The sequence below is a fragment of the Streptomyces sp. NPDC088400 genome (genome assembly GCF_044753355.1).
GTDB lineage: Bacteria > Actinomycetota > Actinomycetes > Streptomycetales > Streptomycetaceae > Streptomyces.
In genome coordinates, this window is the sequence record NZ_JBIVMZ010000020.1 from 55,639 (window position 1) to 99,781 (window position 44,143).

The following is a 44,143-nucleotide window of genomic DNA, read 5'->3' on the forward strand; positions in this document are numbered from 1 at the left end:
AGGTCGGCGATGTGCGGGTCCAGGCCGAGACCGGTGACGGGCCGGCCCTCCGGGCGCGGAGGCAGGCCGAGAAGGCGGATGGCCTCGTCGTTGGCGAGCATGAGCTTCCCGTCGCCGTCGACGATGAGCACGCCCTCCCGTACGACGTGCAGAACCGCGTCGTGGTGCTCGTACATCCGCGTCATCTCGACGGGGTCCAGCCCGTGGGTCTGACGGCGCAGCCGACGGCCCACCAGCGCGGTGCCCCCCGTGGCCAGGGCCAGCGCGACGGCTGCGGCGCCGAGGAGGATCGGGATCTCACGGTTGGTGAGGCTGCTCACCTTCTTGATCGTGATCCCGGCGGACACCAGGCCGACCACCTTGCCCCGGGAGTCGAAGACGGGGGTGATGGTCCGCGTCGCGGGGCCGAGAGTGCCGTGGATGGTCTCGGTGAGGGTGTGGCCGTGGAGCGAGGGCCCGATGGTGCCGATGTAGGGCATCCCGATGCGCTTGGGGTTGGGGTGGGTGAGGCGGACTCCCTTCGTGGTGATGACGACGACGAAGTCGAGCCCGGAGGCTTTGCGGACCGCCTCGGCCCTGGGCTGCAGGATCGCTGTCGGGTTGGGGGAACGCAGGGCGGCCACCATTCCGGGCGAGTTCGCGAAGGCGGTGGCGACGGCGACGGAACGGTTGCGCGCCTCCTGGGTGGTGTTGTTCCGGGAGACGAGCAGGAGGGTGGCCAGCGAGGCCCCGATGAGCAGCAGGACGATCACCAGTTGCAGGATGAACACCTGCGCGGCGACGGTACGTACGTTGAGCCACCACGGAAGGCCGTTGGGCCACCACGGACGGCGCCGTGCCGGTGACGTCCGCGGGCCACCGCGCCGGAACCTTCCTCGCCACCCGCGTGTCGTGCGCGAGTGCTCACGCCGCCGACTCCGTGGGCGCCGACCGGAGCGTGCGGTCAGGGTACGAGCCCAGGATCGACCCATATTTCGGGCCATGTACCTACATCTACACTGCCTGCCTGAGGACGGCGAATGCTGCGGTGGGGCGGTACCGGGGTGGCGTTCCTCAGTTGGTGGCGCTGTGCTCGGTAGCTCTGTGTTCGGTAGCGCTGTGCAGGGGACGACCACTGAGGAGGTTCCAGCGGCCGTCGCGCCCGCTGAGTTCGGTGACGGTCAGGGGGCGTACGTCGATCCTCCAGAACGCCTGCGGTGTCGCGCCGAGGGCGTGGACGGCGGCGGCGCGGATGATGTCGGGTTCGGCGACGGCGACGACGCGGCGTGTGGAGTGTGTGCTCTTCTCCGCGCTGTTTTTCTCCGCGCTCAGGCTGTCGAGTTCCGAGCTCAGGCTGTCGAGCCAGTGGCCGACGCGGGTGTGCAGCGCCAGCAGGGACTCTCCGCCGTGCGGGGCGGCGGCGGGGTCCGACAGCCAGGCGGCGACCGACTCCGGTTCGGCGGCGGCCACGTCATCGAGGGTCCGGCCCTGCCAGCGGCCCATCGCGCACGGGGCGAGGCCGGCGAGGGGGTGGGCGTCGAGACCGAGCACTTCGGCGGTACGGCGGCAGCGGGGGGAGGGGGAGACGTAGCGGGCGGTGGTGCGGGGGGAGGTCGTGCGTGTCGTGCGTAGGGGGTCCGGTCCGGCGTCCGGCACGAGGTCCCGTACGGCGTCGCGTGCGGCTTCGGCCTGACGCAGCCCGGCGGGGTCGAGCGCGTCGTCTCCACCTTCGAAACCTTCGAAGCGGGCCTCGCGCAGGGCTGTGCTCATGGCCGGTGAGATGAACATCACCCGGGTCGTCATACGGCTCTCCTCGGCTTTCCCTCGGCTGTTTCAGCTTCCCGCCGACGGTTCCGCTCCGGGTCCGTCGGAGCGGCGGCGGGAGCGGCGGCGGGGCAACTCCCGTACCGCGCGGGGCGTTCGACGCGCACCGTATGCCGTGGTCCGGCGGCGGGGGAAGGAGGGGAAGGGCCCCTTGGCCCGCCTCCCGGTTCGCGGTACGTTCGCGTCGATATCACGACGGCAGGACGGAAGCCCGGTGAGATTCCGGCACGGTCGCGCCACTGTATTCCGGGTGCCGGCTGCGTACAGCGCGGCGCGGACCCGGTGAGTCAGACCCGATGGTCGTCGTACGAGCTCCACTGAACGGGACGCGAGTTCCCCAAGGAGGTTCCGCCATGGCTCAGTCCATTGCGCCCCCGGCCGTTTCGCCCACCGCCACCCCGGTGGCCCCGATACCTCTGCGCGCGGTTCTGCCGTGGGCGGTCTTCGTCGGCACCCTGATGCTGGTCCTGCTGTACTTCGTCGGCGCCGAGCAGGGCGCGACGTCGGTGTTCTCGGGGGCGGGTGTGCACGAATGGGTGCACGACGGCCGTCACCTGCTCGGCTTCCCCTGCCACTGACCACTGACGGAGATCACGCGCATGCATGCCTCCACCGTCAGAAGTCTCCTTGTTCGCGGCATGATCGCGGGCGTACTGGCCGGACTCTTCGCGTTCGCGCTGGCCTATGTGGTGGGTGAGCCCTCGGTACGGGACTCCATCGCGCTGGAGGAGACACGTTCCGGTTCGGCACCCACCACCAACGGGGAGCACGCGGATCACGCGGCTCCCCAGGGGGAGGGGCAGAGTGAAGAAGAGGAGGAAGAACTGGTCAGCAGGCCGGTCCAGTCGACGTTCGGACTGGCCACCGGCGTTCTCGTGTACGGGGTGGCCCTGGGCGGAATCGCCTCGCTGGTCTTCTCCGTAGGCCTGGGCAGGTTCGGCAGGTTCGGCCCGAGAGCGACAGCGGCCCTGATCGCGGGGGCCGCCTTCACGACGGTCTATTTGGTGCCGTTCCTGAAGTATCCGGCGACCCCACCGGCGGTCGGCAACCCGGACACCATCGGGAAACGCACCACGCTGTTCTTCCTGATGATCGTGCTCAGCGTGTTGCTGGCGGCCGTCGCCGTCATCGCGGGAAGACGCCTGGCCCCACGCCTGGGCAACTGGAACGCGTCGGTCGCCGCCGGGGCGGGTTACGTCGTCGCGGTGGGCCTGGCCTGTCTGGTCCTGCCCGCCAACACGGACGCCGTTCCGCAGGCCTTCCCGGCAGCCCTGCTGTGGGAGTTCAGGCTGGCGTCGCTCGGCGTACAGGCTCTGCTGTGGACGGCCTTCGGGCTGATCTTCGGGGAGTTGGCCGAGCGGGTGCTGTCGCAGCGGAGGCCTTCCGGGGCGTCGGCGGATGCGGCAGCGGACGCGGATGCGGATGAGGCCGGGGCGGGGGTCGGGGCGGCTCGCTGATTTGGTCCGCCGATCCTCCGATACCTGCGATATGTGGTTGGGGCCCGGTGTGCACATGCAGACGTGTGTGTACGCCGGGCCCCACCACGTACGGGCGTCTCTGCTCGTGCTTCGCCCGTTCGCCGTCACCGGAACAGGGAAGGAACGGGGGACAGCCAGCAGGCGGAGAAGGGCGGACACGATGGGCGAATGGACGCGTCGAGGGGTACGGGCGGGGGCCTTGGTGGCGGCGGGGGTGGTGGCGCTGATGGGTGCGATCTGGTTGGTCAATCGGTTCTGACGGGGGCTTATGGGACTTATGTCGCGCTCTTTGGAAGTGACGCGAAAACGGGTCCCGGCGGGAGAGAATCGCAGGTCGGGAAGTCTGCTCCCCGCGCGTGCGGGGATGGACCGACCCGCTATGACGGCCTGGCCGGGATCTCTGTCTGCTCCCCGCGCGTGCGGGGATTTACCGCAGCCACCGGCATCCGATACGCCCCCGAAGGGCCGGGGCCGTGGGGGCTAGAGTGCAGGGTCGGTCTTCTCCCAGCTCAGAGGTGTACGGCAGTGAGCCTCCCGCCCCGAACGCCCCCCGGGCCCCACGCGCCCGGCGCGTCACCCGCGTCCGCCGTGACCCCCGCGTCGCCGGTGACGGTGGTCGGGATCGGTGCCGATGGTTGGGACGGGCTGGGCGGTGGGGCTCGGGAGGCGTTGCGCGGGGCGGATGTCGTCATCGGCGGGCCCCGGCAGTTGGATCTCCTTCCGGCTGACCAGTGCCGGGCGGAGCGGGTGGCGTGGCCGTCGCCGCTGAGGCCCGCCGTTCCCGGCCTGCTCGCCACCCACGCCGGGCGCCGGGTCGCCGTGCTGGCCAGCGGTGACCCGATGTTCTACGGCATCGGTCGCGCCCTCGCCGACGAGCTGGGCCCCGACGCGTTGCGCGTGCTGCCGCATCCCTCGTCCATCTCGTACGCCTGCGCCCGGCTCGGCTGGCCCGCCGAGGACACCGAGGTCGTCACCCTGGTCGGTCGCCCTGCCGAACAACTCGTCGCCGCCCTGCACAACGGCCGCCGGATCCTGGTGCTCAGCGCGGGCGCGGCGACGCCCGCCGAGGTCGCGGCGCTGCTGCGCGAGCACGGTTACGGCCCGAGCCGTATGCACGTACTCGAACAACTCGGCGCGCAGCCGGACATGGACGCGTCAGATGTCCCCCGGGAACGCCACACCCAAGCCCTCGCCCAGGACTGGGACGAGCCCCCGGGCGACCCGCTGAACGTCGTGGCGGTCGAATGCCGCCGCTCACCCGAGGCGTTGCGGCTCGGAGCCGTACCCGGGCTGCCGGACACCGCGTACGAGCACGACGGCCAGCTCACCAAGCGCCACATCCGCGCCGCCACGCTGGGCGCGCTCGCCCCGGCGCCGGGGGAGTTGTTGTGGGACATCGGGGGCGGGTCGGGTTCGATCGCGGTGGAGTGGATGCGTACGCACCGTTCCTGCCGCGCCGTGTCCGTCGAACGCGATCCGGCGCGCGCCGAGCGCATCGCCCGTAACGCGCGTGCGCTCGGCGTACCCGCCCTGCGCGTTGTTACCGGAGCCGCCCCCGACGCGCTGGCCGGGCTGCCCGTACCGGACGCGATCTTCATCGGCGGCGGCCTGACCGCACCGGGCCTGCTGGACGCGTGCTGGGACGCTTTGCCGGTGGGCGGCCGGCTGGTGGCGAACACGGTGACGCTGGAGTCCGAGGCGCTGCTGGCCGACCGCTACCGCCGCTTCGGTGGCGACTTGGTACGGCTGGCTGTCGCCCACGCCGTCCCGGTGGGCGGATTCACCGGCTGGCGGCAGGCCATGCCGGTCACGCAGTGGGCGGTCACGAAGACCGCTCAGGTCACGAAACCCTCTCCGCCCGTCCCCCCTGCGGAAACAGGGCAACCCTCAGCTCCCTCAGGAGAAGAACGATGACGGTGTACTTCATCGGCGCCGGCCCCGGCGCCGCCGACCTGATCACGGTTCGGGGCGCGCGCCGACTGGCCGAGTGCGCCGTCTGTCTGTACGCGGGCAGCCTCGTACCGCGCGAACTGCTCGCAGAATGCCCGCCGGACGCGCGCCTGGTCGACACCGCGCAGATGAACCTCGACGACATCACGGCAGAACTGGTCCACGCGCACGAACAGGGCCACGACGTAGCCCGCCTCCACTCCGGCGACCCGTCGGTCTTCAGCGCCGTCGCCGAGCAGATGCGGCGGTTGGACGCGGCGGGCGTACCGTACGAAGTGGTGCCGGGAGTACCGGCGTTCGCGGCGGCGGCAGCGGCACTGAAGCGGGAACTGACCGTCCCCACGGTGGGCCAGACGGTGATCCTCACGCGCATCGCCCAGCGGGCCACGCCGATGCCGGAGGGCGAGGACCTGGCAACCCTCGGACGCAGCGGCGCGCTGCTCGTACTGCACCTGGCCGCCCGTTACGTGGACCGCGTCGTGGACGAACTCCTCCCGCACTACGGTGCGGACTGCCCGGCAGCAGTGGTGGCGATGGCCAGCCGCCCGGACGAACTGGTCCTGCGCGGCACGCTCGCTGACATCGCGGAACAGGTAAAGGCGTCGGGCGTGGTCCGGACGGCGGTCATCATGGTGGGCCGAACGCTGGGCGCCGAGCAGTTCCGTGACAGCCACTTGTACTCGGCGGAGCGGGACCGGGACGAGTCGCATGAGTGCGGAGGGGCGGGGTGACCTGGGTGGTTATTGGCGGGATGTCGGATTCGGTGGAAGTGATGAAAAACGGTGAAGGGCGCGGGTAAAGCCGCAAGTCGGGAGGCCTGCTCCCCGCGTACGGGGAGGTGTACCGGAATTCCCATGTGACGGGAATTCCGGTACACGCTCCTCCCTGCGTACGTGGGGCTCGCCTCGCCGCCTACGAGAAACTCGCCGTCCCCGGCACGGACGGGCTGATCCTTGTCCTTTTCCACGCCGCGCCCGGCAGTGAAGCGGCCCAGTCCTTGGCGCTCCTGGCGCAGATCGCCGCAGAGGCGGCGAACAGCGGGGTGGCGAACAGCGGGGTGGCGAACAGCGAGGCGGCGAGCCGCGAGGAGGCAACGGCCGAGTACGGCGCGGGCGCCTGAGCTGACGGGGGGACGGCCAGGACTGTCCGGCCCCCTTCCACGGACGGAAGACGGCCGTTCATCTGCCCCATCGGCCGACGGCAAGTCGGCCCGGGGCACCTGGCGCAGAGTGAGGGGCCCTCGGGTGAGCGGGGGAGTCCGTACGAGGTAACGCTTGGCATGTTGAGACGGGGCTCATCGGCGGTGTCATGACAATCGGCGGCATGAACACGACCAAGAAGTTCGCTCATGCCGCAGGCCTGGCCGTCTTTCTGACTGCCGTGTGTGCGGGTCCCGCCCAGGCAGGGGGCCCCGAGCCCCGCCCGAACCTCAAGCCCGGCCAAGCTGACCCCAAGCCCAGCCGCTGGTACTACGCAGGTGGCTACTCCAGCCTGGGGAACGTCCATGCGAAGCCGTCGCACGCCCAGACCAAGGAATGCATCAGCGAAGGCGGAGCCTCGGCATCCGCTACCGTGCTGGACTCCCCGGGGCCCGGGTCGGGCAACATCGTTCAGATCCCGATCACCGGTCGGATCAATCTGTGCGGCAACACCATCAACGTCGGAGGTATCGGCGCCCCGGCCTCGGGCGGGGGCAACAACGGCGGCGGCAGCGGAGGCAACAGCTGAGGCACGGTACAGGGGGCCTGCCCGCCCCCTGTGCTTGATCCGCGTGCCACGAGTCACGAGTCACAAGCCGCGTGTCATGACTCATGACCGTGGTCGTTCGCGGATGTCGTGGACGAGTTCGGCCGTGGCTTCCCACAGAGCACGTTGAACGGCTTCACCTCGTCCGATCTCCGGGCACTCCAGGGGCTCGGCAGTCCTGGCGGCGAAGTAGCCACCGGTGCTGCCGGTGTCGCCGGCGAACTCGGGGTCCGTCGCGAGCTTCACGATGATGTCGGCCCCGTGCTGAGGGCTACCGATGTTCAACGCGGTGAGGACCTTCTCCAGGGCCCCGGCGAGCGGGAGTTCGCGCCCCAGGCCAGTGGCGTTGAAGCCGGGGCAGCAGCAGGTGACCGCGACGCCCGTGCCCAGGAGCTGACGGCCGAGTTCCTGGGTGAACATGATGTCCATCAGCTTGGACCGGCCGTACAGCGGGCTCGACTCGCGGCGCGTGAAGTTCGCCGTGTCGGTCAGGTCGTTCAGCGGGTCGATGGTGCCGGCCCGCAGTGAGGCCCGGGAGGCGACCGTGACGATCCGGGCGGGCGCGGATGCCGTGAGGCTATCGCGCAGGGTGTCGGTGAGTACCCAGGGCGCGAGGTAGTTCACGGCGGTCATCTCGGCGTAGCCCTCGGAAGTGACCCGCTGGGAGAAGGCGTGCAGGCCCGCGTTGTTGATCAGTACGTCGATCCGTGGATAGTGCGCGGCGATCGCCTCGCCGGCGCGGCGGACCTCGGCGAGCAGGGACAGGTCGGCGAGGAAGACATCGGCCGGGGTTCCCGGTGCGACCTGTTCGATCTCCTGCCGCACAGCGTCGGCCTTCGTTCGGCTGCGGGCGACGATGCCGAGTCGGGCGCCACGGCGGGCCAGGCCGAGAGCGGCGAGCCGGCCCATGCCGTTCGTCGCGCCGGTCATGACGATGACGGGCCGCGCATCCATGCGGTGCTCCTTCCGGTTATTGTTGAGGTACCTCAACAAATTAGCATTCGTCGAGAAGGTTCGCTGAGGTACCTCAACAATTGAGGGCCTGGGGAGAACCCGGAGAGAGTCCGGAGGAGCGAGCGATGGCCGTGAGTGGTCGGAACGTACCCCCCGAAGAGATCGGGCTGCGCTACCTGTCTCTCGGGTACCACCTGCGCAAGGTGGTCGACGACGGCATGACGGCCGGCGGTCTTTCCCTCGCCCGTACGAAGGTTTTGCGGGTACTCGACCGTCGGGGCGCCGTACGGCAGTCGGTACTGGCGCAGGAGCTTGGCCAAGCCCCCCGATCGGTCACCCAGTCCGTCGAGGCGCTGGAGCGTGAGGGGCTGGTCGAGCGGGCGGCGGATCCTGATGACGGGCGATCCAAGCTGGTGCGTCTCACCCCGGAGGGCGCAGGCGCGCTCGCGGCGGGGACGGCAGCGGGGGAACAGGTACTGCGGGAGGTCTTCGGCGCGATGGGGCGCGAACAACTGGCGGACCTGGACCAGCTTCTGGATGCCCTTCAAGCCGGCCTGTCGAGAGCTGCTGGAGATCATTGACGGGTGACGGGTGACGGGTGACGGGTGACGGTGATAGCTGGCGGCCGGCGGTGACAGCTGGGGCGGGCTGGGGGCCTTCTCGCTTGATTGCGCAGGAGATTCCTGGTTGCGCAGGAGACTCCGCATGCCAACTCTTCCGACCGGGTGGGACATGCCCGCCTCTGGCGTAATCGGCTCGTAGGGCTGGTTGGCGGTGGCAGGCTGGGTGAGTTGATCATGCCTCGTACCGGCTCCGTACGACCGCCCACCGAATCCCCGTGCCGGACTCCGTGCCGGGGGAAGGGATACGAGCAGCGATGACCGAAGGCGGGCGGAAACCGGGCAAGGCCGGGGTGGACCGGTCAGAGGGGTTCGGCGAGCGGTTGCTGGGGGTGCTGCTGGACCGGGCCCACGAGATGCCGCCGCAGCTGATCGCCCCGCTCGTCGCGGAAGAGGTGGCCAGGGTCGGTGGCCGGGACCTCTCGATCCTCTTGCAGGACTACGAACAGATGCTGCTGGTGCCGCTGCCGGGCCGGCGGCTGACGGTCGGTGATCCCGAGCCGGTCGAGAACTCCCCCGCGGGCGAGGCGTTCCTGAATCGCAGCACGGTAGAGGTGCCGCAGGACGGCAGTGTGCGGATGTATCTGCCGCTGCTGGACGGCAGTGACCAGGTCGGGGCGATGGCCGTCACTCTGGACAGCGTCGATGACGACGACCGGCGGTTGCTGCGCAGACTCGCCGGTCTGGTCGCGGACATGATCGTCACCAAGGACGCCTACACCGACCTGTTCTTCCAGGCCCGGCGCAGCGCCCCGATGAGCGTGGCCGCGGAGATCCAGTGGTCGTTGCTGCCCCCGCTGTCGATGACCGTTCCGCAGGTCGAGGTGGCGGGAATCCTGGAGCCCGCGTACCAGGTGGCCGGCGACAGTTTCGACTACGCCCTCAACGGCGACATCCTTCATGTGGCCATGATCGACGCGATGGGTCACGGCCTCGACGCGGCGACCATGGCGGTGGTGGCCATCGGCGCCTACCGCCACACGCGACGGGCCAACACCGGTCTGTCCCAGGTGTACGCGTTCATGGACAGGGCCATCAACGAGCAGTTCGGCCACGACCACTTCGTCACCGCGCAGATGATGTGTCTGAACATCGCGACGGGGAGGCTGCAATGGGTCAACGCCGGTCATCCGGCGCCGCTGCTGATCCGCGACCACGCCGTGGTGGACCGGCTGGAGAGCCCGACCACGTTGCCGGTCGGCTTCGGCGGTGAGGAGCCGGTGGTCAGCGAGCGGGTGCTGCGACGTGGGGACCGGTTGCTGTGTTTCACCGACGGCCTGATCGAGGAACACCAGGACGGCGGGGAACAGTTCGGTGAGGAGCAACTCATCGAGTGCACCAACCGTGCCGTCCGCGAGCACACCGCGGTGCGATCGGTGGTGCGCGCGCTTTCCTACTCTCTGAAACACGAACGAGGCGGCATCACCAGCGACGACGCGACCATCTTCCTCATCGAGTGGCGGGGAGGCGACGCCGATCATCTCGCCACCCTCGACTGAGCCGCCGGCCACCTGCCCCGCCGGCCACCCACCCCGATGGCGCCGAAGCCCCCACGCGCCCGCGCCACCTGCTACGTAGCAGCCCCCGCCCGGTTCCGTAAGATCGGGCCGTGGCAACGGGGACAGATGCGACGGGTGCGGCAGACGCGACGAGTACGACAGGCGCGAGAGGTACGAGAGGTACGACAAGTACCGGCTGGACCGCGCCGACGGAGGACGAACGGCTGCTGTACGAGGCGACCGCGCGCGGTGACGGCGGCAAGGACGCGGTGCTCGACGTCCTCTCCCGCAGCCGCCTCTACGTCCTCGTCGCCCGGCTCGACGCCGACACTCCCGGCTTCACCGCCCCGCTCCCGCTGCGACGCGACGACGCGACGGGCCTGAACTGCGTCTCCGTCCTGACCCCCGGCATGTTGCCGCCCTGGCACGCGGATTGGGTGTTCCGGGAGACCACGCTCACCGAACTCGCCCGGACCTGGCCCGGCAACAAGTGGTGGCTCGGGATCAACCTGGGCACGCCGTACGCGACCACCGTCGCGGCCCGGCCGGCGCACCGCAAGGAGTGGCTGAAGGCCGACGCGCGGTCCGGCGGCCCGCCACGGGGCCGGCTGCTCACACACAGCGGCGGTTCGCTGCACGGGCCGGTCGCCCACGGCCTGGCCCTGGGCGCGCATCTCGCCGTACACAACGGCCTCGTCTGGAACCAACTCGGCGCCGCCTACCAGGACTACGGGACGGACATCGCGCGGCTCCGCAATCCGTGGGGTGTCGTCCACCGCGCCGGTTTCCGGCAGACGCTCGACCTGCTGACGGCCACCCGGCTCGTCGGCCGTACCCCTGAGCACGTCCTCCAGGCCCGGCGCACGCTCGCTCGGCGGCTGAAGCGGACGCCCACGTACCAGGAGTGGTCCGACAGCGTCGACCCCACACCGGCCCAATGCCGCGCGCCCGGTCCGTCCGATCCGTCCGGTCCGTCCGGTCCGTCCGGTTCCGGCGAGGAGGAACCCGGGGAGGGTCCCCGCGACTGGCTGCGGCGCATCATCACGTACGAGGACCGGTTCCGCGCCGACGGCATTCTCGCGGCCGACGCGCGCATCGACACCCTGGCCGCCTTCGACTACGGGCGCGCGGTCAACGTCGTACGGCTGGCGCTGGGCGCGCGCTACTGCGACCCGCACGAGGCCGAACAGGCCGTGCTGAGGATCGGCGAACTGGCCCGGCAGGCATACGGATCCTGGGCGGAATTCTCCCTCGGTTACGCGCTGACCCGGGTGATCCACAGCGACGCGGACGACAACTCCGAGGTCACCTACCAGGAGTCGCTCGCCCAGCACCGCATCCTCACCCAGGACCCCGCGGGCCCCTACCGAAACATCCCGTGGTCATGAACACGCCCTGGGGAACTGCCCCTTCGTACCCCCACGGCCCCGGCGCCGGCGGTGGTCCCGGCTGGGTGCCGCCGTCCGAGACCGAACAATTGCTGTACGAGGCGACCGCGCGCGGCGACGTGGAGGCGCAGCTCCGGGTACTGGCCGGTGCGGAGCTCTACATCGGCGTGCCGAAGGCCGAGGTCGACGCGGAGCCCGACATGGTGGTCTGGCGTTCGTACCGGGAACCGACGGGGGAGAGCTGCCTGCCCGTGCTCACGCGCGGAATGCTGCCGCCGTGGCATCCCGAGTGGGTGTTCCACCGCGTCTCCCTCAAGTGGATCGCCACCTTCGACTGGGCGGACCCCCGGCAACTGCTGGCGGTCAACGCCGGTACTCCGGCCCGGCTTCTCCTCCCCGCCACGCCCCAGCACCGTGCGATCTGGCTGCGGTACTACGCGGAGAACGACCAGCCGACCGGGGACCGGCTGCTCGCGCTGCGGCACGGCGCGCTGCACGGGCCGCTCGCCTACGGTCTTGCCTGCGGCGCCCACCTGGCCGTCCAGAACGGGGTGCCGTGGAACGAGGTCGGCACGGTCTTCCACGACTACGCGAAGGAACGTGAACTGCTCCGCGAACACTGGGGCATCACCGAACGCGCGGGCTGGCAGAGGCAGTTGAACGCCCTGCTGGACGCGCGCAACAGCCCCGTGGAGCCCGACTTCGTCCTCCGGGTCCGTGAGCAGCTGCGGTCCGGTCTCGGCGAGACACCGCCGGCCGAGCTGTGGCGCGAGACCGCCGCCGGGCACGCGCAGGACATCGGGGCGAGGCCGTCGGCGGTCAGGGAGATCGAGGAGCTGGTGCGACGCATCATCCGGTACGAGTCCCGGTTCCGCGCCGACGGGCTGCTGTCGCCGGACGGCAGGATCACCACCCTGGTCGCCTACGACTACGGGCGGGCCGTGAACCTGGCGCGCTGGGGGCTGTCCGCCCGGTTCTGCGACCCGTACGAGGCCGAGCAGGCGATCGTGTACGCCGGAGCGCTGAGCAAGTCGGCGTACCACTCGTGGGAGGACTTCTCCGCCGGGTTCGCGCTGGGGCGGGTGCTGCGCTTCGACGAAGAGGAGTACGGCCACTTCTACGAGCACAACGTCGTTGCCCACCGTCTGCTGACGGAGAACGAGGGCAGCCCGTGGCGGAACATTCCCTGGCGCTGATCTCGCTCCCCGGCTCCGGATACTTCAGCCGTGCGTTCTCCCGTTCTCCAGCCCGATGTGCTCCGTGCACTCCGTGGCTGCCCGGTGTCCGGGGGCGATGTCAGTGGCCGGCGCTACGTTTACGGTGATCGACCGCATCGGGCGGTACACACACCGCAGGAGATCCCATGCCCGTCCTCGCCCCCGACTTCGTCAAGCTCTTCGCGCCGGGCACCAGCCACGCCTTCCCGGATGCCGACGGCAGTCTGCTGGTGAGAGTCCTGCCCGGTGTCCCGCTGTCGCTGCCCTCCGGCCGCGTCATCGCGATGGAGCCGTCCTACTTCGACGAGGACGATCCCGCTGAGATGGCGTTCACCGAGCAGGTCCGGCCGGGCACCTATCCGGTCGTCCTGATCGTGGTGGACCTGATCGGTCCGCAGGGCGAGGACCGGGGGAACAGCCGCGTGGCCGCTGCCCGGCTGGAGATACGGGACGAGCCCGTCGCCACCTGGGAGTTGGCCGTCACGCCGGGTGACGACCTGGATGAACTGGAAGACGACGAGGTCTTCGGCTACCCCGTCGACGCCGGCACGGGATGCTTCGTCGACGCCCAGACCTTCGAAGCCCTCGGTGAGGACGAGGACTTCGCCGAGGAGGTGCTGTCCGCCAGGTTCGACAGGGATCCCCGGATACCCGCCACCGACCCGATCACCATGCCCGTGGGCGACGACGACCATGCCCTGATCGCGTTCAGCACCGGCTGGGGGGACGGTTCCTACTCCACTTGGATCGGCCGCACCGCCGACGGCGATGTCGCGTGCTTCCTCACCGACTTCGAGGTGCTGCCGGAGGAGGACGACGAGTAGGGCCTGTCCTGTCCGGCCTCCTGTCCGGCCGGCTCCCACAACGCGGCGGCTGGGCGTGGTGTGCCTGTTCCGTACCGGCCCGTCACGTGATCTGGATGACGTGCTTTCCGCGTACGCCGCCGGCTTCCAGGGCGCGGTGGGCGGCGGCGATGTCGGCCAGCGGGTGGACGGTGTCCACGGCCGGGCGGATGGCGCCGGTCTCCACGTATCGGGTGAGTTCGGCCAGGAGCTTGTGCCGGGGGTTTCCGCTGAAGAAGCGCACCCGGCGCGGGCCGTGCAGGGTGGAGGCCAGGATGTAGGAGAGGCTGGACAGGATGTTCTCGGTGTCGAAGGCGATGGCCACCATGCGTCCGCCCGGCGCCAGGAGCTTGCGGTAGGCGGAGTGCCGGGTGCCGACGGTGTCCAGGATGACGTCGAAGGCCCCCAGGTCGGACGGGTGGACCGTGGAGTAGCTCAGCGCCTCGTCGGCGCCCAGGTCACGGATGAAATCGAGGTTCTTCGGCCCCGCGAGCGCGGTCACGTGGGCGCCGAGTGCCTTGCCGAACTGGACGGCGGCGCTGCCGACCCCGCCGCTCGCGCCGCGCACGAGAAGGCGTTCGCCCGGCCGTAGTCCTGCCTTGTCGCGCAGGGCGGTGATCACGGTGGTACCGGTCGCGGGGAGGGAGACGGCCTCCGCCAGGGTGAGGCCGGCGGGGGCGAGAGAGATGCGCCGGGGGTGGACGGCAACGTACTCGGCCGCGCTGCCGAACCGGCCGCGCGGAAGTAGGCCCCACACCCGGTCGCCTTCCCGCGGCCCGGTCACCGCGGCACCGACCGCGGCGACCTCTCCGGCGAAGTCCACGCCCGTGAGTTGGGGGAAACGGCGCCCGGACATCAGGCGCACCCGGCCGGCCCGGACGTGCCGTTCACCTCCGTTGACGCTGACCGCGTGGACCCGGACCAGCACCTCGTCCTGCTGCGGGACGGGCACGGGGACCTTGCCCACGTACAGCACCTCGGGCGGGCCGTAGCTGTCGTAAAGCGCCGCGCGCATCTCGTTCACATCGCTGTCCACGTAGCTGTCCTGTCAGTCGAGGGAAGCGGGTCCCTGAGGCTGTCGGATCAAACTAACCCGGTAAACGGACGGTGCCTTCCAGTTGTGGTGAAGTGAGAGACATACCTGATCAGCGCTCTCACAAGGGCCTGAGTGAGGCGCGCAAGGGCCCGGACGAGGCGAGCAAGGGCCTGAGTGAGGTGAGCAAGGGCCCGGACGAGGTGAGCAAGGGCCCGGTCGGGAGCTACACCCCCGACCGCCCCCGCTCGCTGCGGCCCACCACCGTGCCCGCCCTGTCGATGCAGATCACGTCCACCTCCACCGGCGCCCCGCGCAGCACCGCCAGCGCCTCGTCCCGCGCTCTCGTCGCCACCGCGTCTCCCAGCCGTACGCCCTCGGACCGGCACAACTGGAGTGCCGCGAGGCCCGTGTTGGCCTCCGCGACCTGCGCCGCCAGGGTCTCGTCCGCGCCCGCGCCGGCCGCCAGTTCCTCCAGGAAACCCTTGTCCACCTGGGAGCGGGCCGAGTGGAGGTCCAGGTGGCCCGCCGCCAGTTTGGACAGCTTGGCGAAGCCGCCGCAGATGGTCAGGCGGTCGACCGGGTGGCGGCGGATGTATTTGAGGACAGCGCCCGCGAAGTCGCCCATGTCCAGCAGGGCGTCCTCGGGGAGGGCGTGGACGGCCTGGACGGTCTTCTCCGAGGTCGAACCCGTGCAGCCCGCCACGTGCGTACGGCCCGCCGCGCGGGCGACGTCCACGCCCCGGCGGATCGAGTCGATCCAGGCCGAGCAGGAGTACGGGACGACGACGCCCGTCGTACCGAGGACGGAGAGGCCGCCGAGGATGCCCAGCCTGGGGTTCCAGGTGGAGCGGGCGATCTCCTCGCCGTGGTCCACGGCGACCGTTATCTCCACGTCGCCGGTGCCGCCGTGGCGGGCGGCCACCTCCGCCACGTGGGTACGCATCAGCTCGCGCGGGACCGGGTTGATCGCCGGTTCGCCGACGTCCAGGGGGAGGCCGGGGCGCGTCACCGTACCCACGCCCTCGCCCGCCTTGAAGACGACGCCGGAGCCCGGCGGCAGCAGCCGTACCGTCGCGCGGACCAGCGCGCCATGGGTGACGTCCGGGTCGTCGCCCGCGTCCTTGACCACGCCCGCGGTGGCGCTGGTGCGGGACGGTTCCAGGTCCTCCGTCGCCAGGGCGAACGCCGGGGTCTGGCCCTTGGGGAGCCCGATCGTCACCGGGTCCGGGAAGTCGCCCGTCAGCAGCGCCGTGTACGCGGCCTTCGTCGCGGCCGTCGCGCAGGCACCCGTTGTCCAGCCGGACCTCAGGCCCGTGTGCTTGAGTTGAGCGCTGCGCCCGCCCGCGGGCCCGCCGCCCGTCGAGGAGGCGGCACGCCCGCCCGTGTCCGCCTCAGCCATGGAAGGACCCGAAGGATGAACCGAAGGATGACCTGATGGACGACCCCAGGTACGACCCCGGGTACGACGACCCCAGGTACGAGCCGATGGACGGTACGAGGCGAGGCGCGTCGGACGAGCCGGCGGACACACCCCGGCACGTGCTGATCCTCGGTGGTACGACGGAGTCGCGCCGGCTCGCCGAAGCGCTCGCCGAGAGCGGGAGCGGGAGCGGGAACGAGAGCGGGAACGGGAACGGGAACGAGAGCCCGCGCCCGCACGGGCGCCGCCCGCTCCGCGTCACCACGTCCCTCGCCGGGCGCGTCTCCCGGCCCGTACCGCCTCCCGGGGAGGTACGGATCGGCGGGTTCGGCGGTGCCGACGGGCTGGAGCGCTGGCTGCGCGAGCACCGTGTGGACGCGCTCATCGACGCCACTCATCCCTTCGCCGCAACGATCAGTCGGAACGCGGCCCGTGCCGCCGCCACCGCTCATGTTCCCCTGCTGGTCCTGCGCCGTCCCTCCTGGGTCCCGGTCCCGGCCTCCGCCTCGGGGCCGGGCGACGACTGGCATGCGGTCGGGTCGCTGGAGGAGGCCGCCGAGGCGCTGTCCCGGCTGGGCGCCGAGAGGGTCTTCCTCACCACCGGGCGGATGGGCCTGGCCGCGTTCGCGCACCTCGACGGTCACTGGTTCCTCGTACGGTCCGTGGACGCGCCGGAACCGCCGTACCCCGCCCGGATGGAGACCCTGCTCGACCGGGGGCCCTTCACCCTCGACGGGGAGCGGGACCTGCTGAGCCGCCACCGCATCGAGGTCGTCGTGACCAAGGACAGCGGCGGCGCGGCCACCGCGCCCAAGCTCACCGCCGCACGCGAGGCCGGGATCCCGGTCGTGGTCGTACGGCGGCCGGCCGTGCCGGAGGGCGTGCCCGTGGTGGCCACCACGGAAGAGGCGGTCGCCTGGCTGGCTCAGGTCCCCGGGGAGCCGAGACTCTCCGGTACCTCGGGCGCCCCCGGCGTCCCCGGAACCTCCCGTGCCTCTGACGTCTCCGGGTAGCGGCGCGGCGTCCAGACGACCTGCTCACCGTCCCCGTCACCGCCCCCGCCCCGCCGTACCGTCACCGTCTGCGACGACCCGATCAGCAGGATCGTCCGCATGTCGACCTGCGCCGGATCGAGATCGGCGAGACGCACGATCCGTACGCTCTGCTCCGGCCCGCCCACATCGCGGCCGAGTACCACCGGGGTGTCCGGGGCGCGGTGTTCCAGGAGCAGTTCGCGGGCCTTGCCGACCTGCCAGTTACGGCTGCGCGAGCCCGGGTTGTAGAGCGCCAGCACCAGGTCCGCCGCCGCTGCCGCGTGCAGCCGCTCGGCGATGACCTCCCACGGCTTGAGGCGGTCGGAGAGGGAGAGCACGGCGTAGTCGTGGCCGAGCGGGGCGCCGGCGGCGGCAGCGGCCGCGTTGGCGGCGGTCACGCCCGGGAGCACCCGTACGGGAACGTCCCGGTACGGGGCGGCGGACGCCACCTCCAGTACGGCCGTGGCCATCGCGAAGACCCCCGGGTCGCCGCCCGAGACGACGGCCACGCGCCTGCCGCGCCGGGCCAGGTCGAGGGCGAACTCCGCGCGTTCCGACTCCACCTTGTTGTCGGAGCCGTGCCGCTGCTGGCCGGGGCGGACCGGAACACGGTCCAGATAGGTGGTGTAGCCGACGAGATCCTCGGCCGCGGCCAGCGCGCCACGCGTCTCGGGGGTGAGCCACAGCGGTCCGGCCGGGCCGGTGCCCACGACCACGACCTCGCCCGTCGCCGACGGCACGGGCGCCGCGTCCACCCGGCTCGGGAGCACCGCCACCGAGAAGTACGGCACGGAGTCCGGGTCGGTGTCGGCCAGCGTGCCGGTGCGCTCGCCGCTCATCGTGGCGCGTTCGACATACCGCGCGTCCGCGAGCCGTCCGGAACGCTCGACCGCCCGCCGCACCGCCGGGAACGTACGGCCCAGCTTCATCACCACGGCCGAGTCCGTCGAGGCCAGGCGGGCCGTCAGCTCCTCCTCGGGCAGCGTGCCGGGGAGGATCGTCAGCACCTCCTCGCCCTCCACGAGCGGGGTGCCGAGCCGGGCGGCGGCGGCGCTCACGGAGGTGACGCCGGGGATGACCTCGGTCGGGTAACGGTCGGCCAGCCGCTTGTGCATGTGCATGTACGAGCCGTAGAAGAGCGGGTCGCCCTCGGCGATCACGGCGACCGTGCGCCCGGCGTCCAGGTGGACGGCGAGCCGGGCGGCCGACTCCGCGTAGAACTCGTCCATCGCGCCCTGGTAACCGCCGGGGTGATCGGTCGTCTCGGTGGTGACCGGATAGACCAGTGGTTCCTCTATGTGGTCGGGACGCAGATGTTCGGCGGCGATCGACCGGGCTATGGACCGGCCGTGCCGGGCGCTGTGGTATGCGATCACGTCGGCACGCGCGATGACCTGCACGGCCCGTACGGTCATCAGGGACGGGTCGCCGGGGCCGAGGCCGACTCCGTACAGCTGACCGGTGCGGCCGGTGGCGCCCGTACCGATGTCGGTCGTGAGGGGGGACTGCGCGCTCATTCTTCCTCGCTCGCGATCGCGTTGATGGCCGCCGCCGCGAGGGCGCTGCCGCCGCGCCGTCCCCGTACGACCAGGTGTTCCAGAGCGGCCGGGTGTCCGGCGAGCGCGTCCTTGGACTCCGCCGCGCCGATGAAGCCGACCGGTACGCCGATGACGGCCGCCGGGCGCGCGGCACCGGCCTCGATCATCTCCAGCAGCCGGAAGAGGGCGGTCGGCGCGTTGCCGACGGCCACCACCGCGCCGTCCAGCCGGTCCCGCCACAGTTCCAGGGCGGCGGCGCTGCGCGTCGTCCCCAACTCGGCGGCGAGCGCGGGCACCGAGGGGTCGGACAGGGTGCAGACCACGTCGTTGTCCGCGGGCAGCCGTTTACGGGTGACTCCGCTGGCGACCATCGCGACATCGCACAGGATCGGCGCGCCCGCGCGCAGGGCCGCACGCGCGTGGGCCACCACGTCGGGGGAGAAGGACAGATCGCGTACCAGGTCGACCATGCCGCAGGCGTGGATCATCCGCACCGCGACCTGGGAGACGTCGGCGGGCAGCCCGGCGAGGTCCGCCTCGGCGCGGATCGTGGCGAAGGACTGGCGGTATATCGCCGCGCCGTCCTTCTCGTAGTCGAACCCGGTGGGCCCGGCGGACCCCGTGGGCCCGGTCGGCACTGTGGACACTGTCGTCTCGCTCATCTCGTCAAGGGGGTGGTCCGTGCCGTCGCGACCGCGTCGGCGAGTTCTGGTCCGTCGGTTGTCGCGGTCCTGGTGTCGGTCCTCGTGGCTGTCACCGTCGCTGTCGTCACGAGAGTTCCCTGTACGGAGACCTCGTAGCTGCCTTCGCCCGTCGCGACCACATCCACCGAGCGGCCCTGGGGATGACCGCAGCGGCGGGCGCAGCCCGACCAGTAGACCGGCAGTCCACCGGGGGTGTCTTTCACGGCTACCGTCCCGGCCGCGTCCACGGCTACCGTCCCGGCCGCGTCGGACCGTACGTCCGAGAGCGCCTTCGCGCACCCCGGCCGGCCGGTGCAGGCGCCGACGCCGTGCCAGGGGGAGTCGGGGGAGGTGATCAGCCCGGCCGTACGGAGACGGTCCAGGAGGTCGTCGGCGGCGGCCGGGTCCACGCCCGGGACGATCACGCCTCGCCACGGGGTCACCCGTAGCTCCCCGCTCTCCGTATCGGCTGTCGCCGTCGACAGGAGTCGCCACTGCGCCGCGCTCAGCCGCCCCAGCGTCGCGTACACGGACAGCGCCACCGTCCCGTCGGGAGAGCGGATCAGCCCGGGGGCCGGGGGCGCGCCCTGGGGGAGAGCCGCCTCGGCCACGTACTCCGCCGAGATCCCGGCCTCCGCCAGCCTCGCGGCCACCGCCGCCTCAAGATCTTCCGGACCGCGGTCATGGTCCTGCCCGGCGGGCAGTTCCCGTACCCGCCAGGCGCCCGAGCCGCTCGCCTCCGCCACCGTGAGGAACGTCTCCGCCGCCAGCAGCGCGGCCCTCGGCGCATCTGACGAATCCAGCCGCAGCCCTGACCGATTCACCCCGATACGCAACAGGGCCGCCCCGCCCGGCCGCTCGACCTGCCGCGCGTCCCGCGCGTCCCGCTGTGCGAGCAACGTCACATCCGCGCCCAGGGTCGCGACATCGCCGCGGCCGTCGTCCAGCGCGAACAGGAATCGGCCCGAGAGTGCCTTCGCGGCCTGGCTCGCGCAGAGCAGTTCGTCCAGTTCGCGCGCCCACAACTGGGCGTCGGCGGACGTGAGTCCGTCGAGTCCGGCCAGCGGTGACGCGACGATGTTCCGTACCCGCTCGTGCTCCTCCGAGGGCAGCAGCCCGGCGCCGTGCAGCAACTCCGCGAGTTCGCCGCCGCACTCGTCCGCCAGCCCGCGCAGCTGGACGTTTCCCCGGGACGTGATGTCCAGATGTCCGTCGCCCAGCCGCTCCGCGGCGGACGCCAGCGCCTCCGCCTGACGGGCCGTCAGAATCCCGGCGGGCAGCCGCAGTCGGGCCAGCCGGCCGTCGTCGGCGGCGTGCAGCCGCAGCGCTCCCGGGCAGGCGTCGCCCCGCTCCCGTACGGCGGCTCGTACGGGAGTCCGTACGGCTGCGCGCGCGGGGGCTTCGTCCCGGTTCACGGGTGTTGGCGAAGTGGGCGGCATGGCCGCGAGCATACCCACGTACGCCCGTGTCCCCTCGGGCCGTTCCACCGCCCCCGGGAACGTACTCCCAGGCGCCCTCCCCGCCCGTGACCAGCAGCGCCTACTATGCAGACGGCGGGCCGCGCGGCCCGTCACCGCCAGCGACGGCGTCAGGGGAGGAAGCCCGGTGAGAAGCCGGCGCGGTCCCGCCACTGTGAGCCCGGCGACAGCCCGGGTCAGCCAGAAACTCCCGCCGTCCTACCACCGCCCGGGGCGCGGACCCCGAGGAAGGCGAGACGCCGCATGCTCCTGCTCCTGTCGACGTCCGACACCGATCTGCTCAGCGCCCGCGCTGCCAACGTGGCGGGCGGCCCGGTCCCGTACCGGTTCGCCAACCCCGCCCGGCTCGCGCTCGACGAGCTGCCCGCACTGCTGGAGGGCGCCGACCTCGTCGTCGTACGCCTCCTCGGCGGGCTGCGCGCCTGGCAGGAGGGGATCGACGCACTCCTCGCCCATGGCACGCCCGTCGTCGTCCTCACCGGCGAACAGGCGCCCGACGCCCAGCTGATGGAGGCCTCGACCGTCCCCATCGGCATCGCCGCCGAGGCGCACGCCTACCTCGCCCACGGCGGACCGGCGAACCTGGACCAGCTCGCGCGCTTCCTCTCCGACACGGTCCTGCTGACCGGCCACGGCTTCGAGCCGCCCGCCGCCGCACCGACCTGGGGCCCGCTGACCCGCGAGCCCAGCGCGGAGGCAGGCACCGGGCCGCTCATCGCGGTGCTCTACTACCGCGCCCATCACATGAGCGGCAACACCGCCTTCGTCGGCGACCTGTGCTCCGCGATCGAGGCGGCCGGGGGCCGGGCCCTCCCGCTGTACGTGGCGTCCCTGCGCGCCCCCGAGCCCGAGCTGCTCGACGCGCTCGGCGCGGCCGACGCGCTCGTGACCACCGTCCTCGCGGCCGGTGGCACCAAGCCCGCCGCTGCCTCGGCGGGCGGCGACGACGAGTCGTGGGACGCGGGCGCGCTGGCCGCCCTCGGCGTACCGATTCTTCAGGCCCTGTGCCTGACCGGATCGCGCAGCGCCTGGGAGGAGAGCGACGAGGGCCTGTCGCCGCTGGACGCCGCCGGGCAGGTGGCGGTGCCGGAGTTCGACGGCCGGCTCATCACCGTCCCGTTCTCCTTCAAGGAGATCGACGAGGACGGTCTGCCCGCGTACGTCGCCGACCCCGAGCGGGCCGCGCGCGTCGCCGGGATCGCCGTACGGCACGCGCGTCTGCGCCACATCCCGAACCCGGACAAGCGCCTCGCCCTGGTGCTCTCCGCGTACCCCACCAAGCACTCCCGCATCGGTAACGCGGTCGGCCTCGACACCCCCGCCAGCGCGGTGGCTCTGCTGCGCCGTCTGCGCGAGGAGGGCTACGACTTCGGTGACGAAAAGGTCCCCGGGCAAGAGGTCCCCGGGCTGGAGTCCGGCGACGGCGACGAGCTGATCTACGCGCTGATCGAGGCCGGCGGCCATGACCAGGAGTGGCTGACCGAGGAGCAGCTGGCGCGCAACCCCGTCCGGATCCCGGCCGCCGACTACCGGCGGTGGTACGGACAGCTGCCCGCCGAACTGCGCGCGTCGGTCGAGGAGCACTGGGGCCCGCCGCCCGGCGAGATGTTCCTCGACCGGAGCCGCGTCGCCTCGGGCGGGGACCCGGACGGTGACATCGTGCTCGCCGCCCTCCGGCGCGGCAATCTGCTGATCCTCATCCAGCCGCCGCGCGGCTTCGGCGAGAACCCGATCGCGATCTACCACGACCCCGATCTGCCGCCCTCGCACCACTACTTGGCCGCGTACCGCTGGATCCAGGCCACCCGCGAGGACGGCGGCTTCGGCGCCGACGCCATGATCCACCTCGGCAAGCACGGCAACCTGGAATGGCTGCCCGGCAAGAACGCCGGCCTGTCCGCCGCCTGCGCGCCCGACGCCGCGCTCGGCGATCTGCCGCTGATCTACCCGTTCCTCGTCAACGACCCCGGCGAGGGCACGCAGGCCAAGCGGCGCGTACACGCCACGCTGGTGGACCACCTCGTACCGCCGATGGCGCGCGCCGAGTCGTACGGCGACATCGCGCGCCTCGAACAGCTGCTGGACGAGTACGCGGCGATCTCCTCCATGGACCCGGCGAAACTGCCCGCGATCCGCGCCCAGATCTGGACGCTGATCCAGGCGGCGAAGCTCGACCACGACCTGGGGCTCGAAGCCCGGCCGGACGACGACGGGTTCGACGACTTCCTGCTGCACGTCGACGGCTGGCTGTGCGAGGTCAAGGACGCCCAGATCCGTGACGGACTGCACGTCCTGGGCGGCGCGCCGACCGGTGACGCCCGGGTCAACCTGGTCCTGGCGATCCTGCGCGCCCGGCAGATCTGGGGCGGTACGGCATCGCTGCCCGGTCTGCGCGAGGCGCTCGGGCTCGACGAGTCGGCGGCGACCCGTACGACCGCCGACGAGGCGGAGGAGCGGGCACGCGCCCTCGTCCAGGCGATGGAGGACGCGGAATGGGACCCGGCGGCGGTCGCCCGGGTCGCGGCCGGACATCCCCAACCGGTGCTGGACATCCTGGACTTCGCGGCGCGTGAGGTCGTACCGAGGCTGGCCGCCACGACCGACGAGATCGACCACGCGGTGCTCGGCCTGAACGGCGGGTTCGTCCCGGCCGGCCCGTCCGGATCCCCGCTGCGCGGCCTGGTCAACGTCCTGCCGACCGGCCGCAACTTCTACTCCGTCGACCCCAAGGCCGTCCCGAGCCGCCTCGCCTGGGAGACCGGCCAGGCCCTCGCCGACTCGCTCCTGGAGCGCTACCGCACGGACAACGGCGACTGGCCGACCTCCGTCGGGCTCTCCCTGTGGGGGACGAGCGCCATGCGCACCTCGGGCGACGACATCGCGGAGGCGCTGGCGCTGCTGGGCATCCGGCCGGTCTGGGACGACGCGTCGCGCCGGGTCACCGGCCTGGAGGCCATCCCGCTCGACGAGTTGGGCCGCCCCCGTATCGATGTGACCCTGCGCATCAGCGGCTTCTTCCGGGACGCCTTCCCGCACACCATCGGCCTGCTGGACGACGCCGTACGGCTCGCCGCCTCCCTGGACGAGCCCGCCGACGCCAACCACGTCCGCGCGCACGCCCAGGCCGACCTGGCCGAACACGGCGACGAACGCCGCGCCACGACCCGTATCTTCGGCTCCCGGCCCGGTACGTACGGCGCGGGCATCCTCCAGCTCATCGACAGCCGCGACTGGCGCACGGACGCGGACCTCGCCGAGGTCTACACGGTGTGGGGCGGTTACGCGTACGGCCGCGAGCTCGACGGGCGCCCGGCCCGCGACGAGATGGAGACCGCGTACAAGCGCATCGCGGTGGCCGCCAAGAACACCGACACCCGCGAGCACGACATCGCGGACTCCGACGACTACTTCCAGTACCACGGCGGCATGGTCGCCACGGTGCGCGCGCTCAAGGGCACGGCCCCGGAGGCGTACATCGGCGACTCGACCCGCCCCGAGACGGTCCGTACGCGCACGCTGGTGGAGGAGACGTCCCGCGTCTTCCGCGCCCGCGTGGTCAACCCCCGCTGGATCGAGGCGATGCGCCGCCACGGCTACAAGGGCGCGTTCGAACTGGCCGCGACGGTCGACTACCTCTTCGGGTACGACGCGACGACGGGCGTGGTCGCCGACTGGATGTACGACAAGCTGACGGAGACGTACGTCCTGGACCCGGAGAACCGCGAGTTCCTCCAGGAGGCCAACCCCTGGGCGCTGCACGGCATCGCGGAACGGCTGCTGGAGGCGGAGTCCCGGGGCATGTGGGAGAAGCCGGACCCGGCGGTGCTGGACGCGCTGCGGAAGGTGTTCCTGGAGACCGAGGGCGAGTTGGAGGGCGAGGACTGAGGTCGTCGTCGGGGGGCGGGTTCCCGCGCGCTGAGGACTGAGGTCGTCGGGGGGCGGGTTCCCGCGCGTCCGTGCCGGGTTCCCGCCCCCACTCCCGCTCTCTGTCCTGCCCGGACGGGTTGCCGTAGGCCGAATTCAGTAGGCGGGCTGGCCGCTGGAGGGGCGGCCGCTGTGGGCCAGTCGGCGGTCCGGGGGCGCGGGGCGCCGGCTGATCCGGCGACCGGCGGGACGGGTCCGGGCGGTTGGCCGGTTGGCGGTGGGGCGCAGGCGCGCGGGGGTAGTGCGGGCCTCACGGCGGGACGGCGTCCGGCCTGGTGGGGCGGTGCACAGGTGTACGAGCCGGGTCGGCCGAGGGGTGCAAACCGTACGGCTGGATATGAACCACGCCTGGATTCCTACCGTACGTAATCGCGCGAACCGTTCGGGTGAATGGCCGCTCCTCTGTGTAGTCGAACCATTACTTCCGGACTACCTTGAAAGTCATGACCACCCTTCCGGCAGAAGCGAACTTCTCCGAACTGATCAACAGACCGACAGCCACCGTCCACCGCATGCAGGGCAACGCCCGCAAGGGAATCCGACTCCACCGCCGCGGCGAAGAAGACCTCTACCTCACCACCGCGGCCCGCGCCGAGGAGGTGGTCCAGGTGGTCGACTCCACCACCCGCATGTTCGTCGCCCTCATGAAAGAAGACCCCCACGCCAGGGACCTGCTCACCCGGGTCTTCCCGTCGGCGTTCCCGTGGGTCAGGTTCCTCCCGCAGAAGTCCGTGCAGGAGTTCCTGGTCGAGCTGGTCGACACCGCCAAGGCCAGTACGGACCTGGGCCTGGTCGCCCCGATCGCCCAGGTCATCACCGAGTGGAAGCACACCGCGGAGATCTACGCCGACCCGGCACTGGCCGCCCAGCTGACCGGCGAAGACCTCGGCGACGACTACGGTCCGGCCCCCTTACCCCTGGCGGTCGGCGAGTGAGCTACGGCAGAAACGACCCGGTACCTCCACCGCCGGGCCCGGGGGAATTCGATATCCGGTTCTCCTGCCGCGACGCGGCGGAGGGCTGGGAGGAACTGTGCAAGCACGCGGCCGGCAACACGTTGGCCGCATGGCGGGCGATGCGGACGAACCCCGCACCGGTCCCGCCGACAAAGCGCCACCACCAGCTGAAGGGCGCACTGGCCACAGCTGTCCGCAACGGCCGGCCGTTCCCGCAGTGGCAGATCGAGGTCACCGGGGGCGGCAGGCTCTGGTACTTGTTCGACGTGGACGCACGAACGGTGTGGCTGCGGTGCGTGTACATAGGCCACCCGAAGGCGACGGAATAGCGGGAGGCGTGTCGTGACGGACATAATCGCCCCCGCCCCGGGCTGATCGGGACCGATCTGGACTGATCCGGGCGGGGGTTTTCCGCTTCACGGGTGCGGGTCGCGGACTCGCCCTGGAGCGGGTCGAGTTCGTCGGGTACGGATACGTTGGCCCACTCACTCCTCACCACTGACGAGGCGTGGCAGCGGGGTGAGGCCGTGGCGGGTGCCGGCAACGGCGAGTCGCTGTTCGCGGCCGGGCCGGCTGTCGAACATCGCCTCCATCCACCACTTCCGCAGGACAGCGTTGATGTGTTCGCTCGCTTGGGCCTGGCTGATCTCGGCGTGGAAGGCCGTGCGTTTGGTGGCTCCGAGGGCGTTGGAGATGGCGTCGATCGTGTGGGGGATCGGGCGGACTCTCGGGTCGGGGGAGTGGTGATTGGGGCGGGCTGCTGTCACGGCGTCCTCTTTGTGGTGGGGATTCGAAGGTTCCACGACGTCGCTGGCGGCCATGCTCGGGCCAGTGGTCGCCCTTCAGCCATGGGACCGTCCCCGCTGCGCGGGGAGAACCTCCTGACCTCGAACAAGGCCGCCGGTGATGCCGGAACACCCCCGCCTGCGCGGGGAGAACGACGCGTCCGGACAGCGCGAAATCCGTGGCGACGGAACACCCCCGCCTGCGCGGGGAGAACGATGTTGCGGCTTGCTCGGTGACGGGGTCGACCGGAACACCCCCGCCTGCGCGGGGAGAACGCGTGCCACATCGTCGTTGGTCTGCTCGCCGGCGGAACACCCCCGCCTGCGCGGGGAGAACCCTTCGCGACCTGTGGTTTTCGGGGCGCTTTACTGGTACTTGACCTGCATGGTCCTGATGAACGTCGCCCATGAACGGCTGCGGAAGATCAGTGCGGGAGCTTCGGGGGCCTTGCTGTCCCGTACGGGTATGACGCCGGGGAAGTCGTCGGCGACCTCGACGCAGTCGCCGCTCTGGCCGTTGCTGTAGCTGCTCTTTCGCCATGCGGCTGCGCTCAGGTCGTAGTCATTGCTCATGCTCGAATTCCTCTGCCGCAGACTCGATCAGGGCCAGGGATCGCTCCGGCGAAAGGGCGGAGGCCCTGATCAGATCGTAGTCCAGCTCACACTGCGCCACTAGCGCCGGATCATCCAGCAGATTGCCGGTGGCGGATCCCTCCTCGTAGGCCACGGGCGGGGCGTCCCTGAAGGTCATCAGCTTGAGCAAGCCTCCTACCGACGGCGCTCCCGCCTCGAAAGGAAAGACCTGAACCAGAATCCGACGCCTGCGTACCAACTGCGCGATGTGCGTGAGCTGTTCGCGCATGACGGTCGGTCCGCCGACCTCGCGCCGTAGGACGCTCTCGTCCAGCACGACCCACAACAGCGGTTCTGTTGGGTGATCAAGGAGGTGGCCGCGCGCCAGCCGGGCGGCGACGAGTTCGTCGATCTTCTCCTCCGGCGCGACCGGCTGCGCGGCGACGAACACCGCGCGGGCGTAGGCGGCTGTCTGGAGCAGCCCGGGGACGAACATGGACGCGTACTGGCGGATGGTGAGGGCCAGGCCTTCGAGATAGGCGGCCTCGGCGAAGTAATTGGCGTACGGAGAACTCTCGATCAGCTTCTCGCACATGCGCGCGAGGTAGCCATCGGTTTCGAGTGCCGCGTCGATGCGTTCGGCCAAGTCGCCCTGCGGTTTGCGAATGGCCACCTCGAACTGGCCGATGTACGAACCGGAGCAGTACACGCGGTCGCCCAATTGCTGCTGGGTGAAACCTACGGCCTCGCGGCGGCGCTTCAGCTCGGAGCCGAAGAACTCCCAACCGATCTTCAGACGACCGAGCGCTGCGGGCATCTCACCTTTGGCCACGGGCTAACTCCCTCATTTTGCACGGCCGTTGTAACGGCTCACTCCTTCCGAGATTAGCGCCGCCAAGGCAACGATGGACACGAAAAGTCAGTACTCAATCACGGAGCACGAGATGAATGAGTCGGACAAGAGGACGGCGAGGGCGGCGTCGCGGAAGGTGGACGCGCGGAAGGAGGCGGACGACGCGGTACGGACGCTGAAGGACGCGCTGGTCGCCGCAGGGATTGTTCTGCCTTCGCTGCGCGCCGACCCGGCAGGCCCTGTCTGCGGAGTGGTTCTTGTCGAACTCGGCGGTGCCCGGCCCGATGTCGTACGGAAGCTCGCGGCAGCGGTCAAGAAGGGCGCGGATAAGTGACCGCCGAGGAACCCCCCGCGCCGAGCCAGGACCCGGTTCCGCCCCGCGTCCCGTCGGCTCCGCCCCCTGAACCCGGCGGCCTGGCAAAGGACATCGCGATGAATCGTATGGGCGTGGTCCTGACTCGTACAGCCGAATACACCGTCCTCCGCCCGCTGAAAGGCGGAGCCCTCTGGGAAACGCCGTCGATGAATGTCGTGCGATTGTCGGCCCGGGAGGAATTGAGCGCGCGGCTCGCGCTCGTCAACTTGTGTCAGCGGTGGGGGAAATGACCGCCGAGGCGCACGGTTCGACCGAGTCCGGAATCGCCGTACCTGTCGAAAGCCGCCCTGAGCCCGCTCGTACGAACGACGGCAACGACTGGTTTGACGGCCGGTGCTGGCTCTGGTGCGGGCAGGAGTGGACGCGGGTGATCTGGCTCGGGCCGGTCCGGACGACCGGCGGGATCTCGGCTCCGTTCACCGCGTGCGGCGGCTGCGTACAGATCCTGCACGACGCGATCTGGGAGTACGTGATGGCCGCCGCACGCGGAGTCCAGGGTGCCGGAGCGCCGGCGTTCGGAACCGACACGCCCCACGGCCACCCGGACGAAGCCGCGGACCGCAGGTGAGTCCTGGCCGCACACAGGGCCAGGCCCGAATGAAGACGCCCTGCCGGCCCCAAAGCCCCCGCCCCGGCCGCCCATTCCCTGGCAGGACAGCGGCCGAAGCGGGTCCACGCACCACCGTCGCGAAGAAGGGAATGGCATGTGACCAGCATCCACGCACAGCACTGGACGGTTGTCCAGGGAGGGGACGACAACACCGACATCGAGGACGGCGACGGCGGTGGTTCCAACCCGTCCTCCGGCTGCGGTGACAACGGCGGTTGTACCGCGTGAGCACGAACGAGGGCTGTCCTGTTCCGGAAACCCGCGCAGGACAGCTCGCCCATGAAGGGGAGAGGTACGTGGCAAAAAACATGATGGGCGTCGGCAGGGTGACCGTACTGCCGCTGCTGCACATGTGGCCGGACCGCTACATGGTGATCGCCTACACCACGACCGGCGGTTTCGGAGATACGGCCGTCATCGGCTACGTACCCGTGCCCGGAGTGCCGGAGACGGCTCTCATGGATGTGGCCGCGCGGCACCAACCGACCCGGTTGTACGGCTCGACGGGCGGCACCGGGTTCGCCGAAGCCTGCTGGCTGATCTGCGTGGGCTGGAGCGGGCGCAGCATTCCGAAGCCCGGCACGCTGGAACTTCATGACGCGGCGTGGTCCCTGGACCTGGACGGTTCCGTGGAGTTGAGCAAGACCATGTACGGGCACGACCGACTGCACGTCGGACGCTTGACGCTGGCCGACCCGCAACTGGCGCACCAGGCAGGCGAAGTGATGCCCGCCAAGGCACGCGCCGACGCCCCCGAACCCGTGGCTGCCGACTGACGCTATCCCGAGCCCTGGCCCACGCTACTCATACTCACGGCTGGGGCTCACTCATAGCCTGAAGGCGTTCATCGCCACTACCGCCTGGACGGCTTCGTCGCCAGGCTGACGCGGTCCACAACCGGGCCCAGCGACTGAGGTTCCGCCCGCATGTGGAGAACCCCTTTTCCCGTCTCGCGGGCATTTCGGTACACGAGCCACTCCCGCCGACGAGCGCGAGCGGGCCGTGCGGGAAGCGCATGCCCGGTCCGGCGCAGAACGTGAACACCGCCCGATCCTGAACGGTGTTCACGTTGGCGGCGTCACAATTGGGTGCCGCCACCGTCCACCGCGAGCTCGGCACCGGTGGTGTAGGTCGCGTCGAAGGCGAGGAAAACGGCAGCACGCGCGACCTCCTCCGGATTCCCTGTACGCAGCATCGGAATCTGGGCGGCGAAACCCGCCACCAATTCATCCGCCACTTCCGCGGGCAGGTTCTTGTGCAGAATGCCTGTGTCGATCGGCCCCGGGCTCACTGCATTGACGCGTACGCCGCGCGGCAGCAGTTCGCGAGCCCAGGTTCGCGCCATCGACCGGAGGGCCGCCTTGCTCGCCGCGTAGACACCATGGTCCGGTTGCCCCAGCACGTTCAGGACCGAGGTGGTCAGCACCACGCCGCTGCCCTCGGCAAGCAGCGGAAGCAGCCGCTGAAAGGTGAAGTAGGGCCCCTTGGTGTTGGCCGCGAAGATGGCGTCGTACATCTGCTCGGTCGTCGCCTCGAACGGCACCGAGTCGGTGATGCCCGCATTCAGGAACACCGCGTCCAGTTGACCGAACGCCTCCTCGACCTTCCCCGCCAGCGCCTCGATGTCGGCTTTTGAGGTGGCATCGCTGCGAACCGCGACGAGCCCCTCTCGGCTCGCCGTTTCGAGTGCGGCTTCCTTGCGCCCCGTGACCATGACCTGAGCGCCCTCGGCCGCCAGCAGACGTGCGACCGACAGACCGATTCCGCTGCTGCCGCCGGTGACGAGGGCGCGCTTTCCGTTGTATTTTCCCATGCCTCAATTCAAATCCCGGACCGGAGACGGCGTCCAAGACCTGATCCGCAACCCGTTATGCGCGCACTGCATGTTGGTACGCTCGAACGCGTGCGCGTCCCCGGATCGGACCTCGATATGCGGCTTGTCGGCTACTTCACAGTCGTCGCAGAGCACGCCAACTTCAGCCGCGCCGCCGCGGCGCTGCACGTCGCGCAGCCATCCCTGAGTCGTCAGATCCAGCGCCTCGAGGAACATCTGGGCGTACACCTCTTCGACCGCACCCCACAGGGCAGTCGGCTCACCGAAGCCGGTCGCGCCTTCCTGCCGCAGGCGCAGGCGCTGCTCCAGGCCGCCCATCAAGCCAGGCTCACCGCCCGCGACGCCGCCACCTCGCGCGAGTTCACCATCGGGTATGTCGAGGACCTGGTAATCACTCAAGCCGTACGCCAACTGCGGCATCGATACCCCTCGGCCCGCATCCGCACCCGCCATCTGGAGTGGAACGACGCCCACGCCCTTACCGACCGCCGCGTGGACGCTCTGGTCGCCCGCGCCCCGCTGCCCTTCCCCACCGACCGCCTGCGCCTCAGCGAACTGTGGGCCGAGCCACGGGTCCTGGTCGTCCCCAGAAGCCACCGCCTGGCCGGAAAGGAGTCGGTGAGAGTCGAGGACCTCGGCGAAGAAGCCTTCCCGCAATGCCCGAGCGCGGTACCGCAATGGAACGACTTCGCCCGCCTGGAGCCCCGCCCGGATGGCGTTCCGGCTCGCAGCGCGCCGATCGACTACGAATCGTTCGAGGACAAGCTCGACCTGGTCGCCGAGGAGCGGACCGTATTGATTCTGGCCGCCGGCGACCGGCGGCCCCAACTGCGCCCCGACCTGGTCACCGTGCCCATCGAGGGCATCGACCCGGTCCGAGTCGTCCTGGCAACCCGCGCGGCCGACGCCAACCCTCTGATCAACGATTTCCTCAACGCCTGGCCATCCGACGCACCCGCTCCTCGGGGTCGGTGAGCAGAGCATCCAGGGGACCGCGGCCGAGGGGCCACGGAACCGGCCGAGGTACCGGGGCAGCGTCATCCGCAGATCGTGGTTGCGTATGCGTCCACAACGCGGCCGCTCGCGGAGGCCGCCTTCTGAACCCAATGAAGTCCGGGGACTGAGGCATGGTGATCCAGGACGCATACCGCCGTGAGCTGAACTACCTGATCCAGTACGCGCACGACGACTGGCTCGGGCTCTCGGCGATCAGCGGGTCAGTCGGCAGCCTCCTCGGACCCGGAGCCTCGTTCCAGGAGCAGCTGACGTTGCTCCTGCGGATCGTCGGCGATCTCTATGACGCCGGAGCGCGAGCGGGCGATCTGACGAAGTCGACGCGGGAGCCTTTTCTGCCCTGGCGAATGGAGAGAGCCGAAGCCCTGGCGCGGATGGCGGCGGAGGTTCAGGGACATGCCCGGTTGCCCGACTCCGGTGACGTCTGCTGGTTCACGGTGCCGTGATGACGTCATGGCCAGGGTCTGCTGGAGAGCAGGGCGTCGACATTGGCGGTAGGGCGTAGCGCGACGTCGGCCGCTCTGGCCCGGCTCGTGTCGAACCGGACTTCGATCGATTCGGTGGGCTGCGAGTGCGGGACGTCTGCTCGCTCGACACGGGCTCCATCGGCAGCCGGAAGCCGGCCTTCTGACGTAACGGGGCTGTCACTACCCGCCGCGTCCGGCAACTGGGCGCGGCTGGACGGCGTCTGACCTGGCAGGAAGATCTACTGCTGGGGAGAATCTGATGGCGGGCGGCTGCCGTGACTGTAGGACCTGTACCAAGAGCGTGATCGGCAGGTTTGGGCTGAAGCTGGGCTACGCGATCAGCTTCACGTGGCTGATCAAGCCGCTTTTCATGCGCAACTGCCCTGAGTGCAAGCACGTCATGCGCCGTCACATGCGCCGCGCGGACGGCTCTTTCCAGGATTAGCGCCTCTCCCGGGGCCAGGACCGGACAGGGGCGGGGAACGTTTCGTACGCGTCCGAACTGCACGTCCGAACGACGCGTACGAACTACAGGTCGAGTACGGCCCACAGTCGGCGGCCGTCCTCCGCCGTGTCGGCTCCGCAACTCGTCGCCCCGAGCGCGGCGATACGGGGCAGTACGGCCTCCTCCGTGACGGCGAGCCCTGGTTGGTGGCTGAGGACCACCACCAACGCCTGCCGGTCCTGGTCGGCGAGGTGCAGGCTGATCCGTCGGCCGCCGTCGGCGACCGCGGTCTCGACCAGGAGCGCGACGACATCGCCGGCCGTGGCATCCGCGTCGGTGTAGCCCCACTCGTGAAGCTTGCCCACCACGTGGTCGCGGGCCCGAGCCGCCGCCCAAGGCTGTGATTCCAGCGGCCAGTTCGAACCCCGCCGATTCGTCATCGTTACCCGCCGCCGCTGCGTCGTGGCGACGCCCGCCGTGGGGCGCGGCGGCTGCACGGGCCGCCTCGGCGGAGGCGGAGTCCGGGGCGGATAGTCCGGCTGGTGACCGTCCTCGGCATCCAGCGGTAACGGCATGGTGCGACTCCCGATCGACGGGGCGGACGACGGTCTCCGCCGCCCCGTCACCCATCGTAGGCCGCGCGTCACACGGACGGCACCGGTTCGGCGGCAATGATGACCGGCCGCCCGGGGCATTGACGAGACGTCAGCGATGGAACTCGATCAGCCGCCACGCGGACCACGACCTCGTCAGGGCCACACCAGGCAGTACGGCTGATGCCCCGCCTCGTGCAGCCGGTGCGAGAAGTCCTGCCACTCGTGCAGCGAGTGGGGAGGGAGCTCGGTGAGACGTGCGTCGACCTGGGGAAACTGATCCCGCCAGTTCTCACGGGTCAACGCCGTTTCCCGGGCTCATGTGCCCTGGATGTGCCCTCCGTCACCTGGGCAGGGCGGGCTGCGACGGCGGAGGGGATCCGTATCGCCTCCCATCAATCGTGGCCTCTCCAGGTTGATGACGACGTGATGATGGTGGGCTGGGGGAACGCCCGGCCGGTCTGGTTGCGACCCCTCCAGGGGTGGTGACGACATGCGGGAGGACGCGGCCGGTAACTGGGCGGCGTTGCTGCGACCCCTCCAGGGGTGATGACGACCAAGCTTCTGCCGATGGGACAGAAGTACATCGTCGGGTTGCGACCCCTCCAGGGGTGATGACGACCCAACCCCCCGCCCTGGCTGCCGCCCGGCAGCCTGTTGCGACCCCTCCAGGGGTGATGACGACCGGACAGCCGGTACGCGGTCGGCCGGCCTGGGCCATGTTGCGACCCCTCCAGGGGTGATGACGACGACGTCCTGTCTGCCATCGAGCAGCCCATGGGCACCGTTGCGACCCCTCCAGGGGTGATGACGACTCGCTGTCGGTCAGGCGTGCGCCCTCAGACGCTGACGTTGCGACCCCTCCAGGGGTGATGACGACCCCGGCGCGGCATCATGCTGAACGCTCCAGCCGCCCGTTGCGACCCCTCCAGGGGTGATGACGACCCCGGCGGTACCGCCCTGTACGGAGCCCAGCAGCGGTTGCGACCCCTCCAGGGGTGATGACGACCGGGGTGGCCGGGGCCGTGGCTGCTCGTACGGCAGTGTTGCGACCCCTCCAGGGGTGATGACGACCTTGGACTCACCCCACCCACGATCAGGAGCCCACCGTTGCGACCCCTCCAGGGGTGATGACGACGTGCCTACGAGCTGCCCGCGACCGAGGGCAAGCGCGGGTTGCGACCCCTCCAGGGGTGATGACGACGGGACTGAGCATCCGGGCCATCACCGCCAAGCTCAAGTTGCGACCCCTCCAGGGGTGATGACGACTCCTGACGCTTCGTCCGCACCTCGACCAGGTCCTGTTGCGACCCCTCCAGGGGTGATGACGACACCTGATCCCAGCGGACCCCGGCGCCGCGGGCGTCGTGTTGCGACCCCTCCAGGGGTGATGACGACGGGCCAGAGCCTGGCCAACGTGCTCCAGCGGCCAGCAGTTGCGACCCCTCCAGGGGTGATGACGACTGGAGCTGCTGCCGCTCACTGCGTCGCAAGCCGCGTCGTTGCGACCCTCCAGGGGTGATGACGACGGCATCGACGCGGACGTCGATGTCCACGTCCCTGATGTTGCGACCCCTCCAGGGGTGATGACGACAGGCCGCCGTCGTGGCGCACATAAAGGCGTTACAGGGTTGCGACCCCTCCAGGGGTGATGACGACGCGCCCGCCTGAGGCCCTTCCTCGCCCCCTCCGTGCTCCGGTTGCGACCCCTCCAGGGGTGATGACGACGCGTGGCCTCGTACGCGACCGCGCAGCGCAAGAGCGCGTTGCGACCCCTCCAGGGGTGATGACGACGCAGTGAGCGGAGCGCCTGGAAGGTTCAGGCCCGCGTTGCGACCCCTCCAGGGGTGATGACGACCGGTGCGTCGCGTACGCCGCCACCCTGCCACTCACGTTGCGACCCCTCCAGGGGTGATGACGACAAGGGCAAGCACGGCGGCCGGCCGCCGGTCATCACGTTGCGACCCCTCCAGGGGTGATGACGACGGGACTGCGAGATGAGAGCCGGGACCTGCGGCGCGAGTTGCGACCCCTCCAGGGGTGATGACGACGCCCACACAGGAACCCGTAGGAAAGGCACTCCCTGTGGTTGCGACCCCTCCAGGGGTGATGACGACCGGGCTGGCCGGCCCGGCAGGCCGTCTCGTTCACGGGTTGCGACCCCTCCAGGGGTGATGACGACCCGACGGTAAAGCCGCTGGTCATCAGTGCCTTCGTCCGGCGCCGCACCCCTCATTTTGCAGCGATCCGGCGGTAATGCATCAGCGCAGGTCAGAGCGTCGTAGGACATCGGCGCGAGGCTTGCCTCGGGGCGGCTGTCAGTGGTGCCCGCTAGCTTACGGCTCTGAGTGACTGAGTTACATAGGACGACCGCTGAGTCCTGGCGAAAATCCCCTATAGCACATTTGATGATGCTTCAGGGGTATTAACGGGTCATCGACACTTCTATCCGTCTGATCCGCTACCTTCCTGTTGCCGCCCCCCTATCGATTGATCAGGGTGGTGTAACGCCGTTGTTCTGTAGCGTCTTTGGGGGTGTTGTGCGGGTCAGGGTGGACATCGACGCCGATGTTCCGAGCATGGGCTGGGAGCACGTGCACGGGCCGGCGCGCGCTGTCATGTACGAGCTGCTCGGGAGTCAGGACGCGGCTCTGGCACGGTCGTTGCACGACGAGGGATGGAAGGGGCAGCCGCTCAAGCCGTTGGGCTTGACCGCGCCTCAGTTCAAGGGCGCGCCGAGGAAGCGCGGTGTGTATACGACATCGACGGAGGGGTCGGTCTGGCTGGGGTCGCCGGTACCGGAGATCGCGGCAGTTCTGGTGGCGGCACTCGCTTCCCGTACCGAGATTGTGTGGGGACCGGCGCGGTTGAAGATGCGGGGCTTCACCGTCGACGTCGGTGCTCCGGTAGCGGACGGTCCGGTGGAGCTGGCGACCGCGACTCCGGTCGTGGTCAAGCATGAGAGCCGTTATCTCCTTCCGGGAGACGACCATTACGTCGCGCGGCTTCAGCACAATCTCGCGCATAAGGCGGACATCCTGGGGCTTCCGGCACCGAGCGGGTTACGTGTGCTGGAGGCGGGACCTCGTCGGCGGTTCACGGTGCGGGGAGCGCCGCGTATCGGGGCGCAGGTGCGGGTGGGCATGGAGGCTGATGCCCGGTTCGTGGACGCGTTACGGTCCTGGGGCCTCGGGCTGGACACGGTGCAGGGATTCGGATGGATCCGGTGAGTAGATTCGCCACCGACACGCCGGCGCTGTCCGCGACGAGTCACCCGATTCAGCGCACGGGAGCCTGGGCGGTCGCGGTGCTGGCCGACCGGGCGACCCCGCAGGAGGTCACCGAAGCCGACCTGGACATGGTGGCCGCTCGTCTGATCGAGGATGTGATTGTGGCCGCCTTGGCACCGAAGGACTCGGCGGCGTACGACTGGTGGAAGGTCCTCTTCGCGCTCTACCCCAACTCCAAGGCGACCCATAGCAAACGCCCCCGCGATCGCGCCGCCCTGCTGCCGGAAATCGTCGCACTGTTCGTCCCCGACGCACCGGGCTCCCCGACGTGGCCGTGCACCTTCTGCGGAGTGCCCGCCGCTGTGGTGTGGACGAAGTCGAATCTGCCGATGTACGACACCAACAAGGCCCTCAACACGTTGCCGCCCGGCGTCGCGGGCTGGCCGATCTGCCGTGGCTGCCGTATCGCCGCCTGGGCCTTGCCCTACGGCGCGTGGGTCACCGCCGGGTCGGCGACAGTGCTCTCCTGCGAACAGGACGCGGCGGAGCGTGAGTTCTCGGCGCGCAATGTGCTGCGCGCCAAGCGGATCATGCAGCTCGGTTTCGGCGGGCTCGGAGCAGTTGCCCGGCCCGAGGCAGTGGTCCTGCGGGCGTTGAAGGTACTGGGTCCGGATCTCCCGGCCGCCGCCACACTGTGGAGCTTCAAAAACGACAACCAGGAACCCTGGCTGCGAGTGACAAGGACGCGTCGTGCGGTGCCCGCCTTTCTGGCGACGGTGGAGGGCAACGCCGAACCTCGCCGCGCATGGCGGTTGCTGGAGCTGGCCCTCACCCGCCGGGACAAGGACGGACAACTGGTGACGAGCGGGCCCGCCGAGGCAGCCCGGCTGCTGTTCGAGGCCGAGGACGGCCGTAGCCGGTCGCTGCTGTCACAGCTCCACCAGCTTCTGGACGAGCCGGAGAAGTCCTGGAGCCTGCGAAACCGAGCGGCCCTGACGCGGCTCGCCTTCATCTACGCCGAGGAGATTCTGGGCATGAACTCGGACCCGGACCTGAAGCCGGTGGCGACGGTGATCGCCGACTGGATCGAGTACGCCAACGGCGCGCCCCGCGGGCGATTCGCGGAGTACCGGAACGTAGCACTGAGCGACTACAAGCTCGGTGCCCTACTGATGCAGGCGCATTCGCGACTGGCCCTTGACGGTCGTGCGGTATCGGCCCGGCCCGAGGACTGGCGATCATTGATCCAGCAGCGTCCCCGCGCCTGGGAGCAGCGCATGCTGCTTTTCGCCACCGTGCTTCAGCTTCTTCAGGAACGGGGCGTGGCAGTAAATGAACGACCGGTGGATCCGGACGATGAGGCCCGCATCGAGCATCAACTGCAGCAGCCGATGCTCGGCCAGGGCGACGGCAACAGCATGCGCGACGACGGCGTGAACGATGACGGCGTGAACGATGACGACGACAGGGGAGCGGCGTAATGACCTACCTGGCAGGGAAGATGGTTCTGGCCGTCGAGGCGGGAGCGCCCAACAACGGCAAGGGTGAGGATACGAAGGCCAGGGTCAAGTACGCCCGGATCCGTGGCAGGCACTACCCGTACATCTCGGCCCAGGCGGTACGGCGCTGGACCCGGGACGGGATGGTCGAACTCGGCTCGGTGCCCTCGCCGGTGAGTCGGGTGGGCAAGGCGCAGAATAAGGCGCAGAAGGCCAACACCGAAGCGAACCCCGTGCGTTACGCCGACGACGACCTGTTCGGCTACATGAAGGCGGGCGCGAAGAAAGAGGGTGAGGCCACGACTCTGCGGGACAGCCCCTTCATGCTGGGCACCCTCATGTCGGTCGAACCTGCCTACCCGACCGAGGACTTCGGTGTCATGTCGCGCGGGGTGTCCGAGCCGGTCCTGCACGGGCACGAGTTCTACACCGCCGATCTGGCCGCCCCGTTCCTCTTGGATCTGCCGAGGATCGGCACGTTCACCCTCCCCGATGCCGCAGGCGCCGGCCGCCCGAACTATCTCAACCAGGAAGAGGCCATGCAGGTCGCCGAAGCCGCGCAGGCCGGTGCCTCCTCGCTCACCTTCCGCGATCAGCCGGCCGTACGGCTGCCGATCGCGGAACGCCGTAACCGCGCGGCACTCCTCCTGGAGGCACTCGCGCACCTGAGCGGTGGTGCCAAACAGGCTCTGCACTACGGAGACCGTGTACCGGCCCTGCTGGTGATGGTCCCTTTCAAGGGAGGCATCAACCCGCTGGCGCACTGCGTGGACGGCGAGGAAGGGACCGGCCTGCGAGTACGCGGTGAGGTGCTGCGCGAGGAGCTGAAGGCGTGGGACGGTGAGTGGGAGGCCCCGGTCCGGATCGGCTGGCGGCCCGGTTTCCGGGACCTTCTGCGGGAGGACTTCGTGAAGGAGTGTGCCCAGGAGATCGAGGACGGGACCATCGTCATCGACCACCCCCGAACGATCCTGCGCAATCTGGCGGCCGAACTGCGGGACGGCCGGCTGGACGGCTGGTTCGACGACACCACCCGGTGATCTCCGTGCCGGACACATCCCGAACAGCGCTCCGTACAGCGTGGAGGGCGGTTTTCTGGGCCCCTGTCGCCTCGTTCCGCGATCCGCTCTTCCCTGGACTCAGCCGCGGCCTTCCGCTGCCCCCGCCCTCGACCGTACGGGGCCTTCTGGCCGCCGCCACCGGGGAGCGGAGCGAACCCCTGGCCTTCGGCATGGCCGCTTGTGCCGAAGGCGGCGGTGTGGACGCCGAGACGTATCACCCCATCTCCGCAGACGGCTCCAACCCGGCGGTCTCCGGCCGCGTGCGCGCCGTCAAGGGAGGCATGACGATCCGCGACCGCCCCTTCCTCGCGCATGTACGTCTTACGGTGTGGCTGCCCGGCACCGACGGCGACCGCATCGCGCAAGCACTCCGCCGCCCCCGCTGGCCCTTGCGCCTGGGACGGTCCCAGGACCTTGTCCACCCGCTGCACCTTGTGCGTACCACCCTGCGTCCGGCGACCACGGCCACCGTCGATCACGCGCTGGCGCCGACGGGCGGCCACGACGTGCGCCAGGCGACCGTGCACCGTATGGCGGCGAGCGTGTCCATCGACCGGCTCTCCACCGCGTGGTCCGACTACCTGTGGTGTGACGCCCCCACGGGGGCACACCCGGTGCGCGACGCGTACGAGGACGACTCGGGGCAGGCGGTATGGCTGCTCGCCCCCTGACCCCGAGGCCCGCGCTGCGTGCCCTCACCGATGTCCGCGCCAAGTCCGTGCCCAAGCACGACCCCGAACGACTGACGACGCACTCGCGCATCGTCCACGACACGGTGGCGCAGATCGAACACCGCATGGCCACGGCCGGGCTCCTCGCGACGGAACCCGCTTTCTGGACCCGCGTACGGACTGCGGCCCTGCTCCACGACGCCGGCAAGGTCGCCGAAGGCTTCCAGCAGCAGTTGCTGCCGGGCGGCACGTTCTGGGGGCAGCGCCATGAAGTGCTCTCTCTGGCCTACGTCGACCTTCTGGCAACGGTCACCGGCTGGACGGACGAGGACCGGCTGATGATCGCCACGCTCGTCGCGACCCATCATCGGGCTCTGCACGCGGCGGCCTCCGGCGCGGCCAAGGGAAAACAGAGCCTCTCTCAGCAGTACAACTTCCGTACGCGGTGGGACGAAGCCTTCACTCGCACACCACGCCCGAACGGTGACCCTCAGATTCAGGTCACCCGGGGGCTCCACCGGGAACTCCTCGCCTGGTTCTCCGGCGCCCTGCACACGGATCCACCCTCCCTGCCCAGTGGCGGGCCCACGGTGGCCGACCGCGCACGGCTCGTCCTCGACGAACTGCTCGACGCCTGGCGGCAGCCGGTCGCAGCCGACCGAGGACTGCTCGCCGCCCTCGCCCAGGGCGCGCTCACCCTCGCCGACCACGCCGGGTCCGCACACGAACGCCTCCAGACCCACATGCCACTGCCCACCGACTACATCCATCGGCTCCCCTACCAGCCCTACCCGCACCAGCGGCAGGCCGCCGACGCCGAGGGGCACCTTGTCCTCATCGCTCCCACCGGTAGCGGCAAGACGGAGGCCGGACTGTCCTGGGCCGGGCAGCAGTTGCGTACGATGCCCGGCCTGCCCCGCGTCGTCTGGACCCTGCCGTACCGCGCCTCCCTCAACGCGGCACGGAGAAGGCTGCAACGCGACCTGACCCCGGCCCCGGGAGAGGACACCGCAGACATCGGGCTCCTCCACGGCACCGTCGCCCACACGCTTCTCGGTGAGGCGGCGGAAGACGAATGCCCCGACGGCAGCACGCCTCTGAGCGCCGAACCGACCGCCGCGATGGCCCGCCAGGCGCGGGCGCGAGCCGGTGCCATGCGCCTGTTCACCCAGCGCCTGCGCGTCGCCACTCCACACCAACTACTCCGAGGCGCCATCGCCGGCCCCGTCTACTCCTCCGTACTCCTGGAACAGACCAACTCGGTCTTCGTCCTGGACGAACTCCACGCCTACGAACCCGAGACCTTCGGACGAATCTGCGCCGCCATGGGACTGTGGGAGCGGCTCGGCAGCCGGGTCGCCGTCCTCTCCGCCACGCTGGCCCCGGCGATGACCACCCTCATCGAGGAGAGCCTGACCCAGCCGGTGACCTGTCACCGTGCACCTCGGGGCACCAGCCCGGTCCGCCACCGCCTCGTCCTGGACGAGAACCCCCTCACCGACCCGGAGAGCGTCGAACGCCTGCGCACCTGGCTCGACGAAGGCCACAGCGTCCTCGCGGTCGTCAATACGGTGGCCTCCGCGCAGGCCCTGTACGAGGAACTGGCCGACAACGCCCGCGCCTGTCTGCCCGACGACCCGCACGCCGCCCTGCTCCTGCACTCCCGCTTCAAGAACCGCGACCGGGACGCCATCGAGAAGAACCTGCTGCGACGGCACCCCGAACGCGTCGCGGGCAGTCGTTCCCGCCGCGGTGGACTCACCGTCGCCACGCAGACGGTCGAAGTCTCGCTGCAACTGGACTTCGACCGAGGGGCGGTGGAGAACGCCCCCATCGAAGCGGTGGCTCAGCGCGCGGGCCGCGTCAACCGCCGAGGCCGGCACCCCGCAGGGCCCGTCCAATTCCGAGTTCACCGTACGGAAGCCGGCCGACCGTACGACGACGCCGCTGTCGCCGCCTCCTGGGAAGCCCTGACCACACTCGCCGCGGAAGGCCGCGAAACCCTCAGCGAAGAGGACATCGAACGGCTTCTCCACCTCGCCTACGACACCGACTGGGGCAGGACGTGGGAAGCGAGGGCCCGCCGGGCGCGGGACGACTTCGCGGCCACCTTCCTCACCTTCACCGATCCGTTCCACGACCGCTCCGAGTTCGCCGACAAACTGAGCGAACAGTTCGACAGCGTCGAGGTGCTGCTCCGCGAGGACGTCGAGGAATACCGCGAGCTCACCACCGGCCCCGAAGGCCACCCACTGCGCGCGGCAGGCCTGCTCATCCCGCTCCGGTACGGCCAACTCAAGACGTACAACCCGCAGGACGAACGGAATCTGGGGGTTCGTGTGATCGACGGCGTGTACGACGCAACCACAGGACTGAAGCCACCGCTGGAACCGGAGACCATCCTGTGAGCGCCTCCGCCGGCTCGGTCAATGGGCCGGGAGACGAGGACGCGCAGCTCGGTGGCGTCCACATCAAATACCTTCACCACTGCCCGCGTCAGCTCTGGCTCTACGTACGTGGCTACCGGCCCGAGCAGCGCAGTGACCTCGTCGCCTTCGGCGAGGTCATTGATGACACGACCTTCACCCGCCGCCGGGACATCGACCTCGGCGAAGCGAAGATCGACTGGGTCACCACCGGAGCCGTCGTCCACGAAACCAAGTCCTCGCGCGCGCCCTCGCCCGCCCACGCCGCGCAGGTGCGCCACTACTGCCTCCTGCTTGAGCGCCGAGGTGTGGCCGTACGCGGCGGCATCATCCACTACCCCCTGGTCCGCCGTACCACCGAGGTTCCCTGGGACAGCGACGCCCGCGCCGAGGCCGAAGCATCCGAGGCCCAGGCCCGCGCCACCATCGCAGCCGGTGAACCACCGACCCGCCTCACCCGCGCCAACTGCCGCGGCTGCTCATACCTCGACTACTGCTGGGGAGACTGATGCCCGCCGTCGGCCGTACCTACTGGCTGACCGAACCCTGCCGCATCCGCCGCGAGGACAACAGCGTCCGCATCGAGCGAGCCGACGGCAACCCGGTCCGTATCCCCATCACCGACATCCGCGACCTGGTCACCTTCGACCACGTCGACATCAACACCTCGGCTCTCTCACTTCTGAGCCGCAACGGCGTCGCACTCCACGTCCTGGACCACTACGGCAACCACGCCGGGCACTTCAGCCCCTCGGAATCCATGTCGTCGGCCAGCGTCGTACGCCGACAAGTGGAGATCACCGCAGACCCCGACCATCGCGCAGCGACCGGCCGCGCCCTCGTGCTCGCCACAGCGGAGAACCTGCGGTGGGCACTGGACACCGACCTCCTCGACGGGGCCCTCCAGTCCCTGCGCACCGCCCTGCCCGACTGCGGTGACAGCGACGCGATCATGGGACAAGAGGGCAACTTCCGCCGCACCGCCTGGGCCGTCCTCGACACCCAGCTACCGACCTGGCTCCGCCTCAACGGCCGCACCCGCCGCCCACCGACCAACGCCGGCAATGCCTTCGTCAGCTACCTCAACACCCTCGTCTACGCCCGCGTCCTCACCGCCCTGCGCACCACGCCCCTGCACCCGGCGATCGGTTTCCTCCACGCGGACACGGACCGCCGTCGCAACACTCTCGCCTTGGACCTGGCCGAGCCCTTCAAGCCTCTCTTCGCCGAGCGGCTCCTGAAACGAGCCGCGGCTCAGAAGAAGCTGAAGCCCTCCGACTTCGAAACCGACGTCGCCCGCGCCTCCCTCAGCAAGGACGGCCGCAAGAAGGTCGCGGCCCTCGTCAAGGAAGAACTGGCGACGACCGTCCACCACCGCACTCTCAAGCGCAAGGTCAGTTACGAGGAACTCATCCACCTGGAGGCCCTCAAGATCGTCCGTATGTGCCTGGAGGACAAGCCCTACAAGCCTTTCCGGCCTTGGTGGTGAGCGGCAATCTTCGTGATCCTCGTCTACGACACCGCCGTCGAACGCAATCCCAAGGTCCTCAAGACCTGCCGTAAGTACCTCCACTGGACTCAGCGCAGCGTCTTCCAGGGCGAACTCAGCACAGCGCAGTACCGCGCGCTGATGGCCGCCCTGAAGGCCACCATTGACCCGGACTACGACAGCATTGTCACGTACGCCGCCAGATCCCCCGACATGATCGAATCCAGCACCCTCGGCGTTGACCTGGGTGGCCCCGGCGACATCCTCTGAACCGCTTTGACCTGCACCGATGCACTACCGACGGACTGCTGCAGAAACGCCACTGAAGCGTCGTATTGGAGGGGCGCTGACCTGCGGCTTTACCGTCGGGCCGTCATCAGCCCAGGAGGGTTCGCAACGGTGCTGGGGCTTGCCTCCGGCGCGGGCGCGCGCCGGGCCGTCATCAGCCCAGGAGGGTTCGCAACGGTGCGTAGAGGGATCGGCCTCCTGGGTGGGCACAGCAGCCGGCCGTCATCAGCCCAGGAGGGTTCGCAACACCGGGGCCCGCTCGGGGGGGGTCTCTATGTCCTTCGTCAAGGACGTGGTGCCTGGTGTGCGGGTGTTTGGGATGGTCATGCGGCGAGGGTGACGGTGGGGTTTCTGGACTCGTAG

At 70.1% G+C, this 44,143-nt stretch carries 42 protein-coding genes, 1 pseudogene, 2 CRISPR repeat arrays and 2 riboswitches (1 of these 47 cut by a window edge); of the genes and pseudogenes, 29 read left to right on the forward strand and 14 right to left on the reverse strand.

Annotated features, from left to right (window positions below):
• Together ACIQD6_RS33700 and ACIQD6_RS33705 are read right to left on the reverse strand one after the other, a co-directional pair.
• Nucleotides 1–971 carry the 5' portion of a SpoIIE family protein phosphatase gene (locus tag ACIQD6_RS33700; RefSeq protein WP_401890177.1) on the reverse strand. The gene continues 1,819 nt to the left of window position 1, outside the view, so the window shows 971 of its 2,790 coding nt (coding positions 1–971); it begins with the start codon at nucleotides 969–971; its stop codon lies beyond the left edge, outside the window.
• An 82-nt stretch (nucleotides 972–1,053) separates the two neighbouring features.
• On the reverse strand, nucleotides 1,054–1,782 hold the full coding sequence (locus ACIQD6_RS33705; RefSeq protein ID WP_401890180.1) for a histidine phosphatase family protein: 729 nt from the start codon (nucleotides 1,780–1,782) through the stop codon (nucleotides 1,054–1,056).
• Between the two features lie 226 nt (nucleotides 1,783–2,008).
• Nucleotides 2,009–2,096: riboswitch (cobalamin riboswitch) on the forward strand.
• A 60-nt stretch (nucleotides 2,097–2,156) separates the two neighbouring features.
• Here ACIQD6_RS33705 and ACIQD6_RS33710 point away from each other — a divergent pair.
• The 6 genes from ACIQD6_RS33710 to ACIQD6_RS33735 all read left to right on the forward strand — a co-directional run bounded on the left by ACIQD6_RS33710 (nucleotide 2,157) and on the right by ACIQD6_RS33735 (nucleotide 6,959).
• Complete coding sequence (locus ACIQD6_RS33710; protein WP_401890183.1) at nucleotides 2,157–2,381, forward strand: CbtB-domain containing protein; 225 nt, start codon at nucleotides 2,157–2,159, stop codon at nucleotides 2,379–2,381.
• A gap of 21 nt (nucleotides 2,382–2,402) precedes the next feature.
• Nucleotides 2,403–3,260, forward strand: coding sequence for a CbtA family protein (locus ACIQD6_RS33715; RefSeq protein ID WP_401890186.1), 858 nt, complete (start codon nucleotides 2,403–2,405; stop codon nucleotides 3,258–3,260).
• Between the two features lie 609 nt (nucleotides 3,261–3,869).
• Nucleotides 3,870–5,195 carry a precorrin-6y C5,15-methyltransferase (decarboxylating) subunit CbiE gene (gene cbiE, locus ACIQD6_RS33720; RefSeq protein WP_401890189.1) on the forward strand — a complete coding sequence of 442 codons (1,326 nt, stop codon included), beginning with the start codon at nucleotides 3,870–3,872 and terminating at the stop codon, nucleotides 5,193–5,195.
• Nucleotides 5,192–5,962, forward strand: coding sequence for a precorrin-4 C(11)-methyltransferase (cobM, locus tag ACIQD6_RS33725; protein WP_401890192.1), 771 nt, complete (start codon nucleotides 5,192–5,194; stop codon nucleotides 5,960–5,962). Before cbiE ends, cobM begins: the two co-directional genes overlap by 4 nt.
• A gap of 125 nt (nucleotides 5,963–6,087) precedes the next feature.
• Complete coding sequence (locus tag ACIQD6_RS33730; protein WP_401890195.1) at nucleotides 6,088–6,351, forward strand: hypothetical protein; 264 nt, start codon at nucleotides 6,088–6,090, stop codon at nucleotides 6,349–6,351.
• A 203-nt stretch (nucleotides 6,352–6,554) separates the two neighbouring features.
• Nucleotides 6,555–6,959, forward strand: a complete 405-nt coding sequence (locus tag ACIQD6_RS33735; RefSeq protein WP_401890196.1) for a chaplin — start codon at nucleotides 6,555–6,557, stop codon at nucleotides 6,957–6,959.
• 81 nt (nucleotides 6,960–7,040) lie between these two features.
• Here ACIQD6_RS33735 and ACIQD6_RS33740 read toward each other — a convergent pair whose 3' ends face one another.
• The gene (locus ACIQD6_RS33740) at nucleotides 7,041–7,931 is read right to left on the reverse strand and encodes an SDR family NAD(P)-dependent oxidoreductase (RefSeq protein WP_401890199.1); all 891 of its coding nucleotides are present in this window, start codon (nucleotides 7,929–7,931) and stop codon (nucleotides 7,041–7,043) included.
• A 125-nt stretch (nucleotides 7,932–8,056) separates the two neighbouring features.
• Between ACIQD6_RS33740 and ACIQD6_RS33745 the strand changes: the two genes are divergently transcribed.
• The 5 genes from ACIQD6_RS33745 to ACIQD6_RS33765 all read left to right on the forward strand — a co-directional run bounded on the left by ACIQD6_RS33745 (nucleotide 8,057) and on the right by ACIQD6_RS33765 (nucleotide 13,479).
• Nucleotides 8,057–8,512, forward strand: a complete 456-nt coding sequence (locus ACIQD6_RS33745) for a MarR family winged helix-turn-helix transcriptional regulator (protein WP_401890201.1) — start codon at nucleotides 8,057–8,059, stop codon at nucleotides 8,510–8,512.
• Between the two features lie 296 nt (nucleotides 8,513–8,808).
• Nucleotides 8,809–10,050, forward strand: a complete 1,242-nt coding sequence (locus ACIQD6_RS33750) for a PP2C family protein-serine/threonine phosphatase (RefSeq protein WP_401890203.1) — start codon at nucleotides 8,809–8,811, stop codon at nucleotides 10,048–10,050.
• A 110-nt stretch (nucleotides 10,051–10,160) separates the two neighbouring features.
• Nucleotides 10,161–11,438, forward strand: coding sequence for a DUF1266 domain-containing protein (locus ACIQD6_RS33755; protein ID WP_401890205.1), 1,278 nt, complete (start codon nucleotides 10,161–10,163; stop codon nucleotides 11,436–11,438).
• On the forward strand, nucleotides 11,435–12,634 hold the full coding sequence (locus ACIQD6_RS33760) for a DUF1266 domain-containing protein (protein ID WP_401890206.1): 1,200 nt from the start codon (nucleotides 11,435–11,437) through the stop codon (nucleotides 12,632–12,634). The genes ACIQD6_RS33755 and ACIQD6_RS33760 overlap by 4 nt, the downstream gene beginning before the upstream one ends.
• A gap of 167 nt (nucleotides 12,635–12,801) precedes the next feature.
• Entirely contained in the window at nucleotides 12,802–13,479 is a 678-nt protein-coding gene (locus tag ACIQD6_RS33765; protein WP_401890207.1) for a DUF4241 domain-containing protein, read from the forward strand.
• 82 nt (nucleotides 13,480–13,561) lie between these two features.
• Here ACIQD6_RS33765 and ACIQD6_RS33770 read toward each other — a convergent pair whose 3' ends face one another.
• Both ACIQD6_RS33770 and ACIQD6_RS33775 read right to left on the reverse strand, forming a co-directional pair.
• Entirely contained in the window at nucleotides 13,562–14,521 is a 960-nt protein-coding gene (locus ACIQD6_RS33770) for an NAD(P)-dependent alcohol dehydrogenase (protein WP_401890262.1), read from the reverse strand.
• 235 nt (nucleotides 14,522–14,756) lie between these two features.
• Nucleotides 14,757–15,932 carry a cobalt-precorrin-5B (C(1))-methyltransferase gene (locus ACIQD6_RS33775; RefSeq protein ID WP_401890210.1) on the reverse strand — a complete coding sequence of 392 codons (1,176 nt, stop codon included), beginning with the start codon at nucleotides 15,930–15,932 and terminating at the stop codon, nucleotides 14,757–14,759.
• Nucleotides 15,933–16,018: 86 nt separating this feature from the next.
• Here ACIQD6_RS33775 and ACIQD6_RS33780 point away from each other — a divergent pair, with 86 nt between their 5' ends.
• Nucleotides 16,019–16,966 (forward strand): cobalt-precorrin-6A reductase, encoded by a 948-nt coding sequence (locus tag ACIQD6_RS33780; protein ID WP_401890265.1) that lies wholly within the window; start codon nucleotides 16,019–16,021, stop codon nucleotides 16,964–16,966.
• Here the strand turns inward: ACIQD6_RS33780 and ACIQD6_RS33785 are convergent.
• The 3 genes and pseudogenes from ACIQD6_RS33785 to cobG form a co-directional block, all read right to left on the reverse strand.
• Nucleotides 16,957–18,504 (reverse strand): annotated as a pseudogene (locus ACIQD6_RS33785) (precorrin-2 C(20)-methyltransferase); the annotation flags it as partial. The gene ACIQD6_RS33780 and the pseudogene ACIQD6_RS33785 sit on opposite strands and share 10 nt — an antisense overlap.
• Entirely contained in the window at nucleotides 18,501–19,187 is a 687-nt protein-coding gene (locus ACIQD6_RS33790; RefSeq protein ID WP_401890213.1) for a precorrin-8X methylmutase, read from the reverse strand. The pseudogene ACIQD6_RS33785 and the gene ACIQD6_RS33790, both read right to left, overlap by 4 nt.
• Nucleotides 19,184–20,659, reverse strand: coding sequence for a precorrin-3B synthase (gene cobG, locus ACIQD6_RS33795; RefSeq protein ID WP_401890267.1), 1,476 nt, complete (start codon nucleotides 20,657–20,659; stop codon nucleotides 19,184–19,186). The genes ACIQD6_RS33790 and cobG overlap by 4 nt, the downstream gene beginning before the upstream one ends.
• 143 nt (nucleotides 20,660–20,802) lie before the next feature.
• A riboswitch (cobalamin riboswitch) is annotated at nucleotides 20,803–20,876 on the forward strand.
• 53 nt (nucleotides 20,877–20,929) lie between these two features.
• Here cobG and cobN point away from each other — a divergent pair.
• From cobN to ACIQD6_RS33810, 3 genes are all read left to right on the forward strand, one after another.
• Nucleotides 20,930–24,571 (forward strand): cobaltochelatase subunit CobN, encoded by a 3,642-nt coding sequence (gene cobN, locus ACIQD6_RS33800; protein WP_401890214.1) that lies wholly within the window; start codon nucleotides 20,930–20,932, stop codon nucleotides 24,569–24,571.
• A 482-nt stretch (nucleotides 24,572–25,053) separates the two neighbouring features.
• Nucleotides 25,054–25,545 (forward strand): hypothetical protein, encoded by a 492-nt coding sequence (locus ACIQD6_RS33805; protein WP_401890216.1) that lies wholly within the window; start codon nucleotides 25,054–25,056, stop codon nucleotides 25,543–25,545.
• Entirely contained in the window at nucleotides 25,542–25,895 is a 354-nt protein-coding gene (locus ACIQD6_RS33810) for a hypothetical protein (RefSeq protein ID WP_401890218.1), read from the forward strand. The genes ACIQD6_RS33805 and ACIQD6_RS33810 overlap by 4 nt, the downstream gene beginning before the upstream one ends.
• A gap of 156 nt (nucleotides 25,896–26,051) precedes the next feature.
• On the opposite strand, the gene ACIQD6_RS33815 is transcribed toward ACIQD6_RS33810, so the two are convergent.
• The 3 genes from ACIQD6_RS33815 to ACIQD6_RS33825 form a co-directional block, all read right to left on the reverse strand.
• Nucleotides 26,052–26,333: a hypothetical protein gene (locus tag ACIQD6_RS33815; protein WP_401890219.1), complete on the reverse strand. Its 282-nt coding sequence runs from the start codon at nucleotides 26,331–26,333 to the stop codon at nucleotides 26,052–26,054.
• An 82-nt stretch (nucleotides 26,334–26,415) separates the two neighbouring features.
• Nucleotides 26,416–26,688: direct repeats of the CRISPR family, unit length 29 nt; unit sequence CGGAACACCCCCGCCTGCGCGGGGAGAAC.
• Nucleotides 26,689–26,717: 29 nt separating this feature from the next.
• Nucleotides 26,718–26,924, reverse strand: a complete 207-nt coding sequence (locus tag ACIQD6_RS33820; RefSeq protein WP_401890221.1) for a DUF397 domain-containing protein — start codon at nucleotides 26,922–26,924, stop codon at nucleotides 26,718–26,720.
• Nucleotides 26,914–27,741 (reverse strand): helix-turn-helix domain-containing protein, encoded by an 828-nt coding sequence (locus tag ACIQD6_RS33825; RefSeq protein ID WP_401890269.1) that lies wholly within the window; start codon nucleotides 27,739–27,741, stop codon nucleotides 26,914–26,916. The genes ACIQD6_RS33820 and ACIQD6_RS33825 overlap by 11 nt, the downstream gene beginning before the upstream one ends.
• Before the next feature lie 127 nt (nucleotides 27,742–27,868).
• On the opposite strand from ACIQD6_RS33825, the gene ACIQD6_RS33830 reads away from it, so the two are divergent.
• The 4 genes from ACIQD6_RS33830 to ACIQD6_RS33845 all read left to right on the forward strand — a co-directional run bounded on the left by ACIQD6_RS33830 (nucleotide 27,869) and on the right by ACIQD6_RS33845 (nucleotide 29,539).
• Nucleotides 27,869–28,111, forward strand: coding sequence for a hypothetical protein (locus tag ACIQD6_RS33830; protein ID WP_401890223.1), 243 nt, complete (start codon nucleotides 27,869–27,871; stop codon nucleotides 28,109–28,111).
• A gap of 268 nt (nucleotides 28,112–28,379) precedes the next feature.
• Nucleotides 28,380–28,721: a hypothetical protein gene (locus ACIQD6_RS33835; RefSeq protein WP_401890225.1), complete on the forward strand. Its 342-nt coding sequence runs from the start codon at nucleotides 28,380–28,382 to the stop codon at nucleotides 28,719–28,721.
• 138 nt (nucleotides 28,722–28,859) lie between these two features.
• On the forward strand, nucleotides 28,860–28,991 hold the full coding sequence (locus ACIQD6_RS33840; protein ID WP_401890227.1) for a hypothetical protein: 132 nt from the start codon (nucleotides 28,860–28,862) through the stop codon (nucleotides 28,989–28,991).
• Between the two features lie 68 nt (nucleotides 28,992–29,059).
• Nucleotides 29,060–29,539 carry a hypothetical protein gene (locus tag ACIQD6_RS33845; RefSeq protein WP_401890229.1) on the forward strand — a complete coding sequence of 160 codons (480 nt, stop codon included), beginning with the start codon at nucleotides 29,060–29,062 and terminating at the stop codon, nucleotides 29,537–29,539.
• 302 nt (nucleotides 29,540–29,841) lie between these two features.
• Here the strand turns inward: ACIQD6_RS33845 and ACIQD6_RS33850 are convergent, their stop codons facing one another.
• Nucleotides 29,842–30,576, reverse strand: coding sequence for an SDR family oxidoreductase (locus ACIQD6_RS33850; protein ID WP_401890232.1), 735 nt, complete (start codon nucleotides 30,574–30,576; stop codon nucleotides 29,842–29,844).
• A 90-nt stretch (nucleotides 30,577–30,666) separates the two neighbouring features.
• On the opposite strand from ACIQD6_RS33850, the gene ACIQD6_RS33855 reads away from it, so the two are divergent.
• Together ACIQD6_RS33855 and ACIQD6_RS33860 are read left to right on the forward strand one after the other, a co-directional pair.
• Nucleotides 30,667–31,572 carry a LysR family transcriptional regulator gene (locus ACIQD6_RS33855; RefSeq protein WP_401890234.1) on the forward strand — a complete coding sequence of 302 codons (906 nt, stop codon included), beginning with the start codon at nucleotides 30,667–30,669 and terminating at the stop codon, nucleotides 31,570–31,572.
• 152 nt (nucleotides 31,573–31,724) lie between these two features.
• Nucleotides 31,725–32,057, forward strand: coding sequence for a hypothetical protein (locus tag ACIQD6_RS33860; protein WP_401890236.1), 333 nt, complete (start codon nucleotides 31,725–31,727; stop codon nucleotides 32,055–32,057).
• Between the two features lie 549 nt (nucleotides 32,058–32,606).
• On the opposite strand, the gene ACIQD6_RS33865 is transcribed toward ACIQD6_RS33860, so the two are convergent.
• Both ACIQD6_RS33865 and ACIQD6_RS33870 read right to left on the reverse strand, forming a co-directional pair.
• A complete protein-coding gene (locus ACIQD6_RS33865) occupies nucleotides 32,607–32,963 on the reverse strand; it encodes a hypothetical protein (RefSeq protein ID WP_401890239.1) in 357 nt (118 codons plus the stop codon).
• Between the two features lie 309 nt (nucleotides 32,964–33,272).
• Complete coding sequence (locus ACIQD6_RS33870) at nucleotides 33,273–33,419, reverse strand: hypothetical protein (RefSeq protein ID WP_401890270.1); 147 nt, start codon at nucleotides 33,417–33,419, stop codon at nucleotides 33,273–33,275.
• A 161-nt stretch (nucleotides 33,420–33,580) separates the two neighbouring features.
• Nucleotides 33,581–35,298: a CRISPR direct-repeat array (repeat unit 29 nt; unit sequence GTTGCGACCCCTCCAGGGGTGATGACGAC).
• Between the two features lie 397 nt (nucleotides 35,299–35,695).
• On the opposite strand from ACIQD6_RS33870, the gene cas6 reads away from it, so the two are divergent.
• The 8 genes from cas6 to cas2 are packed head-to-tail and all read left to right on the forward strand — an operon-like array spanning nucleotide 35,696 to nucleotide 43,762.
• The gene (cas6, locus tag ACIQD6_RS33875; protein WP_401890241.1) at nucleotides 35,696–36,346 is read left to right on the forward strand and encodes a CRISPR-associated endoribonuclease Cas6; all 651 of its coding nucleotides are present in this window, start codon (nucleotides 35,696–35,698) and stop codon (nucleotides 36,344–36,346) included.
• Entirely contained in the window at nucleotides 36,343–37,827 is a 1,485-nt protein-coding gene (locus ACIQD6_RS33880; protein WP_401890243.1) for a hypothetical protein, read from the forward strand. Before cas6 ends, ACIQD6_RS33880 begins: the two co-directional genes overlap by 4 nt.
• Nucleotides 37,827–38,885 (forward strand): type I-B CRISPR-associated protein Cas7/Cst2/DevR, encoded by a 1,059-nt coding sequence (cas7i, locus tag ACIQD6_RS33885; protein WP_401890245.1) that lies wholly within the window; start codon nucleotides 37,827–37,829, stop codon nucleotides 38,883–38,885. Before ACIQD6_RS33880 ends, cas7i begins: the two co-directional genes overlap by 1 nt.
• Before the next feature lie 5 nt (nucleotides 38,886–38,890).
• Nucleotides 38,891–39,577 (forward strand): CRISPR-associated protein Cas5, encoded by a 687-nt coding sequence (gene cas5, locus ACIQD6_RS33890; RefSeq protein WP_401890247.1) that lies wholly within the window; start codon nucleotides 38,891–38,893, stop codon nucleotides 39,575–39,577.
• On the forward strand, nucleotides 39,559–41,985 hold the full coding sequence (gene cas3 / locus ACIQD6_RS33895; protein ID WP_401890250.1) for a CRISPR-associated helicase Cas3': 2,427 nt from the start codon (nucleotides 39,559–39,561) through the stop codon (nucleotides 41,983–41,985). The genes cas5 and cas3 overlap by 19 nt, the downstream gene beginning before the upstream one ends.
• A complete protein-coding gene (locus ACIQD6_RS33900) occupies nucleotides 41,982–42,512 on the forward strand; it encodes a CRISPR-associated protein Cas4 (protein WP_401890252.1) in 531 nt (176 codons plus the stop codon). Before cas3 ends, ACIQD6_RS33900 begins: the two co-directional genes overlap by 4 nt.
• Complete coding sequence (gene cas1b / locus ACIQD6_RS33905) at nucleotides 42,512–43,492, forward strand: type I-B CRISPR-associated endonuclease Cas1b (RefSeq protein WP_401890255.1); 981 nt, start codon at nucleotides 42,512–42,514, stop codon at nucleotides 43,490–43,492. Before ACIQD6_RS33900 ends, cas1b begins: the two co-directional genes overlap by 1 nt.
• Before the next feature lie 12 nt (nucleotides 43,493–43,504).
• Nucleotides 43,505–43,762 carry a CRISPR-associated endonuclease Cas2 gene (gene cas2, locus ACIQD6_RS33910; protein WP_401890258.1) on the forward strand — a complete coding sequence of 86 codons (258 nt, stop codon included), beginning with the start codon at nucleotides 43,505–43,507 and terminating at the stop codon, nucleotides 43,760–43,762.
• Nucleotides 43,763–44,143 lie beyond the last annotated feature (381 nt).

Coding starts and splice junctions, on each gene's coding strand:
- ACIQD6_RS33830 (WP_401890223.1), top strand. CDS start 27,869: ATGAATGAGTCGGACAAGAGGACGGCGAGGGCGGCGTCGCGGAAGGTG.
- ACIQD6_RS33740 (WP_401890199.1), bottom strand. CDS start 7,931: ATGGATGCGCGGCCCGTCATCGTCATGACCGGCGCGACGAACGGCATG.
- ACIQD6_RS33765 (WP_401890207.1), top strand. CDS start 12,802: ATGCCCGTCCTCGCCCCCGACTTCGTCAAGCTCTTCGCGCCGGGCACC.
- ACIQD6_RS33820 (WP_401890221.1), bottom strand. CDS start 26,924: ATGAGCAATGACTACGACCTGAGCGCAGCCGCATGGCGAAAGAGCAGC.
- ACIQD6_RS33850 (WP_401890232.1), bottom strand. CDS start 30,576: ATGGGAAAATACAACGGAAAGCGCGCCCTCGTCACCGGCGGCAGCAGC.
- cas1b (WP_401890255.1), top strand. CDS start 42,512: ATGCCCGCCGTCGGCCGTACCTACTGGCTGACCGAACCCTGCCGCATC.
- cobM (WP_401890192.1), top strand. CDS start 5,192: ATGACGGTGTACTTCATCGGCGCCGGCCCCGGCGCCGCCGACCTGATC.
- ACIQD6_RS33790 (WP_401890213.1), bottom strand. CDS start 19,187: ATGAGCGAGACGACAGTGTCCACAGTGCCGACCGGGCCCACGGGGTCC.
- ACIQD6_RS33705 (WP_401890180.1), bottom strand. CDS start 1,782: ATGACGACCCGGGTGATGTTCATCTCACCGGCCATGAGCACAGCCCTG.
- ACIQD6_RS33805 (WP_401890216.1), top strand. CDS start 25,054: ATGACCACCCTTCCGGCAGAAGCGAACTTCTCCGAACTGATCAACAGA.
- ACIQD6_RS33745 (WP_401890201.1), top strand. CDS start 8,057: ATGGCCGTGAGTGGTCGGAACGTACCCCCCGAAGAGATCGGGCTGCGC.
- ACIQD6_RS33715 (WP_401890186.1), top strand. CDS start 2,403: ATGCATGCCTCCACCGTCAGAAGTCTCCTTGTTCGCGGCATGATCGCG.
- cobG (WP_401890267.1), bottom strand. CDS start 20,659: ATGCTCGCGGCCATGCCGCCCACTTCGCCAACACCCGTGAACCGGGAC.
- ACIQD6_RS33710 (WP_401890183.1), top strand. CDS start 2,157: ATGGCTCAGTCCATTGCGCCCCCGGCCGTTTCGCCCACCGCCACCCCG.
- ACIQD6_RS33860 (WP_401890236.1), top strand. CDS start 31,725: ATGGTGATCCAGGACGCATACCGCCGTGAGCTGAACTACCTGATCCAG.
- ACIQD6_RS33825 (WP_401890269.1), bottom strand. CDS start 27,741: ATGCCCGCAGCGCTCGGTCGTCTGAAGATCGGTTGGGAGTTCTTCGGC.
- ACIQD6_RS33760 (WP_401890206.1), top strand. CDS start 11,435: ATGAACACGCCCTGGGGAACTGCCCCTTCGTACCCCCACGGCCCCGGC.
- ACIQD6_RS33775 (WP_401890210.1), bottom strand. CDS start 15,932: ATGGCTGAGGCGGACACGGGCGGGCGTGCCGCCTCCTCGACGGGCGGC.
- ACIQD6_RS33865 (WP_401890239.1), bottom strand. CDS start 32,963: ATGACGAATCGGCGGGGTTCGAACTGGCCGCTGGAATCACAGCCTTGG.
- cas6 (WP_401890241.1), top strand. CDS start 35,696: ATGGGCTGGGAGCACGTGCACGGGCCGGCGCGCGCTGTCATGTACGAG.
- ACIQD6_RS33750 (WP_401890203.1), top strand. CDS start 8,809: ATGACCGAAGGCGGGCGGAAACCGGGCAAGGCCGGGGTGGACCGGTCA.
- cobN (WP_401890214.1), top strand. CDS start 20,930: ATGCTCCTGCTCCTGTCGACGTCCGACACCGATCTGCTCAGCGCCCGC.
- cas7i (WP_401890245.1), top strand. CDS start 37,827: ATGACCTACCTGGCAGGGAAGATGGTTCTGGCCGTCGAGGCGGGAGCG.
- ACIQD6_RS33780 (WP_401890265.1), top strand. CDS start 16,019: ATGGACGGTACGAGGCGAGGCGCGTCGGACGAGCCGGCGGACACACCC.
- ACIQD6_RS33835 (WP_401890225.1), top strand. CDS start 28,380: ATGACCGCCGAGGCGCACGGTTCGACCGAGTCCGGAATCGCCGTACCT.
- ACIQD6_RS33735 (WP_401890196.1), top strand. CDS start 6,555: ATGAACACGACCAAGAAGTTCGCTCATGCCGCAGGCCTGGCCGTCTTT.
- cas3 (WP_401890250.1), top strand. CDS start 39,559: ATGGCTGCTCGCCCCCTGACCCCGAGGCCCGCGCTGCGTGCCCTCACC.